Raw genomic sequence first — 53,892 nt, forward strand, 5'->3', positions numbered from 1 at the left:
ACTCATCAGCACGATTGATATTGATCGGGTATTACAACGAAAACTCAAAAATCATGGCTATGACATTGTGCTGATTGATCCACCACCCGCCTTTGGTAAAGTCAATGCCATTGCTTTGATGGCATCTGATGGGGTACTCATACCGACGCAATTTGCTCCCTACCCTATACGGGCAATAGAGTACGTTCTAGCCCGCCTTGAGGCCATGAGGGATGCCATGGAAACTCCGCCTCGACCCCTTGGAATCGCTGTGAGTATGTATAATCGTACAACATCGGCAGCTAACTATGAGATGAAAGAGAAGTTGTCGAATATTCTTGAAAAAGCAGCCAATGGAAGACAGACCGTGCAAATTCTACCCGAATCAACATGGATTGCACACCGAGTTGTGATGTTGCGAGCCACAGAGTCTCAGCAACCGATATTTAGTAGAAAATTTTATGAAGAATTAAATCGATCAGATAAAGAATCGATTGATGATTTAACGACTTCATTTGAAAATTTAGCTCGCTATCTTTTTACTCAGGCATCATAGAGTATGAGTCACTCCAATCGCATCTCGAAGCACCTCGGCTTACATCAGACACATCAGGGTCAGATTCATATTGATTATCTGACAATCCCAGAGACCTATCCCAAAGACTTATTCTCTGCTTCACCACAACTGATCCGTGAAGACTTAGACAAATATAAAACCAACCTCATCCCCCTCATTATTCGTCCAGTCACTACACCAGAAGGTGAGACAGCGTATGAAGTGGTCTTCGGCAAGGAGATAGTTGAATTTGCCCGTGAATTGGGTATCCATCAATTATGGGCATCAAGAATTGAGCTTGAAGATGAAGAAGTTCTAACCTTCCAAGAAAGATGCAAATCTATCTTGCAAATAAATTCTAAAGATGATGGCTCTTATTCACAAAAATCAGAGAGAAGTAACTTAGTTGATCAAGATTCCCAATCAGCTATGAAATTATTTTCTGAGTTACAGAAGAGCTTAAATGACCAAAATAAGGTTATTGTAAATTTTCTAGAAAAAATTTTCCAAGAATTGGATGATCTGAAAAGAAAATTTAGTGAATTGCAGCAGGATATCTCTAAAGAGACAAAGACTAATCCCAATCCACAAAAACAAAAATCTGTGCGCATCAACTCCTATAAAAGCGCTAAGAATCTTGCCAAGAGTGTTCCGAGGTTAGAGCTTAAAGAAGCTGAAAAAATTATTCAAGAAATTAAACAGGGTAGAAAATTTAAGTCTATTGATGAACTGAAGGCAATCGCACTATCAGGCCGTTGGGATGAAGTTAGCATCTCATTTGGGTAGAGCTTTCTGCAATACAGCCCTTGTAGTTGTTGGATAACCCGCGGAGGCATGCAGGGTCAAACTGTTCGATTGATGAGGTGATTCGCAAGTATTGTGCTGGATGATATCTCATTCTCTATTGGAATAGCTATAAAAGTCGGTTTCATACAGTGTACTCATGGCTGGTGCGCCTCCATCTAGGAATGCAGGCAGGTTATCGCGTTTTTAGGGTGTGCAGTACCTGCTCAATATCAACGATAAAGATCGGGGGTAGCTCCTGATCTTCTTGACTACTGACCATGAGGGAACTGACGTTGTGAATACTCCCCCAGTGGAGATAGTTAGTGGGAATAGGATGAATGGCATCCCGTGGAATGCGCTCAATCACGGGGGGTTCTATGAGGGGCAGGCCAAGCCATTCCCCTGCTAAGCGGGGCTGGAGAATGAGCAAAAATTTTAGCTTCTGGGTTTCTGAGGTTGAGAGGGGATCATCAAAGAGACAGCGGCCAATATCAATGACTAGAATTTCGTGATTTTCATAGGTGACAAGGCCAATCCCCCGCTGGTGGGGATCGCCATGAATAGGCGGTAAAGGAATGACCCGATAGGCCTGTGCCATGGGCACGGCAAACTGCTCTTGACGCACGATAAAGGTCAGGAACTGCTCTAAAACAACGGGTTGGCTTTGGCGGCGACGGCGGCTTTTAAGCATGGCGGATCAACTGATCAAGGGTGGCCAAGAGGTCACTTTCGCGGAAGGGTTTGCTAAAGTAGGCAGCTGCCCCTAGACGTTCTGCCAGTTGGCGATGTTTTTGACCGGTGCGGGAGGTGAGCATCATGACGGGGGTGTTTTGGCACTGGGGAATGCGGCGAATTTGAGTGAGGACACCAAAGCCATCGAGGCGGGGCATTTCAATGTCGCAGATAACAGCGTTGACGTGTAGCCCCCCTTGGAGTTTATCAATGGCTTCCTGACCATCTTTGGCCTGCTCAACCCGATAGCCGGCTTTTTCGAGGGTACTGGCGAGAAAACGCCGCACGTTTACTGAATCATCAACCACAAGGACGGTGTCTTGGCTAGGGGCAACGGGGCTAGCCACAGGGGCATGAGAACTCTCTTGTTCTGCCCAATTAAAGAGGGCAAGGGGATCGAGTAGGGGGACAATGCGGCCATTCCCTAAAATCGTGCAGCCACTAAAACCCTTGGGTAGGGCTAATTCACCTTCGACTTGGCGAATGGTGACTTCCTGCTCGCTCCAATAGCGATCGACCCGCAGGGCAAGGGCACTATCCCCTTGACTGACAATCATCAGGGTTGGTTCGTTAATCGTCGGTGCGCCCTCCATTTCCACGGGACGATAGGGGCGCTGAAAGTGGAAAATCTGGGTGAGGTCAATTACAGGAATGAGATAGCCTTCCCAGTCAATTAGGGTTGAGCCAAGGGTTTCGATGGGCGGGTAGCGATCGCCCAGCACCATTTCCTCGATTTCTTCGGTGGGTACCGCCAAGAGCATGCCAGCGGCCTCCACCAAGAGCACCCGTACCACTGAGAGGGTGTAGGGAATTGTAATTATAAATCGCGTGCCTTGGCCGGGGGTACTGTGGATCTGGATGTCCCCACGAATTTGCCGCAGATTGGTGCGCACTACATCCATGCCAACACCGCGCCCGGAGAGGCTGGTCACCTGTGAGGCCGTTGAAAAGCCCGGCTCAAAAATCAGTTGCCAAAGGTCGCGATCGCTCGCGGTTTCCAACCAGTCGCGGGCTAAGCCCAATCGCCGTGCCGTTTGCCGAATTTTCTCTGGATTTAGGCCTCGGCCATCATCCGCCACAGTAATAACGGTTTGGTTGCCGCGATAGGCCGCCTTTAGGGTAATGGTTCCCGCTGTGGGCTTACCAAGGGCTTGGCGTTCCTCTGCGGGTTCTATTCCGTGATCAAAGGCATTGCGGACAAGGTGCAAGAGGGGATCTGCCAACACACTCAACACCGTGCGGTCAATGAGAACGTGGCTGCCCTCAATCTCTAAGTTGACATTTTTACCATGCTCGCGACTCAATTCGCGGATTAGGCGAGGATAGCGGTTGGCCAGATCCGCAAAGGGGCGCATCCGCACTTGGGTAAACCGAGCTTGAAGTTGCTTGGCGGTGCGGTTGAGATCACGGCCAGTGCGTTCGGTGTCCTCTAGGCTCAATTCCAAATCGCTGGTGATTTCCTGCACTTGGACAATGGTTTCCATCACCTCTTGGGAGAGCAGATGCACATCGGTATAGCGATCGAACTCGAGAACATCGAAGCCATGCTGATTTTGGGGATTAAAGTGATGGGGGGCACTGACACGGTCATACTCTGTGCGCAGACGAAAGTTGGCACGCTCAAGGGCACGCACTTTTTGCTTGAGACCCACTAGCAGATCATGGAGGCGTTCCCGTTGTAAATCCAGACCATTACACTCAATGAGCAATTCCCCGATCAAATCACTCAGTTGATCCAACTGATGCCCCGGCACCCGCACGGTCATTTCCTTGGGTTCTTGGGGCTGGGGAGTTACTGGGGTGGTCTCAGCCTCTGGCGCAGGGGAAGGGGCTGCTGTAGGGGTGGGTGGGGGGGACAATAAATCACCTAAGGAGAAGGTCTCCACTTCAGCACTGGCAAAGTCCTCGACCCCTAATTCTTGATTGAGGTTGGCCAGCGGTAAATCAATAATGGTTTGATCCTCGTCCTCCTCTTCGTCATCGGTTTCCGGGATTTCCAAGCGCGTGGGCAGAGCGTCAAGTTGACCAGTGATCACAAGGGCTTGACAGCGGCGCCATTGCTGCACAATGTGGGCAGCCGCTGCGCTGACATCACAGTTGGGTTGCTCCAGATAGGCACTGACGGAGGCACAAAACTCAGCAAATTGAGGCAGTTCGAGCATTTGTCCGAGGCCTTCCAGTTCTTGGGCGGCGATCGCCAGCTCCTCTCTGAGGCAGGGTTGGCCGGGGGTGTCCAGAACAGTTTCCAAGCGTTGTAGGCAGGCTTCCACCTCGGTTTCAAAGAGAACCACCCGCATCTGCTGGCCATCATCACCACTAAGGAGCGCTAAATCATCCTCCGCCGTGGGATCGCCCAAGCGTCCGTGCAACTCATTCAAAAGTGGCTCGACTTGGGTGCGCCACCAGCCCTCATTGGGGTTCACGCCTTGGCGATGGAGGGTAATAACTGCTTGCAGTTGATCCACTGCTTTGAGCAGGAGGTGTTGCACCTCGACATCGTCGCAGGGGCGCGATTTCAAGACCTTGAAGAAATCCTCAAGGCGATGCGCCAGTTCACTGAGGGACATAAAGCCCATCATCGCTGCCCCCCCTTTAATGGAGTGAGCCGCCCGCAGTACAGCATCAATCATCCCCGGCTGGTGGGAGAGTTCCAGTATCCCTGCTTCAATCGTTTGCAGGTAGTCCTGAGCCTCCTCGAGGAACTGGAGACGAATCGTTTCCTCAACGCCGGGTTCGGGCATGGTTATCCCTCAGCAGTCACCTTAAAGATGTTGACGGAGTTTTGGAGTTCTTGGGCCATGTCCACGGTGGCTTGCAGCGACTCAGAAATCTCTTTGGATGTGGCCGACATCCCCTCTGAGACCTTGGCAAAATCGCGCATCAACGTGTTCACCGTATTGGCGGTGCGGGCTTGGGAGACAGTAGCTTGGGAAATGGACTGCACCAACTCGTCAATGTGCTGCGACACCTGCACAATTTCTTGGAGATTCTGCTTGGTTACCTCCACAAGGCGGGTGCCTTCAACCACCTGAGCCGTACCTGTTTCCATGGCACTCACCACCTCATGGGTTTCCTGCTGAATTGTTTCTACGATGTGCTCAATTTCGCGAGTTGCCGCTGCCGATCGCGCCGCCAGTTCACCCACCTCTTCGGCAACCACAGCAAAGCCGCGGCCTTCTTCACCGGCACGAGCCGCCTCAATACTGGCATTGATGGCCAAGAGGTTGGTTTGTAGGGCAATTTGGTTAATCAGCGAAATCACCTTGGAAATCTGTTGCGAGGATTCGCCCAAGCGTTTCACCTTTTTGGCGGTTTCGGCCACGGTTTCCCGCAGGTAGAGAATGCTATCAACGGTGGCATCCATCGTTTCACCACTGATGACCGCTCGCTCTGAGGCTTTGCGCGCCACTGCTGCCGCCTCGTTGGCACTGTTGGCCACGGATTCAATTGAGCTGGCCATGGCTTCAACGGCATCTAGCATCCGATTTACTTTCTTGGCTTGCCGCAGCGATTCTTCCGCCAGCTCAGTCATGGCTGTCTCATCCGCCAAGAGGGCGGTGTTCACTTTTTCCGTGGTGGCTTTCACTTGCACCACCACATCCCGCAGACTCTCAATGAGGGAGTTGAAGATGTCGGCAACGGTACCAATTTCATCGGCGGTGATGTCGGCCCGTACCGTCAGATCCCCTTGGGAGGCGGCCTCGACTTCGGTGAGCAGGTTAATCAACTGCATTTGAATGCGTTCCGTACGCTGCTGTTGCTCCTGGGCAAGGCGTTCGGCCTCTTTTTGGGCAGCGGTGGTCTGCTCCAGAAATTTGCTGCGCTCAAGCACCAGTCCGGCTTGGTTGGCCAACTGGAGGAAAGCATCAATTTCGGGCTGCTGCCACTGACGCGGCTCACTGCACTGGTGGGCAATTAAAAGCGCGGCCAGTTTTTTTTCCACCAACACGGGAACGACTAAGTTGGCTCGCACCTTCAGGGGAGCAAGTTGTTTGAGGTGGCACTCCGTCAGACCCGCATTGAGAATGTCTGCTGTGGCTTGCACGCGCCCTTTGGTGTAGGCATCAACCCAATTTTGACGGAAGCAGGGATCGTCAATCACCTGTTCGAGGGCTTGAGGCCAGCCGACGGCTACAGACTCGGCAACGACTTTGCCGACATAGTTCTCGTCAAATTCATAGAAGATCACGCGATCGCACCCCAAAAGGTGGCGCCCTTCATTGACAAGGGTATCGAGAATTTGCTGGCGATCGCTCTGCTGGGTTAAATGGAAAATACTATCGCGCAATTGTTGTGCCCGCCGAGCCGCCTGTTGGGCTTCAGTGAGGGACTGTTCTAGCCGTTCAGCCATCTGGTTAATCGTGCGGTTGAGGGTTGCCAGTTCATCATCCCCCTCCACAGGCAGACGGGTTTGCAGCTCCCCTTCACCAATTTTCGTCACCGCCTTGGTGGCTCGCAGCAGGGGTTGAATCTCGCGATCGCTGGCATAGATGGCAATTGCCCCCACCACAATGGCCGTGACCCCCACCCCTAACAGGAGGGTCCAAGTGAGGTTTCGCAGTGGTCTGAGCGCATAATCGCGATCCGTATCTAGGACAACCGCGGTAAACGGGTGGACAGCACGGGCGTAGCTAGCAAACTGAAACTTGCCATCAGAGCGGCGTTGTTCAACCAGCGTGCCTGTGAGGTTGGTTTCCCACTGTTGACTGAGTTGGGGAAAGACTTCCGCCAAGGGTCGGCGCTGCAACTCTGGGATAGAGGCAGCCACGATTTTTCCCTGCGACCCTATCAAGTAAAAATTTTCATATTGGTTATGCTGATAGTCTCGCAAGGCCTCTTTAAGGCTACTTTTGGGTACCCGCAACCGCAGCACTGCCGTGATTTGCTGGTTTTGGGGATTGATCAGGGGCACAGCCAAAAACAGCCCGAAAGGACGACTAGGGGCAGGCAGCGACAGCGTGGGCTCAAGCGTTAAAACCAAGCCCCGAGTTTGGATTGCCAGCTTAAAGTACTCGTGATTTTGGAGAATGTTGTTGGCCAGCTGGTTGCCCACTGCAGATTGGGCAATGACAGTCCCTTGGCCATCGTTGGCAATGATGGCGGCACTGTCGAAACGAGCAGAGTTCTCAACAAACTCATTCAAAACCCCTTCCAGCTTGCGGCGATTCCGCTGCTGAAGTTCTGCAGTATAGTGCCTGTTTAAGAACAGACTGATAAGCCGTGCATCCCGTTGCCGGTCTTGCAGATACTCATTCAGCGCCCTTGCGGCATCCCCTACCTCCTGTTGTTCGAGTGAGATAACCTGCTCTATGAACTGTTGCCGTACCAGTTGATTGGCCACGAAGCCCACCCCCACCATGGGCAGTGTAGCCAAGACAACAGCATGGGTAATGAATTTTGGACGAAGACCCCAACCCCTGCGCCGTGGCGAAGGAGGCGGCAAGGGTTGTTCAGGGGATTTGCCGTTGGTGGTTGCTTTTTTCTCCTCTAGGGGAGGGAGTTGGTAGTTCAATACCGACGGTGGTAGAGGGGGAATATCAAGGGAGGGTTTGGCAGTGGTCATTGTTGGCACATCCTAACAGCATTAACAGCAGGGCTATCCGACATCAACAGCAAGAACACTTGAGCAAGACCTTTCGGCGATCGCTGCCCCATCAAGGATAAAGAACAACTCCTCTCCTAAGCGACAACAGCCTTTGAGGTAGGGAACCAGCGCCGCACTCACTGTACCCACAGGCGATTGAATGGCTCCCTCAGCAAGACGGACGATCCCCCGTACCTCCTTGAGCGCCAATCCTAGGTATCCCTTGGGGGTGTGCAGCAGCGCGATCGTCAACACCGAAATATCCGCATCCAGTGGCTCCAAGTTGAGCAAGTGGGCTAAATCCAGCACCCAAACAATGCGGTTACGAAAGTTCAGCAGTCCCATCACCACTGCGGCCATATTAGGAATCACCGTGAGCTGTTGCGGTGGGATCACCAACACCTGCTGAATCTCAGTCATCGGCAGCAATGCCGTTAATTGGTCGTGGATAACCAAACGCAAATAGGGCGCCCCTTGGGGGCGATCGCGTAGCGTACTCTTTGGGTAATCGCCCCGCCCTTCACCATGATTCAACCAAGGTGCTGCCCCAAGCATCGCTACACCACCACCGACTTCAGTGCCCGCAGTAGATCCTCACGGCTGAAGGGCTTCGTGACATAGGCATCTGCCCCCTGCTTCATTGCCCAAAGGCGGTCTAGCTCTTGGTTTTTCGACGTGCAGACAACAATGGGGAGCTTTTCTGTTTCCGGATTTTTCTTGAGACTGCGGCAAAGTTCAAAGCCGCTCATCCCTGGCATCACCACATCCGTCACCACCACATCGGGCTTGTACTGCGTGACTTTTTCTAGAGCCTCCTTGGCATCGGTGGCTGCAATGACGGTATAGCCCGATTCCTGAAGAAGCGAGGTAATCAGTGCCATTTCCGAGGGGGTATCTTCCACCACTAAAACCGTCGTCATGTCATCTCCCAAATGTCAATTCAAATAATCGATTACTGTCAATATACTGCCCACAGGTTGCCTGTACTACGTCAAGTACTGAAACACCATTTTGAGAAGTTCCGCCTGAGTAAAGGGCTTGGTCATATAGTCCGTCGCTCCCACGAGGCGGGCTTTAGCGCGGTCAACGAGACCCGTGTTACCCGTGACCATAATGATCGGCACTGACTTAAAGCGTTCATGGTTGCGAATGACTTTACAAAACTTATAACCATCAATGTTGGGCATCCCCACGTCCAGCAGGATCAGATCTGGATTGAGGCGCATCACCTCCATCAGGGCTTTTACAGAATCATTGAGGGCAATGACTTCAAAGGCATCATCCGCCAAAAACCGCTTAATTTCATTGAGCATGGTCGGACTATCGTCAATGCAGATGATCCGATAGGTACGGTTTGGCACTTTTGAGGTAAAAAAGCCACTGCCCAAATCGCCACTCTCCTCTGTAACGGTAGGCGTGGTTTCCTGCCACAAACTGGCATCAAAACTGGGCAGCAAATCAAAGGGATGTTGCGGCTCACGAACGACTACGGCTCCTTTATCAATCAAGGGTAAGAGGCTACGCACCAAGGCAATTTCATTTTGGTTCATGAGCACTGCCAAGTGGCGGAAGCTAAACCCCCGCAACATCGACCCCAAGCGTTGCTGCTGCTCTGGGGTTAAATTGACTTGCGCACCACTAAAGAAGTAGGGGCGCTGAAAAGGCGAGACAATTTTGTGGCCGAGGCTGAGCCACTGCTGAATTCGGGATTTGCACTGCTGAATCAGTCGGGTGGCGTCAAAGCGGCTGAAAATTGGCACTTCAACATAGGGCACAAGTTGATGGTGACCGCTCTTGAGATATAAGAACGACTCTAGGACTTCAACGATTAGCCCCTCGACTAGACGGCTAAAGTGCTCTGGGGTAATGATGTCTTGAGTAAGCAACCAGCGCAGACTCTCATACTCATAGATCGGGGTGGGGGTGTTGGCCTGTTCCCATTGCTGTCGGACTTGGGCACGTAACTCGCGATCGAGGGCAGGAACACTTTGGCTGAGTTGCCGTAGATGTCGCTCAAAGCGATCGCCCGGTTCAATCGTGTGGGTAGCATAGACAATACTTCCCTGATCAAAGTAGAGAAACCACTGCTGCCCTTGAACGCTCACCCTGAAGCAACCTGTGCCTCCTGAAGTGCTGAGTTGCTGGAGTAATCGTTCTGGCTGAAGCGTTTCTGTAAACTGTGGTGTTCCCCCGCCACTAAAACCGCGATCTGATGTCATCATATTTAGCCTCCGAGCTGCTACCCCCACCGAAGTTTCGTCCTACTCCGGCAGCAACCAGCGATATTTGACAATAAAACCAATTGAGATGTTTTCCTCTCCTTAAAGTGAGAGATGTGCTTCAGAATACTGGTGTGTTGATTATACTAAGCGGTATCGGCGAAAAAATGAAAGAAAACTTCAGAAAAGTTAATGACCTTCACAAAGGATAGTAGACTACACCCCTTTTCTAAAAAATGACGATGCCTCTGCTTTTTTGCGACTGTTACCAATGACCTCTGCACTCGAAGAAAAACTACGGACGGCATTCTCACCAGAACAAGCGCACCTACTGGCGGAAGTAATTCGCGAGGCCTATGACGACTTGGTGAAGGCCAAAGACTTTAACGAACTAAAGGCGATTGTCGCGGATCTGGCGCAAGCCCAGAAGCGCACCGAAGAACGAGTTGAAGAACTCGCACAAGCTCAAAAACGGACGGAAGAACGGCTCGAAGAACTCGCGGCAGCCCAAAAGCGCACCGAAGAACGGGTGGATCAACTGACCATTACCGTTGCAGAACTCGCTGAAGCACAGAAACGAACAGAGGAACGAGTAGATCAACTGGCGGCGGCGCAGGAGCGCACTGAACGAGCGGTCAAACAACTCGCACGCCAAGTCGGCGGCCTTAGTGAAGCCTTGGGTGGGTCGCTGGAAGACCTTGCCCTTGAGGTGGTGCCAGAAATTCTAGAATATCGCTGGGGCATGGAAATTGAGTTCTGTGACCGCGATACCCTCCCCCTGCGCAATGGGGAGTATGAATTTGATTTAGTGATTCGGGGTCAGGTGGAAGGACGGCCAGTATTGGTCCTAGGGGAAGTGAAAAGTAACATCACCGAATCAGAGGTAGAGCGATTTTTGAATCTTGTCGCTCAGGTGGAAGCCTCTGAGCAGGTTCGTCCCCTCTTCTTTGGCTATCGCGTTGAGCGTGCAGCTAAAGCGTTGATTCGCGATCGCGATGCAGTGATGGTCACCACCCGCGGCAAGTACTTTCCCTAGAATGGGAATATGGCTAATCAACACTAGCAATGACCTCTGCACTCGAAGAAAAACTACGGGCAGCGTTCTCGCCAGAACAGGCGCACCTACTGGCGGAAGTAATTCGCGAGGCCTATGACGACTTGGTGAAGGCTAAAGACTTTAACGAACTAAAGGCGATTGTCGCGGATCTGGCGCAAGCCCAGAAGCGGACGGAAGAACGAGTGGATCAACTGACCGTCACCGTTGCAGAACTGGCACAAGCCCAGAAGCGCACCGAAGAACGAGTTGAAGAACTCGCACAAGCTCAAAAACGAACGGAAGAACGGCTCGAAGAACTGGCGGCAGCTCAGAAACGAACAGAGGAACGAGTGGATCAACTGGCGGCAGCCCAAGAGCGCACCGAGAGAGCAGTGAAACAACTCGCACGCCAAGTGGGTGGACTCAGTGAAGCCTTGGGTGGGTCGCTGGAAGACCTTGCCCTTGAGGTGGTGCCCGAGATTCTGGAATATCGCTGGGGCATGGAAATTGAGTTCTGTGACCGCGACACCCTCCCCCTGCGCAATGGGGAGTATGAATTTGATTTAGTGATTCGGGGTCAGGTGGCAGGGCGACCAGTATTGGTCTTAGGGGAAGTGAAAAGTAACATCACCGAATCAGAGGTAGAGCGATTTTTGAATCTTGTCGCTCAGGTGGAAGCCTCTGAGCAGGTTCGTCCCCTCTTCTTTGGCTATCGCGTTGAGCGTGCAGCTAAAGCGTTGATTCGCGATCGCGATGCAGTGATGGTCACCACCCGCGGCAAGTACTTTCCCTAGAATGGGAATATGGCTAATCAACACTAGCAATGACCTCTGCACTCGAAGAAAAACTACGGGCAGCGTTCTCGCCAGAACAGGCGCACCTACTGGCGGAAGTAATTCGCGAGGCCTATGACGACTTGGTGAAGGCCAAAGACTTTAACGAACTAAAGGCGATTGTCGCGGATCTGGCGCAAGCCCAGAAGCGCACGGAAGAACGGGTAGAAGAACTGGCGGCAGCTCAGAAGCGGACTGAGGAACGAGTTGAAGAACTCGCGCAAGCTCAAAAACGAACGGAAGAACGGCTCGAAGAACTGGCACAAGCCCAGAAGCGCACCGAAGAACGAATGGATCAACTGGCGGCAGCCCAAGAGCGCACCGAGAGAGCAGTGAAACAACTCGCACGCCAAGTGGGCGGCCTTAGTGAAGCCTTGGGTGGGTCGCTGGAAGACCTCGCCCTTGAGGTGGTGCCAGAGATTCTGGAATATCGCTGGGGCATGGAAATTGAGTTCTGTGACCGCGACACCCTCCCCCTGCGCAACGGGGAGTATGAATTTGATTTAGTGATTCGGGGTCAGGTGGCAGGGCGACCAATCTTGGTACTCGGGGAAGTGAAAAGTAACATCACCGAATCAGAGGTGGAGCGATTTTTGAATCTTGTCGCTCAGGTGGAAGCCTCTGAGCAGGTTCGTCCCCTCTTTTTTGGCTATCGCGTTGAGCGTGCAGCTAAAGCGTTGATTCGCGATCGCGATGCAGTGATGGTCACCACCCGCGGCAAGTACTTTCCCTAGAATGGGAATACGGCTAATCAACACTAGCAATGACCTCTGCACTCGAAGAAAAACTACGGACAGCGTTCTCGCCAGAACAGGCGCACCTACTGGCGGAAGTAATTCGCGAGGCCTATGACGACTTGGTGAAGGCCAAAGACTTTAACGAACTAAAGGCGATTGTCGCGGATCTGGCGCAAGCCCAGAAGCGGACGGAAGAACGAGTGGATCAACTGACTCTCACTGTTGCAGAACTGGCACAAGCCCAGAAGCGCACCGAAGAACGGGTGGATCAACTGACTCTCACTGTTGCAGAACTGGCGGCAGCTCAGAAACGAACAGAGGAACGAGTGGATCAACTGGCGGCAGCCCAAGAGCGCACCGAGAGAGCAGTGAAACAACTTGCACGCCAAGTGGGCGGCCTTAGTGAAGCCTTGGGTGGGTCGCTGGAAGACCTCGCCCTTGAGGTGGTGCCAGAGATTCTGGAATATCGCTGGGGCATGGAAATTGAGTTCTGTGACCGCGATACCCTCCCCCTGCGCAATGGGGAGTATGAATTTGATTTAGTGATTCGGGGTCAGGTGGCAGGGCGACCAATCTTGGTACTCGGGGAAGTGAAAAGTAACATCACCGAATCAGAGGTGGAGCGATTTTTGAATCTTGTCGCTCAGGTGGAAGCCTCTGAGCAGGTTCGTCCCCTCTTCTTTGGCTATCGCGTTGAGCGTGCAGCTAAAGCGTTGATTCGCGATCGCGATGCAGTGATGGTCACCACCCGCGGCAAGTACTTTCCCTAGAATGGGAATATGGCTAATCAACACTAGCAATGACCTCTGCACTCGAAGAAAAACTACGGACAGCGTTCTCGCCAGAACAGGCGCACCTACTGGCGGAAGTAATTCGCGAGGCCTATGACGACTTGGTGAAGGCCAAAGACTTTAACGAACTAAAGGCGATTGTCGCGGATCTGGCGCAAGCCCAGAAGCGCACGGAAGAACGGGTAGAAGAACTGGCGGCAGCTCAGAAGCGGACTGAGGAACGAGTTGAAGAACTCGCACAAGCTCAGAAGCGGACTGAGGAACGAGTTGAAGAACTCGCACAAGCTCAAAAACGGACAGAAGAACGGCTCGAAGAACTCGCTGAAGCACAGAAACGAACAGAGGAACGAGTGGATCAACTGGCGGCAGCCCAAGAGCGCACCGAGAGAGCAGTGAAACAACTTGCACGCCAAGTCGGTGGCCTTAGTGAAGCCTTGGGTGGGTCGCTGGAAGACCTTGCCCTTGAGGTGGTGCCAGAAATTCTAGAATATCGCTGGGGCATGGAAATTGAGTTCTGTGACCGCGATACCCTCCCCCTGCGCAATGGGGAGTATGAATTTGATTTAGTGATTCGGGGTCAGGTGGAAGGACAGCCAGTATTGGTCCTAGGGGAAGTGAAAAGCAACATCACCGAATCAGAGGTGGAGCGATTTTTGAATCTTGTCGCTCAGGTGGCAGCGCCCGAGGAAATTCGCCCCCTCTTTTTTGGCTATCGCGTTGAGCGTGCAGCCAAGGCGTTGATTCGCGATCGCGACGCGGTAATGGTCACCACACGCGGTAAATACTTCCCGTAAAAAAATCCCCCTCCATAGGGGAGAGGGATCTAGGGTGAGGGCAAATTCACCCGCTCTAGAACGTGAACGTAGTCCGAATCACGCCTTGCAGAATCGGCTGACCAGAAATAAACCCACCCCCATTGGTATTGTTGGGGTTGATAATCGCTGTGAAGATAGGCGTGATGCTGATGTTGTCACTGATGGGGAATTTGTAAAAGGCTTCGACGTTAACTTGGTTAGCATTATTTAAAGCATTATTGAAGCCGCCGCCAAAGGAAGGAGCACTGTTGATAAACGGCGCACCCGCTGCTGCCGCCAGTACTGAACCTGGCACCAGCAAGTCTTTGTAGCCAATACCGGCCATAAAGTTATAGGCCATCATGCCAGCTGCTCCACCCAAACCAGGCGGCAAATCAGAGAATGGCAGTGGCGAAACATTGGGGAAGTAGCCATTGGGAATCCCTGCTACCCCTGCACGGCCAAAGATGCCCAAGCGACCCAGATTGAGCTCAAAGTTGATGCCCCCCGCTTGCGCCTCAATGCCATAGGTTTTGGAGTAGGTACCTTGAAGCTTCACCGCATAACTGTTGCGACCATTGCCAAAGGTGTTGGCATACTCCAACTCCAAGGAAGCTTGGAAGGGATCACCCGCAAAACCACCCCCCGGACTTGGAGGGGCAATGCCAATGCCAGAATTAGCTCGTCCTGGCTCTGCCGCAAGATACAATGCCCGCACGGTAAAAGGACCTTCATTGGGGTTCCACTGGATAGCAACCCCTGCACCCCCTAGGTAGTTCATGGCGTAGGGCACAATGAAGGGGTTGTTGAGGAAGAAGTAAGTGCCAAAGTCACTAGCAGGAGAGTTCGCCCAGCTATTGGTGTCAATGATGTCGCTCGGATAGAACCGTGTCCCTGCAGTAATGGTGATATCTTGGGTGGGCTTAAACGTATAGGCTAAGCGGTATAGCTCCACATTCGGACCAAAGTTCGACCAGTAGTACTGGCTGGGGCTAAAGTAGGGAAGTGGCGCCGCAAATGTATTGCCAGCTCCGAGGGTCGAATTTGTTTGCAAACCCAGACCATAGGTGCTAATGGCATCGCGACCGCCATTGCCCGTAGACAGCGTGGTTTGCAGCAAGTCAGTGCCGGTAAAGCTGGTATTCAGGTTCAGCAGCACCCCAGCAATAACGGTGGGATTCGTGCGACCAGGGGCAGGGGTCAAGCCAAGTGGACCACCAGGAGAAAGAGGAGGTGCAACCGAAGGATTTGGACTACTGGGGCGACCACCGTACTGCACCGACATCACCGCCGTACCCGTGAGCTTGGTCGTTGTCGAGAACTGGGTGGCTTCAAGAGCAGCGGTGCGGGCTTCGAGGTTGTCCACGCGACCGCGCAGGGTGGCGAGTTCAGCAGCGAACTCATCCATGAGTCTCTGAAGAGTGGCGAGGTCTTCTTTGGTGGCAAAGCGATCGCTAATCACATCGAGGCAGGCGTTCAATGCTGCTGCCATTTCATAACGGGTGGCGGCACGGTTGCCCCGGAAGGTGCCATCAGGATAACCCGCGATACAGCCATACTTTTCAACCAAGGAGGCGAGGGCTTGGTAGGCCCAGTCGGTGGGACGCACGTCAGACAGCTGCGAGACAGAGGTCACCTGCCCCATGGATTCTTCGTTGGCCAGAAGCTGATTAACAGAGGTAATGGTGCTAGAAGCGTCTGCAATGGTGTTGGGAGCAAGTGCTTCAGAAACTGCGAGATTTTGTGGTTCAGCAGCAATTAGGTTTTCGAAGTTGGCGGGTTCATTGGCGGTAGCAATGTTAGCCCCTGCAACCACACCCAGTAGGCTTAAGCTACCTGCTAACAGGTACGTCTTTTTCACGATGTTACTCCTCACTCACAAGCGTCTGGGTCCGGCAGAGCGATCAATTCATTCTGCTGTCCCCTAGTACTTAGCTTACACAATATGGCTTAAATGTGTTGCAAGCTGATTATGCAAGTTCTGATAGATTCTAAGTGCTTTCCCTTGGATTTGTCAAATAGGTTGTTGTGATTTGTTGACACTGGAATTTCATCCGTCTGGCTGGCGTGGTACGAGCTGCACACAAGGAGCCTTCCTGATAGAGGTCGCGGCAACTAGAGAAGTTCTGTCCGGTCGGTACAATAGAAAGTACAGCCAAGATTTCATAGATGCAATGACCTCTGTCCTTGAAGAAAAGCTGCGGGCGGCGTTTCCTCCCGAACAAGCGCATCTGCTTGCAGAAGTAATCCATGAAGCCTACAACGATTTGGTGAAAGCAAGAGACTTCAATGAGCTGAAGTCCATCGTAGGCGAATTAGCTCAAGCCCAAAAACGCACTGAAGAGCAAGTTGAAGAACTCGCCCAAGCTCAAAAACGCACTGAAGAACGGGTTGAAGAACTTGCCCAAGCCCAAAAACGCACTGAAGAACGAGTTGAAGAACTTGCCCAAGCTCAAAAACGCACTGAAGAACGAGTGGATCAGCTAGCTGTTGCTGTTGCAGAACTGGCGGAAGCGCAAAAGCACACCGAACGAGCCGTCAAACAACTTGCACGCCAAGTGGGCGGCCTCAGTGAAGCCCTGGGTGGGTCGCTGGAAGACCTCGCCCTTGAGGTGGTGCCCGAGATTCTGGAATATCGCTGGGGCATGGAAATCGAATTTTGTGAGCGGGATACCCTACCCCTACGCAACGGCAGTTATGAGTTTGACTTGGTCATCCGGGGTCAAGTTCATGGAGAGCCGATTCTAGTGCTGGGGGAAGTCAAAAGCAATATCACCGAATCTGAGGTGGAGCGGTTTTTGAATCTGGTCGCTCAAGTGGAAGCGACTGAGGAAATTCGCCCTCTGTTTTTTGGCTATCGCGTTGAGCGGGCAGCCAAGGCGTTGATTCGCGATCGCGGTGCGGCAATGGTCACCACAAGGGGCAAATACTTTCCTGAGTGAATGAAGTACCCATCACGCTTCTTGGGTTGGCGCGGCATCTGCGGCATGGTAGGAGCTACGTACAAGAGGCCCCGATCGCACGTGGGAAAAGCCGAGTTCGCGGGCAATCTTGCCCAGGGTGTTAAATTCTTCAGGTGTCCAATACTTGACCACAGGCAAATGACTCAACGAGGGGGGCAGGTATTGCCCCAAGGTCAGGCGATCGCACCCCACGGCTCGCAAATCTTTTAGAGTTTGAATCACCTCTGCTTCGGTTTCTCCCAAGCCCAACATCAAGCCTGACTTGGTGGGAAGGTGGGGATTCAGTTCTTTGACCGTCGCTAAGACCCGCAGGGAACTCTCATAGGTGGCTCCGCGGCGCACCGGGCCTTGCAAGCGGCGCACAGTTTCAAGGTTGTGGTTGTAGCAGGCAGGCTGTGCCGCCACAATTTGGGCAATGCAGTCCCGTTGGGAGACTCGACCCCGATCCATGCGAAAGTCGGGGGTGAGGACTTCAATTTCCGTGCCGGGGCAACGTTGGCGAATCGCCTGCATGGTGACCACAAATTGACCCGCCCCTTGATCGGGTAAGTCATCGCGAGCCACAGAGGTTAAAACCACATAGCGCAATCCTAAGCTGGCAACAGCGGCGGCAATTTTTGCTGGTTCCTCTGGATCAACCGCAGCAGGAGCGTGGCCTTTCTCCACTTGGCAAAAGGCGCAGGCACGGGTACAGGTGGCACCCAAGAGTAAAAAAGTGGCGGTTTTTTGGGCATAGCATTCACCGCGATTGGGACAGCGCCCCTCTTCACAGATGGTGTGGATGCCATAGTGGCGCACGAGGCGTTGAACGGTGGAGAGTTCACTGGCTTTGCCAAGGGGTTTGCGCAGCCACGGCGGCAGAGGTTGGCAGATGGTCATAGAGTGGGGTTAATCCTGAAAATAGGGGAGAGGCGAGCTAGATACAAAACTTGATTAACTATCGAGTCTATTTATTAAGTAACTGTAAATGATCGCTGGGGGTGTGCCTAGGGGGCGATCGCTTCTATGGCAGGATCAATAGCGACGTTACCGCAGGTATGCCACAGAACCTATGAGTGATCAGCCACGCCCAACGGTCATTATTACGGGTGCATCCTCTGGAGTCGGATTGTATGCCACCAAAGCCTTAGCCAATCGGGGCTGGCACGTTGTTATGGCCTGCCGCAATCTTGAAAAAGCAGAGCAAGCCGCCAAAGACTTGCAGATTCCGCCGCAGGCCTACACGATTTTGCATTTGGACTTGTCCTCGTTGGCCAGTGTGCGCGGCTTTGTGGAGTCATTTCGGGCATTGAATCGCCCCTTGCGTGCCCTTGTCTGCAATGCTGCTGTCTATTATCCCCTGCTCAAGGAACCGATCTACAGTGTGGATGGCTATGAAATCAGTGTGGCCACCAATCATTTGGGGCACTTTCTTTTGGCCAACCTCCTCCTCGATGATTTGAAGAAGTCTCCCGAAAGCGATAAGCGCTTGGTGATTCTCGGCACGGTGACGGCCAACCGCAAAGAACTCGGCGGTAAAATTCCCATTCCTGCTCCCCCCGATTTGGGCAACCTCGAAGGCTTTGAAAAGGGCTTCAAGAAACCCATTGCCATGATTAACGGCAAGCCCTTCAAGTCGGGCAAGGCCTACAAAGACAGCAAGCTCTGCAATATGCTGACAACACGGGAACTGCATCGCCGCTTCCATGATTCGACGGGGATTGTCTTTAGCTCCTTGTATCCGGGCTGTGTGGCGGATACCCCCCTGTTTCGCCACCACTTTCCCCTCTTCCAGAAGCTCTTCCCCCTCTTCCAGAAAAACATCACTGGGGGCTATGTCAGTCAAGAACTAGCGGGTGAGCGCGTCGCAATGGTGGTGGCCGATCCAGAGTTTCGCCAGTCGGGGGTGCACTGGAGCTGGGGTAACCGCCAAAAAGAGGGCCGCAAAGCCTTTGTCCAAGAACTCTCGGCAGAGGGTAGTGATGAGCAAAAAGCCCGCCGTCTTTGGGAGTTAAGTGAAAAACTCGTCGGTTTGGCCTAACTGATGCAGCGGTGGTTGCCCCTCGGCGTTAGTCTTGCCCTTGTCATCGAAACGGGGGCGATCGCTCGCCCAGCACCAGAAACAGTGGTGAGCCAGTTTTATCAGTGGTGGGTGCGAAACCAAGATCAAGGCCGCCAACGGCTTAGTCAGCAGCGAGCAGTGTTTACACCCGATCTATACCAGCAGTTGATGCAAGCCTTTCGCAGACAGCCACGGGATGGCGTTTGGCTAGACTTTGATCCCTTTTCCTTTACCCAAGTGAGTACTCAAGGGGTGCAAGTGCGCAATGTCCGGCGATCGCCCAATAATCCCCAAGTGGCGGAAGTGGATATTGAGGTTATGGCAGGTCTGCGGGGGCGATCGGGAACGCCTGTGCCGATTAAAGTACTCCTTCGCCAAGGGGGCGATCGCTGGCAAATTGATAACCTGATCTACCTGAGCACGTGGGATAACCTGCGCTGTCTGCTGCGGGACATCAACCGCTAGCGAACCTTAACGTCTTCTTCCATTCCTCTGGCTGAGCTTGCCGCTATGGTGGAAGTGATCCTTGCCATTGCAGGACGGATGTATGTCACAGCAAGATTTTGGCGTCATTGGCCTCGCTGTCATGGGGGAAAACCTTGCCCTCAATGTGGAGCGAAATGGATTCTCCGTGGCGGTTTATAATCGCACCCCCGCCCGCACTGAAGCTTTCATGGCCGAACGAGCTGCCGGCCGTCGCTTCAAGGCCACCTATCGTCTTGAGGAATTTGTGGCGTCGCTGTCGCGTCCCCGCCGCATTTTGGCGATGGTCAAAGCCGGCAAACCCGTGGATGACCTGATCCAGCAACTCAAGCCACTCCTTGAACCAGGAGACATCCTCATTGATGGTGGCAACTCCCTCTACACAGATACCGAACGCCGCGTTGCTGAAATGGAGGCAGCAGGGCTGTGCTTCTTTGGCATGGGCGTCAGTGGCGGTGAAGAAGGTGCCCTCAATGGTCCGAGTCTCATGCCCGGTGGCAGTCGGGAGGCCTATCAAGCCCTCGAACCCATTCTCACCAAAATTGCAGCGCAAGTGGATGATGGCCCCTGTGTCACCTACATTGGGCCGGGGGGATCGGGGCACTTTGTCAAGATGGTGCACAACGGTATTGAGTATGGTGATATGCAACTCATTGCCGAAGCCTATGACCTGCTGAAAAACCTCCTTGGCCTCAATCACCAGCAACTTCATGAGGTCTTCAAACGCTGGAATGAGACCCCCGAACTCAACTCATTTTTGATTGAAATTACTAGCCAGATTTTCACCTATATTGACCCAGAAACCCATTTGCCCCTTGTGGATGTGATTGTGGATGCGGCAGGTCAAAAGGGAACCGGTCGCTGGACGGTGGAAAGTGCCCTTGAAATGGGGGTGGCCATTCCAACGATTACCGCTGCCGTGAATGCCCGCATCATGTCCTCCATCAAAGCCGAACGGATGGCGGCTGCCCAAGTCCTCCCCGGCCCTGCGGCTCACTTTAGCGGCAATACTGAGGAATTCATCGGCAAAATTCGCGATGCCCTCTACTGCTCAAAAATCTGCTCCTATGCCCAAGGGATGGCGCTGATTGCCAAAGGCTCCCAAGAACTCTTTGATAATCAACTAAACCTTGGCGAGATTGCCCGCATCTGGAAAGGGGGCTGCATTATTCGCGCTGGCTTCCTAAATAAGATCAAGCAGGCCTACAGCGAAAATCCCCAACTGGCCAATCTGCTGCTGGCGCCGGAGTTTCGGCAAACCATCCTCGATAAACAGGCGGCGTGGCGGGAGGTGTTGGTGGAGGCGACCCGTGCTGGGATTGCTGTGCCCGCCTTTGGCGCGTCCTTGGAGTACTTCGATAGCTATCGGCGCGATCGCCTGCCGCAAAATCTCACCCAAGCACAGCGGGATTTCTTTGGTGCCCATACCTACGAGCGGATCGATAAACCGGGAACCTTCCATACGGAGTGGGTACCGATTCAGGAGGCAGGAAAAGCATCCGTTTAAGAGGTAGGCAGTAGCGTTGGCGGCGTTGTTCCCCAAGGGGGCAATTCTTTAGCTTATCTTAAGAATTAGGCGAGTGATTTGCTTGCCCGCGATCATCCTGCACTTTGGGGAGGCCAAGAAGCCTTGCATCCGTTTTTACGACTGCTGCACCACAGCCAACGCTACCAACGCCAAGTGGGGCTTGCCTCCCTCTACTCTATCCTCAATAAAATTTTTGATCTCGCTCCCCCCGTTCTGATTGGGATTGCTGTGGATCTGGTGGTGAAGCGGCAGGATTCCCTCTTCGCCCGCTGGGGGCTGGTGACCTTTGAGCAGCAACTGTTGGCCTTGGCCGGCCTATCATTTGTGATCTGGAGCTTGGAATCCCTCTTTGAGTATGCCTATGCCCGCAGTTGGCGCAACCTAGCCCAGCAGATTCAACACGACCTGCGCCTTGAGACCTATGCCCATGTCCAAGAGATGGATTTGGCGTTTTTTGAAGAACGCAGCAGTGGGGTGTTGCTCTCGATTCTCAATGATGACATTAACCAACTCGAGCGCTTTTTGGATGGCGGTGCCAACGAGGTGTTGCAAGTCACAACCACCGTCTTAGTGATTGGTGGGATTTTCTTTTATTTGGCGCCCAATGTGGCGATCTGGGGGATGCTGCCGATGCCCTTTATTCTCTGGGGATCCGTCATCTTTCAGCGGCGACTCGCCCCTCGTTATGCCGATGTGCGGGAAAAGGCGGGACGCCTCAATGAACGCTTGGCTAACAATATCTCAGGTATTCAAACGATCAAGAGCTTTACTGCCGAGGCTTACGAATTGGAGCGCCTGCGCTGGGATAGTGAAGCCTACCAACAGAGTAATCGCCGCGCCATTCGCCTCAGTGCGGCCTATATTCCCCTGATTCGCTTTGTGATCCTCTTTGGCTTTACAGGAACGTTGGTGCTGGGTGGCTTTGCCGCTTTTCAGGGGCGCTTGGATGTGGGCGCCTACAGCACGATGGTCTATCTGATTCAACGCCTACTGTGGCCTTTGACCCGTTTGGGGGAAACACTGGATCAGTATCAGCGAGCCATGGCCTCAACGCAACGGGTGCTGAATTTGCTGGAAACGCCGATCGCGATTTGTACGGGCGATCGCCCCCTTGATCCGCGCCATGTCAAAGGAGAGGTGCGCTTTGAATGCGTCAGCTTTGCCTACGCGGGTCGGGCGCCGGTGCTAAAAAATGTCAGCTTGCACGTGCCTGCAGGTCAGACGATCGCCATTGTCGGCTCCACGGGATCCGGCAAAAGTACCCTTGTGAAATTGTTACTGCGGTTCTACGAGGTGCAAGAAGGGTGCATTCTCATTGATGGGGTGGATATTCGCGAGTATCGGCTGCGGGACTTGCGCCGTGCCATTGGTTGGGTGAGTCAGGATGTCTTTCTCTTCCATGGCACCGTCTTTGAGAACATTGCCTATGGCAGCCCCCAGGCCACCCTAGCAGACGTTGTGCATGCTGCAAAATTGGCGGAAGCCCATGACTTTATCGAGCAACTGCCCCAAGGATACGACACGGTGGTCGGCGAACGGGGGCAAAAACTCTCCGGCGGTCAGCGGCAGCGGCTGGCGATCGCCCGCGCCCTGCTCAAAGATCCACCGATTCTAGTGCTCGATGAAGCCACCTCCGCCGTGGATAACGAAACCGAAGCCGCCATCCAGCGATCGCTAGCCCACATTACCGCCCATCGCACCACCATTGCCATTGCCCACCGCCTCTCGACGATTCGCCACGCCGACTGCATTTACGTTCTAGAGCAGGGCGACATTGTTGAACAGGGGACACACGAAGCACTCTTGGCGCAGCAGGGCGTCTATTGCGGCCTCTGGCAAGTCCAGGCCGGCCAGCTCCTCCCTGAAGGTTAGGGTGTGAGATTATAGCGTGCCCGCTCAGCGGCTGTTTTCTCGCGATCCAGTTTCAAGATCAGCACTGCCAAGGGGGGCAAGCAGAGATCAAGGGAGTAGCGGCGGTTGTGGTAAGGCCACTCATCCGCCCATTTACCGCCCAAGTTACCCATGTTGCTACCGCCATACTCGCGGGCATCACTGTTAAACAATTCACTATAGAAGCCATGCTCCGGCACGCCAATGCGGTAGTGGCTATGGGGCTGCGGTGTAAAGTTACAGACGACAACCACAAAATCTTGGTAGTCCTTGTCCCAGCGGATAAAGGACACAACGCTATGGCGGTTATCGCTACAGTCAATCCACTCAAAGCCCTCCTGTTTGAAATCTTGGGTATAGAGGGCAGGTTGTGAACGGTAGAGGCGATTGAGATCCTCAAAGAAGCGTTTGGTTTGCTGGTGGGGTTCGTATTGCAGCAGGTGCCACTCTAAATCGCTCCAGACATTCCACTCGCTCCATTGGGCAAACTCCATCCCCATGAACATTGTTTTCTTGCCGGGGTGAGTGAACATGTAGGCAAATAAACAGCGCAGATTGGCGAATTTCTGCCAGCGATCGCCCGGCATCTTGCCAATGATGTGACTCTTGCCGTGCACCACCTCATCATGGGAGAGCGCCAGCATGAAGTTCTCGCTGTGGTGATACCACATACTGAAGGTGACATTGTTTTGGTGGAACTGGCGGAACCAAGGATCCATGCTGAAGTAGTCCAGAATATCGTGCATCCAACCCATATTCCACTTCAGGTTGAAGCCCAATCCCCCCATGTAGGTCGGCCAAGAGACCATCGGCCAGGCCGTTGACTCCTCCGCGATCGAGAGAATTCCCGGAAAGTAGCTAAAGATCACATGGTTGACTTGGCGCAGGAAGTTGGCCGCCTCTAAATTTTCCCGTCCGCCGTATTCATTGGGTACCCACTCACCCTCTTTGCGGGCATAGTCAAGATAGAGCATCGAGGCCACGGCATCCACGCGAATACCGTCAATGTGGTACTTGTCAAACCAAAAGAGAGCATTGGCCACCAGAAAATTGCGCACTTCGTGGCGACCATAGTTAAAGACAAGGGTGCCCCATTCCTTGTGTTCGCCCTTGCGCGGATCCGCGTGTTCGTAGAGGTGGGTGCCATCAAAGAAGGCGAGGCCGTGGCCATCCTTGGGAAAGTGCCCCGGTACCCAATCCACAATCACACCAATACCGTTTTGGTGGCACTGATCCACGAAATACATAAAGTCCTGGGGACTGCCATGGCGAGAGGTGGGGGCGTAGTAGCCAGTGACTTGATAACCCCAAGAGCCATCGAAGGGATGCTCAGCAACGGGCAAGAGTTCAATGTGGGTGTAGCCCAATTCCTTGACGTAGGGAATGAGTTTGGCCGCCAATTCGCGATAGGTGAGAAAGCGTGCCCAGGGCTTGAGTTCTGCCACCTGTACGGGTTCTTGGGGTTGGCCATCAGCACCAATAGGGGGGTCTTCCATTGAGGCGTGGAGCCACGATCCTAAATGCACCTCAAAGACGGAAATCGGCTGCGTCAGGGGGTCGGTGTGGCGCCGTTTTTCTAGCCAGTCGTTATCGCCCCATTCGTAGCTGTTGAGGTCGGTGACAATAGAGGCGGTCTTGGGACGCGGTTCTTGGTAAAAGCCGTAGGGATCTGATTTTTCGTAGATGTGGCCGTCTTGGTTCTTAATTTCGTACTTATAGTGCTCGCCCACACCCAAGCCGGGGATAAAGAGTTCCCAGATGCCATTGCCGCGCCGTGCCATTTGGTGTTTGCGGCCATCCCAGTGGTTAAAGTTGCCAATGACAGAGACATTGCGGGCATTGGGTGCCCAGACGGCAAAATACACCCCTGCAACGCCATCGACTGTGAGCAGGTGTGCCCCGAGTTTTTCATAGATGCGGTGGTGATTGCCCTCGGCAAAGAGATGAATATCAAAATCCGTCAGCTTTGAGGAGCGGAAGGCATAGGGATCGTAGATCACCCGCTCGTGGCCATTTTCATAAATTTTCAGTTGATAATTATTCAGTTCCGGCAGAGGAATGCGGCATTCAAAAAAGTGGGGGTGGTGCACTGGCGTCATCGGATATTCTTGCCGCTGCTCTGGACAGAGGACACTCACCCGTTCGGCATTGGGTAAATAGGCGCGTACCGCCCACATGGATTGGCCATTCTCACTGATCTGGTGACATCCCAAAATTTCAAAGGGATCGTGGTGCTGGTTGGAAACAATGCGGTCAATCTGTTCGGGCGAAACGGTCATATTTTTATACTTTCGTAAAATATAGAGACAATACTATAGAAAAGTTAACAGTTAGAATGCTCCCCTTGACAAGGGCACAGACGCTATTTCTCTGGCTTCTCTTGATCGGTGGCGTGGGCTAAGAGTCCTTGGAGTAGCTCTCGCAATAGGCTCGGTCCTTGGTAAATCCAACCGGTGTAGAGTTGCACCAGTGTTGCACCGGCTGCTAGTTTTTCGATCACATCCTCTGGCGTGAAAATCCCCCCCACCCCAATAATCGGCAAAGTGCCTTGGGTCTCTTTGTGGATAAAGCGAATCACGGCGGTAGCGCGATCGCGCAAAGGGGCACCACTGAGACCTCCCGCCTCGTCCGCCGGCGATCGCCCTGTCTGCGGAATCATCTGGGTTTTTAGCCCCTCCCGTGCCACGGTGGTATTGGTGGCCACAATGCCGGCGAGTTCATAGGTTTGAATCAGATCAAGAATTGCCGCAATCTGCTCCCAACTCAAATCGGGGGCAATTTTCAGAAGCAGGGGCTTGCGGGGGTGATTGGCGGTTTGTAGCGTCTCCAAAATGGGTTCTAGTTGTTCCTTGGCTTGCAGATCCCGTAACCCCGGTGTGTTGGGAGAACTCACATTAATCACGAAATAATCGCCAAGGGGATACAGGCGGCGAAAACTGGCTAAGTAATCCTCTTTTGCAGCTTCCAAAGGGGTGATTTTTGACTTGCCCAAATTGATACCGATGGGAATCGTTGGCGGGGGCGATCGCTCCAAAAGGGCGGCCATGGCCTCTGCGCCGGCATTATTAAACCCCATGCGATTAATCGCCGCGCGATCGGCTGTTAGGCGAAAGAGGCGCGGACGCGGATTTCCCGGTTGTGGCTGCCAAGTGACGGTGCCCAACTCCGCAAAGCCAAAGCCAAAGGCCGACCAGACACTGCGGGCGACACCATTCTTATCAAACCCTGCCGCCAAACCAATGGGATTGGGAAAGCGTAGTCCCCACATTTGCCGCTCTAAACGGGGATCTGAAAGGGCATAGCGTTGCTGAAGTTGCTGCCGCAGCCAAGTGCTCAGGGCACGATCCTGATTAAGCCACCCACAGAGGGAGATAAACTGCTGGTGCAGAAATTCTGGATCCGCCTGCAACCCAGAAAAAAGAAGTGGCCGCAGCAGGTGCCGATAAGGATCAATGGCCATTCAGACTGCCATTCCCCCACCTAAAGGGTTGAATGGTCAACACTATGCCCCTAGTCCAGATAGCCCATGAGGACGGGTGAATCATCAATGATATTAGAAGCCACAGGCCGTTCCCCAGCGGAATAATAGGTTTCAGCAATGTGCAGGCCACTGGTGGTAATCGGACGAATGCCCATCCAATTCACTGTTTCGACAATTTCAAAGTCATCCGCTGCCACGGGGCGCACCCCCATGATGTTCAGGGTTTCAACCACGCGGAAATTGGTGGCCACGATGGGGCGAATACCGGCGGAGTTGATGCTGTCGTAGATTTGCAGGCCACTGCTGAGCACCGGACGCTCGCCGGCATCTTTGATCATGTGCACCACTTGCACGGGACTGGCTTCAATGGGACGCAAGCCGGCACTATTAAAGGTTTGCCATACCACGATGTCGCTGGCTGTGGTTGTGCCTGCGGGGGCAAGAGCCGTTTTTTCGGCAAGGGAAACCATTTGACCGCTATTTTCTTTGGCGGGCGGGTTGCTGCGACGGGCGGGACGGCTAGCTTTGGCCGTGGGTTCTTCGGGGGGTGGGGTTTGAGGCGTTTCAGTCATGGCGATCGCTCCTAATGCAATAATTCAATCCTACAGGTGAATTCGTATGCAAGCATTCTATATCTCTAGTCCTTGATCATAGCAGCCCAAGAGGAGTGCCAGCGGTTTGAGAGATCCCTTTCGGTGCAGGAATGGTTGGCTTTTCAAGCGTGCAGCAGAGGCATCATGTCGCTGGGTGCCCCTTGGCCAATCACTTTGCCACGATCCAGAACAATGGCACCGTCCGCTTGCGCCAGTTCATCGAGACGGTGGGTGACCCACAGTGCGGTGATCCCTTGGCTGTTGACCAGTTGGCGCACGTAGCCTAGGAGTTCCCGCTGGCTATCGGGGTCAAGGAGTGCCGTGGGTTCATCGAGCAATAGCACCCGACAATGGCGAGCGATCGCCCCGGCAATGGCTACCCGCTGCTTTTGGCCGCCACTGAGGGCATAGATGGGACGGCGTTCTAGCCCCTGTAAATTCACAGCTTGTAGGGCGGCACTGACGCGCTCGCGCACCTGCCAATAGTTGAGGGATTCACCATTGAGACTAAAGGCAATATCCGCACCGACACTGGGCATCACCAGTTGGTGATCGGGGTTCTGGAAGACAAAGCCAAGGGGTTGCTCCACATAGACTTCACCGCTTTGGGGCTGCAAGAGACCTCCCAAAATACGCACCAGTGTTGACTTACCACTGCCATTGCGGCCGAGGAGCATCCATAGTTGCCCCCGCGGGATGTCTAGGGACACCCGATCCAGCACTAAAACCTCTGGCGACCAGCCAAAGGAGACCTCTTTGAGATGAATTGCTGGGGGGATTGCCGCCATGGGTTTTTGGACAATGCTCATGTTTTTCGGTAGGGTGAGGATGACCCCCAATTGGGTTGTCGTGCACCAAGTAAGGGAGCGGCTATGCAAGATGGATTATACATTGTCCTCATCAGTATTCATGGTTTGATTCGGGGCGATCGCCTAGAGCTAGGACGCGATGCCGATACGGGAGGACAAACGCGCTATGTGGTCGAACTGGCAAAAACCCTTGCAGCCCATCCCCGGGTGGCGCAGGTGGATTTGGTCACTCGTCTGATTCCCGATGCCAAGGTCAGCCCCGACTATGCCCAGCCCATTGAGCGAATTGGCGATCGCGCCCGCATTGTCCGCCTAGCCTGTGGTCCTCGCCGCTATTTGCGCAAGGAAGTGCTTTGGCCTTATTTAGACGTATTTGCCGATGAACTGTTGCGCCATCTTCGCCAAAGTGGCCGCATGCCCGATGTGATCCACAGTCACTATGCCGATGCCGGTTATGTGGGCTGCCGTGTTGCCGGTTGGTTGGGGGTTCCCCTTGTGCACACTGGGCATTCCCTCGGCCGGGTCAAGCGACAGCGACTCCTTGCCCAGGGTAGTAAGCCCGATGCCATTGAGGAGCAGTTTCACTTTACGACTCGCATTGAAGCCGAGGAGCAAACCCTTGCCAGTGCCGCACTCATTATTGCCAGTACCCATCAGGAGGTCGAAGAGCAGTATCGCCTCTACGATCAATACGACCCGTCGCGGATGGCCGTCATTCCGCCGGGGGTAGATACCCGCCGTTTCTATCCAGGGCCTGTCCCTGCCGATTTACCCTTTCGCAAGGAATTGCGTCGCTTTTTAGTGGAACCGGAAAAGCCCTTTATCTTTTGCCTCTCCCGGCCAGTACCGCGCAAGAACGTGGCTGCGTTGCTCAATGTCTATGGCACTGATCCCTTTTTACAGGAGCGAGCGAATCTGGTCTTAGTACTCGGCAATCGCACCGATATTAGCAAGATGGAGGCCAGCCCTCGCCAGGTGTTGACCGAACTCTTTTTGCTGGTCGATCGCTATGACCTCTATGGCAAAGTTGCCTATCCGAAAACCCACACCAGTGATGAAGTCCCCGATCTTTACCGTTTAGCCGCGCAGCAACGGGGCGTCTTTATCAACCCTGCCCTCACTGAACCCTTTGGCCTGACGCTCATTGAAGCGGCTGCCTGTGGATTACCGATTTTGGCGACAGCGGATGGCGGGCCGCAGGAGATTATCCGCCACTGTCGCAATGGGTTGCTCTTTGATGCCCTTGATCTAGAAGCCATTCGCAGTGCCTTGCATCAAGCCTTTCAAAGTGATAGCCAGTGGCAGACTTGGGCAGACAATGGCCTGAAGGGGGTACAAGCCCACTACTCTTGGCGCAGTCATGTGGAGATGTATCTGCACGCCCTTGCTCAACTGGCGGAAAAATCAGTCTTGCCCGTGTTGAGTGTGCAACGCCAACCGGCTCAGTACCAGAGTAATAAACTGCCAACGACGCTGACACGGAACCGCCTGCTCACCCTCGAACGCCTGTTGATTAGTGATATTGACAATACCTTGATTGGCGATCGCCCTGCCCTTGAGCGACTCTTAACGCTTCTGCAACGCCGTCCTGAAATGGGCTTTGGGGTGGCAACGGGGCGTCATCTCGAAATCACCCTAGAGATCCTCCATGAATGGGGCGTGCCGATTCCCGATGTTTTAATTACGTCCGTGGGCAGTGAAATTCACTATGGCCCTCACTTGGTTCCCGACACCAGTTGGCAGCAGCACATTAGCTATCGCTGGGAACCCCAACGGGTGAGAGACACCCTCGCCGATGTGGCAGGCCTGACGCTGCAACCCCCAGAAAATCAACGCTCCCACAAAATTAGCTACAACGTGGATACCACGGTTCTCCCCAGCATTACCCCGGTGTTACGTTTGCTACGGCAGCAGAAACTCCATTGTCGGCCAATTTTCTCCCACAATCAGTTCTTGGATATTTTGCCCCTGCGTGCCTCTAAAGGCGATGCCCTGCGCTATCTTGCCCTCAAGTGGGGCTATCCGCTGCAAAAACTGTTGGTGGCTGGGGACTCTGGCAATGATGAGCAAATGCTGACGGGGAATACCCTTGCTGTTGTTGTGGGCAATCACAGTCCGGAATTGGAAAAGTTGCGCGATCGCCCCCATATTTACTTTGCCCAAGGTCACTATGCCCAAGGGATTCTCGAAGCGATTGAACACTATGGCTTCTAACGAAAAGCCTGCGATAACGTCAAACTAGAAATGCCCCTAGCGCGGTAATCGGCAAGAATTTGAGCCAGTGCCTCCACTGTCGGTTGTTGCGTACGATTGAGTTTGGGATTGCTCTGCAGTGCCAAGTTGAACTCCGTGCCATCCTGCATCAGCCAGTGACTCCCATGCTAGCACGCTAGAGAGCTTGGGTTCCTTGAATTAGCCATTCGCCACCAACATTGACTAAAGTAAAGCGTAACGTTTGATAAAAATCTTGACCAGAGTTCATTACGTAGTGAAGATTTGCATCAACAACGGCTCTACCTGAAGTTAAACCGACAACTTCAGTACTATAAACATCAACGTACTGCACTTTAGTCCACCAATCGATGTATGAACCATAGCCGTTGGGGTGTGCTGAGGCATCATTTTGGAAAGAGCTGGTCAATTGATGCCACGCTGCCTCGTAATTGCCGGCGTTAATCAGAGCATAGTAATTTTCAACAAAAAGGCTGGGATCAGGGAGCAGCTCCGGGTCAAGCAGGACGCGTTCGCTAGCACTTGCAGTGGGTGGGGGCGTAGAAACAGTTTCTGGGGTTGGCAACGGAGATTCAATAGGGGGCGATTGGTCAGGAGTTTCTGCGACTTCAGTAGGGGAATTGGCTAGCGAGGGAGGGCGGGGTTCTAGGCGGTTCGACAGCAAAATTACAGCCATCGCTGCAAACATACTCCCAAAGGCAATCACAAGTGAGCCGAGGATGAACCACGGTGCGAATGATGACTGAGCTGTGGGTACTGATTGAGTCCCAGAGAAGGGTTGTCCTGTAGGCGTGGTAGAGAGGGGTGGGGGTGTGACAACCGGTTCATGGACAATACTGCCTGCCTCAATCATCCGCCAATGTTGATCCTGCCGTTCAACCCGTGCTGGCCTCAGCAATTGCCCTGACTTTTCACTGGGGTGCTGGGGCAACGTTCGCCGAAATAAGTAAGCATCGAAGTCTCGCCTATGCAAGGGAACAAGCCAAGACTGTTGATTGACATCTGTGATCACTAAATAACTGGGATGAGCAGGACACTCAGTAAAAATGGCACCCTCGCTTTGAGAACCTGAAGGACGCACCGGTGTTCCATAGTTTTGCAGCTCTAACCAATCACTCTGCAAACCACGGTTGTACTTCTCAAGCAGCCAGTTGACCGACGGCGCTAAGCGAGGTGGTGGAGACTCCTCAGTAACCAGTTTAGTAATCAGTGGTGTTTCTAGCGCCTGCATCTCTAACGTTTTTTTTGTTTCTGTCTCTGCATCCGCTAGGGCAGCTTCGACTTCCTTGGCGGATTGATAGCGATCGCTGGGTGCAACAGCCAGCATCTTTGCCAAAACATCGCGAAACGTTGGTGTGATTTGGACATACTTTTGCCAATTCCAAGTGTGATGGTAGTTATCAAACAATTCCTTGGGATCCTTGCCCGTGAGTAAGACAATACAGGTCACTGCTAGGGCGTACAGATCGGAACTCGGAAAAACCTGCTCACCTCTAACTTGTTCTGGTGCGGCATAATGCGCTGTATAAATTTTTGTATGCCCCTTCGCAACTTCGGTAACACGGGAAATCTCCTTGACTGCACCAAAGTCAATGAGGTAAAGGCGACGCTGCCCCGGAAATTTACTGTTCTTTGCCGATTGGCGAATGATGTTTGCTGGCTTAATGTCTCGATGAATGGCCCCTTGATCGTGGATGTACTGCAAAACAGGTAGGAGATCCTTTAAGACTTCACGAACTTCCTCTTCACTCAAATAACCGCGATAGGCAAGTTCACACTCAAGCGTATCGCCATCAATAAATTCTTGAACCAGATAAAAATAGTGTTGTTCTGCTTCGCCTGTGCTGCTGCTCACCCGCTCCTGAAAGAAGGCAAATAGGCTAGGAATTTGGGGATGTTCCCCCAACGTTTCTAGGAGTCGTGCTTCTCGCTTGAATAAATTTTCTGCTTTTTGCAAGAGGTCTGGATTTGAGGTTTCAACTTGGAGCTGTTTAATCACACATTGGCGTTTTGCGGGCGTATCTAAATCTCGCCCTAGGTAAGTAATACCAAAGCCCCCCTGTCCCAACAGCTGTTGGGCAACATAGCGCCCCCGCAAAATTAAGGGCATGCCGCAGTTGGCGCAGTACTTTTGGCTAATGGTATCCGCCGGGACATCCCCCTCTAGTTCGGGCAGGTCATTGTGGGGATGGGAACACTGGGGGCGGGTGCAGTAGATAAGCATGATTTTGCATCAAGAAGCACCAGTTTATTCACGATTAAAACTGATCCAACACTTGGGTGACAACCTCAGGACTCACAGAAATGCCGTCAATCCCCAAATCAATTAACCACGGCAGCCAATGGGGATAGCGAGTGGGGGCTTCGCCACACAGATGGCATCCTAGGTGATGGGCTTTGGCCTGTTGAATCAATTGGGCGATCGCCCCCCTAACGGCAGGATGATCCTCATTTAACTCTGGTAGAGCCATTTCACGATCAATGCCCAAGAGCAGTTGCGTCAGATCATTGGTGCCAATCGTAATGCCAGCAACGCCAAGGTTGGCCAGATCAGACAGTAAAAATAGAACGGCAGGCACTTCGGCCATTACCCACAGTTCCACACCCGCCTTGGCTGTCAGACCATGCTGGGCAAGAGCCTTTTGACAATAGACCACCTCACTGACACTGCGGACAAAGGGAAGGATAATACGCAGCGGGCAGGCTTCTAAGCGGTGGGCGATCGCCAGCGCTGACAGTTCCAAATGAAACAGCTCTGGACAATGGGGATAGCGACTCACTCCCCGCAGTCCCCAATCCGTTGCGGGTTCAAACTGATGTCCCCCCAAGAGTTGGCGATAGTCGGCTGGCCGTAAATCCAATGTGCGATAAAAGAGGGGACGGGGGGCGATCGCCCGCATAAATTCACAGAGGTGCTGTACCCAGCGATCGCGCAACTGCTCAGCGTCCCCCTGCTCCAACCAATGACAGGGATGGCGATGATCCAAAAAGGCCAACAACATCAACTCTGAGCGCAATAGACCAATGCCATCACAGGGGAGCGATCGCAATAACCGCAGGGCACTGACTTGACTGACATTTACCATGACCGGCAACGGCAACCGCTTGACCGTCGGGAGTGAGGGCGTTTGCGGCGAGGGGGTCGCCACCACGGGCAATGGCTCTGGGGACAGTTGATAGATAGACCCCCGATGACCATCTAGAAACAGCGTCATTCCTGAACTAATCTGCTGAGTCGCATTTACCACACCGACCACCGCTGGCCGTCCCAATTCCCGCGCCAGAATGGCACCATGACTGGTTAAGCCCCCCTGCTCACAAATCACACCAACCGCAGCACTCACGAGGGGCAACCAGTGGGGCGGAATATTTTTGCTCACCAAGATCTGCCCAGCAACAGCCGCAGGAGCACAGGGGTCTGTAACCACAATGGCAGGGGCGATCGCCTGCCCCGGCGCAGCGGGTAGCCCTTCAGCTATGAGGGTGCGCTCCACGGTCTGCGGCAAGGGCGCCAGCGGCAGAGGTTCTGCTAAACACTGTCCCCACCAAACCTGTGTCTGACTGCGATGCCAAACCCAGAGATGGGACGCCGACCCACGACAGGCCTGCTGCAAGTATTGTTCCTCTGCGGGCGTCAGCTCAATTCCCCTTGGGGGCAAAGGAATGCCGTGATGGGGGAGCGTCACACCGCTGGCGATCGCCGGCAACCTTGGATCACTCCCTGTCCACCAGCCTGAGGCCACAATGGTACTCAAGGGGTAAAGCAAAATCGCCACTTTGAGGTGACAAAAATCCCATCCCTGCTGCCAATAGGTATAGAGATTCTTGGCTTGGACAAGGGCAGCAAAGGCCGCTTCGATCGCCTGATGACACAGGGGTAAACTGGGATGATGTAACACGGTTCCACGGCCTAGCCCCCAAGGTAAGTCCACCGCGTCCTGCCAAAGATAGGTGGTGAGAACAAGATGACGTTCTCCCCCCTGTTGTTGCCAAAAGTGATGACAAGCAGCAAAAATTGTTTCTAACTCCCCCACATCCAAAGGGGTTAATTCATGGGTCATCCTCAGTGCCAGTGCCTTGAAATCCGCCGCATTGGGGGGCACCTCTTGCCAGCGATCGCAGGCCGCGTGCCACAGGGGAATGACGCCAGAGCGTAACTGTTGCCAGACATTGGTGGAAGTCAGCCAGACAGGATGAGGCGGTGGCAAGATTTTTTGCGCCTCTTGCAGGGCAACCAATGTTGGGGAAAGGGCTTCCGCTGGGTACTGTTGTAGGGGTTCCAGAAGGAGTGATGTCACAAATGCGTTTCCTTAATCGTCCTTGGGGGTCTGGGAGCGGACGATCCGACCTAGGGAGAACTCACTTCCGTTTGCTGACGGCGACGAATGTTGAGGACATCAGTGATTTTTCTAATTTGCGCCAAGAGATGATCCAACTGCCTTGCATTCACAATATCAATACACAAATCAATAATCGCCGTGCGTCCCGGATCTGTGTGGACATTGGCTCGTCGCACATTAATTTGATTATCAGTTAAACGGGTCAAAATATCCTTAAGAATACCAACGCGATCAATCACCTCAATTTGCACATCCACAGGGTAGGTTTGGGGACGGCGTTGATTGACTTTTGTGTTCCAACTCACGGGAATCAGGCGATCGCTCGACACCGACTCTAGGTTGCTACAGCCCTGACGATGAATTGAAATACCCCGACTCCCCAACGTCACCACGCCAATAATCGGTTCATCGGGCACAGGACAACAGCAGCCAGCAATGTGATAAACCAAACCCTCCACCCCAAGAATCGGGGAATCACTGGGTTTCGTGGCGGCGGGTACACGGTTAACAGGGGCAGATTCTGAAGGCAGTTCCGGTGGGGTTGTCTCTGGACGCGCTAAGGTAATTGCCCGCAGCCGATTCACCACCAGATTCAGCGTAATTTCGCCATAGCCCAAGGCGGCCACTAAATCATCGACACTTTGGTAGTTGCTGCGCTCTGCCACCTGTTGCATCTGCGGTGACTTCAGAAGGGCTTCTAGACCCGCTTTGCCCAGTTCCTTCTCCAGTAATTCCCGTCCCCGCTGCAGGTTTTCATCGCGGCGCGATCGCTTGTACCACTGCCGAATACGATTGCGTGCCGTTGTGGTTTTAACAAAGTTCAACCAGTCCAAACTGGGGTGGGCAGTTTTCTGGGTGATGATCTCAACTATGTCGCCATTGCGCAGTGGTGTATCCAAGGGCACCATCCGACCATTCACCCGTGCCCCAGCACAGTGATTCCCGACATCGGTGTGAATATGGTAGGCAAAGTCGAGGGGCGTCGCCCCCTGTTGCAGGGCAAGGACATCCCCTTGGGGCGTAAAGACGTAGACCTCCTTATCAAAGAGATCATCGCGAATGCTATCGAGATATTCTTGGGCATCCTTGAGGTCATTTTGCCAATCCAGCAGTTGCCGTAGCCAAGTGAATTTTTGATCGCGAGCACTCCACTGTTGCGGCAAGGAATGGCCTGTTTCTTTATACTTCCAGTGAGCAGCAATCCCATACTCAGAGACATGGTGCATCGCCAATGTGCGAATTTGCACCTCCAAGGGGCGCCCCCCAAGACCAATAACCACCGTGTGCAGCGATTGATACTGGTTGGGTTTGGGCAAGCTGATGTAGTCCTTGAACCGCCCTGGCACGGAAAGGAAACAGTCATGGACGACGGCAAGGGCACGATAGCACTCATCTTTTGTGGCCACCAGAATGCGAATGCCCGCCACATCATAGATTTCATGGAATTCTTTTTGCTGCCGCATCATTTTTTGATAGATGCTATAGAGGTGTTTGGGACGGCCACTAATTTCTAAGTACCCAAAGCCCATTCCCGATAAGCGGTCATAGAGAATTTGAATCGCCTGCTGCAGTTGTGCCTCGCGATTAGCGCGTTTTTCCGCCACCAGTTCCTGAATGCGGCGGTAGGCTTCTGGCTCTAAATACTTAAAGGCTAAATCCTCTAGCTCCCACTTGATCCGCCAAATCCCCAAGCGATTGGCCAAGGGGGCAAAGACATCACGGGTTTCTTGGGCAATGGCACGGCGGCGATCTTCCGGTAGATACTCTAGGGTGCGCATATTGTGCAGGCGATCGGCCAGCTTGACAACGATGACTCGAATATCCTGTGCCATCGCCAAAAACATGCGCCGGAAACTTTCCGCTTGCCGCTCCGTCTTACTGGAGAAGTTAAACTTCGAGAGCTTGGTGACCCCCTCCACCAGTCGCCGCACCTCGGCACCAAAATTGGCTTCTAGCTCCTCTGCCGTAACAGCGGTATCCTCAATCACATCGTGGAGAAACCCCGCCGCCAAAAGAGCAGGCCCACCGCCTAAATCCCGCAGAATACTCGCCACTGCCACAGGATGGGCAATGTAGGGTTCCCCAGACGCCCGCCGCTGTCCTTGGTGTAGGTCGTAGGCAAATTGAAACGCTCGACAGACCAAATCATCCCCATTCTCAGGCTTTGGATTTCGCAGGCACGTCGCTAACCAATCGGGTAATTCAATATCAGTCGGCAAGCTAGGTGCAAAAGCGTTCATAGCAGCAGGCGATCGGGAGAGCAGCACAGTGAATTCAAGTACGTACATTTTAGTTCAATTTCATGCCTATCGCGCGAATCCTGATCGTAAAGACGTTCCTAAGCCCTCTCAAGTTTTACAGCTAGGGATTGTTCAATTTTGATCTCCTTTAACATAAAAATTAAGGATTTTAATCAGCAAGGGGGAAGCGTATCGTGGGGGTCTCACTCACACCAATGACACGGCACTACATTCTGCGTTTACTCAATCAAGGAAGCGATATTTTTGCCCTCGCCGGTCAAAGTTTAGAGAAAGCAGTGGGCGATCGCGAAGCGTGCCCTGTGGGCAATCGCGAGAACGATATTCTAAATCGCCTAGAATCCCTTGCCCCCTCAGAATTAGCAGCTGTAGAGATGATTGTGCGCCTCCACCGCTCCCTCAGCAACGAGGGGAATGAGGGGTCTCACCGACAGATGCAATTCAAAAGCCTTGAGGAAAAACTATGGCGGATTTTAGGTCTGGACTGCCCCTCTGAGAGTCCTCAAGCTGCGCCTAGGGAGCCAGTCATCCCTGTCAAAGAGCAGCCGTCTTTAACGGTGGCTCAAGCCCTCGATCACTTGAACCGCGTCAGTGAATTAGCCCAAAAATACCTTGGCAAAGTCATCGTCGCGAATTATTGGCGAGCCTGCCGCCCTTCTAGTAGTTGGTTTGCTGATTTTGTTGTTACCGATGATGGCTACATCACCTACCACGGGTCGTTAGGGACTGGGAAGACTCTTGTGAACCCAACTCAACAGCAGCAGTTGGAAACATGGTTAGTGAGTTTTGTGGATCAATGTCGCCGTATTCTCCCCCTCTTTCGGCATGAGCTGCAAAAGGCAAGACTCTCGGGTTCGTCCCTAGAACCTGAATCAGAGATTACTGCTGTTGCAGATAAGCGCTAGCCCCTAGGGTTTGCAGTTTTTGATTCTTGGCGGTCACCGTCGCGGCCAACTCTTGACGATAGGCCATCACTTGCTCCAGCAGCTTTGGATCATGACTGGCCAATAGTTGGACGGCCAATAGGCCTGCATTTTGGGCATTGCCAATGGCAACCGTCGCCACGGGAATCCCAGCCGGCATCTGCACAATGGAGTAGAGGGAGTCCAGCCCCTGTAAGTGTCGGCTCGGTACGGGTACGCCAATCACGGGTAGGGGAGTTAAGGCAGCAATCATGCCGGGCAAGTGGGCAGCGCCACCGGCACCCGCAATAATGACTTTCAGACCCCGCTGATGGGCATTTTGGGCAAACTCGACCATGGCAAGAGGCGTGCGGTGAGCCGAGAGAATCGCCACTTCATGGGGAATGCCAAAGCGTTCACAGATGGCGATCGCCCCCTGCAGGGTCGGCAAATCGGAATCACTGCCCATGACAATGGCAACCAGCGGCATCTCTGACATCCCTCTTTCCTACTCCCTCAGCAAACGGTGCAACCTCATCCTACAGCCCTTTTCACAGGAGCGAGATATTATTTCTCTATGATTACTGCTGCTGCGATTAAGCAATTTGCCCATCAGTTGGGGTTCCATCGGGTGGGGATTGTGGATTTGCGCACCTATAATAATGACCATCCTTCTGGGGTGGCTGCCCTACAACGCTGGTTAGCCCAAGGCTTCCAAGGGGAGATGGCGTGGATGGCCAACCCGCGGCGACAGGAGATTCAAGCCGTCCTGCCGGGAGCGCAATCAGTGATTTCCGTTGCCCTCAATTACTATCAGCCTGATCCAGAGCCACCCCCTAAGGTGAAAATTGCCCGCTATGGGTGGGGACGGGATTACCACCGGGTTCTCGGAAAACGCTTGCAAGCCCTAGGCCAATGGCTGCAGTCGCAGGTACCTGAGGTAGACTACCGTTGGTATGTGGATACAGGCCCGGTACAGGACAAAGTGTGGGCGGAGCAGGCGGGAATTGGCTGGATTGGCAAGCACAGTAATGTGATTTCGCGGCAGTATGGCTCGTGGATTTTCTTGGGAGAGTTAATCACCACGTTGGAGTTGACGGGCGATCGCCCTCACACCAATCACTGCGGCACCTGTACCCGTTGCTTGGCCGCCTGTCCCACCGGCGCCATTGTTGAACCCTATGTGGTGGATGCCAACCGCTGCATTGCCTACCACACGATCGAAAGCCGTGCCCCGGAAATTCCCCCCGCCATTGCTGCTCATTTAGAAGGCTGGGTTGCCGGCTGTGACATTTGCCAAGAAGTGTGTCCTTGGAATCAACGCTTTGCTCAACCCACGGATGTGGCCGACTTTGCCCCGCGATCGCCCCTCTTGAAGACTTCTCTAGAGGAACTCGCCACCCTCAGCGATGCAGCATGGGATGAACTCACCCGTGGTTCTGCCCTACGGCGAATTAAACCCGCCCAATGGCGCCGCAATGCCCAAGCGGTGCTGTCTGCCAATCGGTATGATGAAAAATGATTCAATGCGGAGGCTCACCTATGGTTCGACGACGCTCCACCCCTTGGATTCATCGTTGGTCACGGTGGTTGATTGGCGGGGTTGCCCTCGCTGGCATGGTGGTGACCGCCTACCTGACGATCGCCAAGCTGACCAATCAAGAGGTCACTTGTCCCACCGATGGCTGTGACATTGTCCTCAATAGTCCTTGGGCAACCGTGTTTGGTATTCCCCTCTCCCTCATTGGCTTTGTCGCCTACACGGGGATGCTGTCGTTGGCGGCCCTGCCCCTGTTGTTGAACCAGCCGCAGCAAAAAGAACTCCGCCGCAATGCTGAAAACACCACTTGGCTTTTGCTCTTTCTGGGGGCAACGGCCATGGCCAGCTTCAGCAGTTACCTCATGTATATCTTGGTTACAGAGATTAAGGCCACTTGTCCCTATTGCATTGCCTCAGCCGTCTTTAGCTTTACATTTTTAATCTTGACGATTATTGGTCGTGAATGGAGCGATCGCGGCCAACTCTTTTTCAATGGCGTGATTACTGCTGTGATTACGCTGGTGGCCGTCTTTGGCATCTATAATGCCCGCATGGCCAACCCTGAGGGTCCTGGCATCCCCATCGTCAATACCTCAGGTGCGGCGGAAATGGCCCTTGCTCGGCATCTCACCCAAGTGGGAGCGGTTATGTATGGTGCCTATTGGTGTAGCCACTGCCACGATCAAAAGGAACTCTTTGGTAAGCAGGCAGTACGGGAACTCAACTATGTTGAATGTGACCCCAATGGTGCCAATCCCCAAGTGGAACGCTGCCGTGCCAAGGGAATTCAGGGCTATCCCACATGGGAAATCAACGATCAGCTTTACTCCGGCACGCGATCGCTCAGTGAACTCAGTCGGCTGAGTCAATACACAGGCCCGATGAACTTCAAGAACCAATAGGGGCAAGGAACCGCAGTGATAGAATGAAGCCAACCGGGCACTACGCAGGTTTTTTATGCTTTCTATTGATACAGCCGCCGAACCCGCCAAGGCTCCTTTTGCCACACCACCTGCCCTTGCCAACATCTTAGTGGTTGAAGATGAAGACCTGATTCGGGAAACCCTTGTCCTTGCTTTGCAGGAGGAAGGCTACCATACCCTTGTGGCCAGTGATGGTTATGAGGCTCTCAATCTCATTAATACCTATCTCTTGACGGATACTAATCCTGAAAAGGCAGAGGTGCATTTGATCATCCTAGATGTCATGCTGCCGGGCATCAATGGATTAGACCTATGCCGCTTAATTCGCCGTGAAGGCTGTACAGTTCCCATTCTCATGATCAGTGCCAAAGGCAGTGAAATTGATCGAGTGGTTGGCCTTGAAATTGGTGCCGATGACTACTTGGCCAAGCCCTTTGGCATGCGGGAGATGCTGGCGCGCTGTCGTGCCCTATTGCGGCGGACGCAAATTCAACAGGCTACAGTGCCAACGGTGCTGCGCTTTCGCGATCTCTGCCTCTATTCCCAAGAATGCCGCGTAACCCTGCGGGGCAAGGAGATCAATCTCTCCCCCAAAGAATATAAACTGCTTGAACTGTTTATGCGTCACCCTCGCCGCGTTTGGCCACGGGAGCAGTTACTCGATCAAGTGTGGGGGCATGACTTTATTGGCGATAGCAAAACGGTTGATGTCCACATCCGCTGGCTGCGGGAGAAAATTGAAACCGATCCCAGTCATCCCCAATACATTCTTACGGTGCGCGGTTTTGGTTATCGTTTTGGTTGAGACTCAGTAAAACAATCCCCATCAAAGCTGCCGGTAAAAGGAGCAGTAAAGTAATTAGCCCCAAATTTGGCGGCAAGGGATAGAGGGGGGCAATAAATTTAATGCCTAGGGCCATGAAGAGTGACACCAGCAAAACCGCCGATAACCACCTTAGTTCTGACAGCCAAGGTGTCATGTTATTTCTCCATCCCTAGGGCACTTTCAAGGGCAGTGGCCATGATGGCAGTGGGGGCGGGTTGGCCAATCCAGTACTCCAAGGCTGCGGCTCCCTGATGGAGAAGCATGGCAAGGCCGTCGAAGGTTTGCAGTCCCCGTGCCATCGCTAATTGCAAAAGAAGGGTGGGGCGAGGTTTGTAGATGAGGTCATAGACAATGGCGGTGGTGGGCAATCGTGCCAAGTCCTCGGCTGTGAGGGGGGTGGTGCCAGTATGGGGACTCATGCCAATGGGGGTGGTATTGACCACAAGGCTGACTTTCTCCAAACAACTGACCCGCTCTGACCATAAAAGGGGATGGAGCGTGATCTGTGGCCAACTGGCAACAAAGGCCTCTAGCCGTTCCCCTTGGCGACCACTGATATAGATCTGCCGACAGCCCAAGTCATAACAGGCAGTGACCACGGCTCGCGCGGCACCCCCATAGCCCAAGACTAAAACAGCAATCTCCGACCACGGGTAGGACTGTTGCCGCAGTGGTGCCAAGAAGCCATGCACATCGGTATTGGTACCCACCCATCCCTTTTCACTGCGATAGACGGTGTTGACTGCCCCCACCTGCTGTGCGAGGTCGCTGACATCCGCCAAATAGGGAAGGATGGTTTCTTTGTGGGGAAGGGTGACATTAAAGCCAACGACATTCAGGGCATCGAGGCCAGCGATCGCCACCCCCAACTGCTGTGGCTTCACCCAAAAGGGCACATAGACATAGTCCAGACCCAAATGCTCCAACGCGGCATTGTGCATTGCCGGTGAGAGGGTGTGGGCAATCGGGTCGCCAATCACCCCCAGAAGCTGGGTGTGGCCAGAGATCTTCGGCATCCGCTCCTAGACCGCCTCGTGATCTTTTTCGCTGGTGCGGATGCGAATGACCTGCTCAACGGGCGTCACAAAAATTTTGCCGTCACCAATTTCCCCCGTGCGGGCAGCCTCAATAATTTTCGCCACGACCATGTCCACTTGACTGTCTTCAACGACAATCTCAATTTTTAACTTTTGTAAAAATTCTACTGTGTATTCGGAGCCGCGGTAGCGCTCGGTTTGCCCCTTTTGCCGCCCAAAGCCGCGTACTTCGGAGACGGTCATGCCGACAATGCCCGCATTGACAAGGGCGATCTTGACTTCATCCAGTTTGAAGGGACGAATAATGGCTTCTACCTTTTTCAATGTCAAACTCCTTCTTTATGGCAACGGGCTAATCTTTATTTAGCATTGGCAAAAGAGTATAGCGTGTAGCAATAACTACATTATCTCCAATCCTCGGGCGATCGCCCAATGGCAAGGTCTCGCGCTGGCTCCAGAAAATAAGCTCTAATAGGGAAGGTAATTGAGAGGGAGTCAAGCATGGGGTGGCAGCGACCCGATGGCCGTCAACCACAGGAATTGCGATCGCACCAGTTTCAGCGGCATTTCACCCAATTTGCCTTAGGTTCGGTGCTCGCCCAAGCGGGGCAAACTCAAGTGTTGTGCACTGTTAGTCTCAAGGAAGGCGTACCCAAGTTTTTAGAAGGCACAGGCCAAGGCTGGCTGACAGCGGAGTACCGCATGCTACCCAGTGCAACGCGGCCACGGCAAGAGCGAGAATTTCTCAAACTCTCTGGGCGCACCCAAGAAATTCAACGCCTGATTGGTCGTAGCTTACGCTCTGCTTTGGACTTATCCTTACTGGGGGAGCGCACGCTCATTGTGGATGCGGATGTGCTCCAAGCCGATGCCGGCACGCGATCGCTGGCGATTACAGGGGGCTACATTGCCCTTGTGGATGCCCTGAGTACCTTACTTCAGGAAGGGGTACTTAGCGAATCTCCCCTATGTCATCAGGTGGCGGCAGTCTCTGTGGGGCTGATTGATGGCGACCCCTATTTGGATTTGAGCTACGCTGAGGATGTGGCAGCCAGTGTCGATTTCAATGTCGTGATGACGGCCAATGGTCAGTTCATTGAGGTTCAAGGTACAGCAGAGATCGGTTCCTTTGATCGGCCAACCCTCGATCGCCTTCTCGATGTCGCCAGCCAAGGGATTCAAGAACTCATTGAGATTCAACAGCAGGTCCTAGCGGCAAGCCATGAGTGAGCAGGCCATTTACCTCGGACACATCGTCAAGTCCAACTCCCACTGCGATTATGTGGCGCAACTGGTGGATCGCTTGGATGTGCCCCACCCCCCCGCCCCAGAAGACTATGGCTTTGGTCGCTTTGTCAAGCTCGAGGATGAGCAGCGCCACTGGGCAGTCGGGGTCATTTACAACTCTCAACTGTTGAATCCCCAGTTCCATCAGATCAGCCCGCGCCTCACCACCAATGCCGACACCTTTCTCAGTCCCGATTTAGTCAGTGAAACCCGTACACTGCTGTGGATTGCCCTCATTGGTCATTTGGTGACGGCTGAGGATCGCCTCTATGGCCAGCAGGGGATGCCCACCCTTGTGGTGCCTGTGAATACGCCCGTGTGGCAATTGACCACTGCTGAGGTGTTGGCCTTTCATCGCAGTGCCCAAGGTCAAGCCCAGTTTCGCTACTATGCCCATTTGTTACGCTCAACGGGGAACTATGCAGCACCGCTGTTGGCGCAAATTCTCGAAACCATTACGCCCCTCTTCAGTGGTACCGAGCAGCGATCGCTCGAAATTATCAACAAAGAGTTGGCTTGGCGGCATACCTTAGGCACTTTGCGCTAAGACTGGACACAGAAATTGGGGTTTTGCAAATAAACTTCATGAAAAATCCTATGCAATGGTGACAAATTAGCGATACATCTGCTAAGGTCATTAAGTGTGTGAGGAGCGAACCAGTTAAGGGCACCGAGACGAAACACGGCCAGTCGTCGGTGCTCTTTCTGATTTTGAGGCTATGCTGGCACGGGTTTGGAGTGCTGCCGTTCTAGGAATTGACGCGATTCCCGTCGGCGTCGAAGTAGATGTTTCTAGCGGCTTGCCGGGGATTGTGGTGGTCGGTCTGCCCGATGCGGGTGTGCAAGAGGCACGGGAGCGCGTTAAGGCGGCGATTCGCAATGCCGGTTTTAGCTTCCCAATGCGGCGCATTGTCGTTAATCTCACCCCCGCCGATTTACGCAAAGAAGGCCCTAGCTTTGATCTCCCCATTAGCATTGGTATCCTAGCTGCTTCAGGACAGGTTGCAACGGATTTACTCGGCGATCATCTCTTTCTCGGCGAAGTGTCCCTTGATGGCACCTTGCAACCCGTGGCCGGGGTACTGGCGATCGCCGTTGCGGCGCAAGCCCAAGGCATGACCGGTCTTGTGGTGCCCATGGCCAATGTCACTGAAGCAGCGGTGGTGCAGGGGCTAAAGGTCTATGGTTGCCACACCCTCGCCGAAGTCGCAGCCTTTTTGAATGACCCCAACTCGCGATCGCCAGCAGCCAATTCCCTAAGTTTGCATGCTCCACCCTCTGCCCGCTCTGGTCTTGACCTTAAGGACGTGAAGGGGCAGTATCAAGCGCGGCGAGCCTTGGAAATTGCGGCTGCGGGTGGGCACAATCTCATCTTTGTCGGGCCACCGGGCAGTGGCAAAACAATGTTGGCACGGCGGTTACCCACCATCTTGCCGCCCTTGACCTTTGAGGAAGCCCTTGAAGTCACCAAAATTCACTCCGTGGCTGGACTGCTCAAAGAACGCGGCCAATTGCTCCAAGAACCCCCTTTTCGGAGTCCGCACCATTCTGCCTCCGGTCCTGCCCTTGTGGGGGGAGGCAGCTATCCGCGACCGGGGGAAATTTCCCTTGCCCATCGGGGGGTGCTCTTTCTTGATGAATTAACGGAATTCAAGCGGGATGTGTTGGAAGTTTTGCGGCAGCCCCTTGAAGATGGCCAAGTCACCATTGCCCGTGCCCGCCAATCGGTGGTGTTCCCGGCGCAATTTACCCTCGTGGCCAGCACCAATCCCTGCCCCTGTGGCTACTATGGCGATCCAGTGCAACCCTGTACCTGCTCGCCGCGCCAGCGAGAACAGTATTGGGCAAAGCTCTCTGGCCCCCTGCTGGATCGCATTGATCTGCAAGTGAGTGTCAGCCGCCTCAAGCCCGAGGAAATGACCCGCCAAACCCTAGGGGAAGATTCAGCCACGGTACGGCAGCGGGTCTTGGCGGCACGCCAACGCGCCCAACAGCGATTTGCTCAAGAACCCACTCTCCACTGCAACGCCCAAATGCAAAGCCGCCATCTGCGCCAGTGGTGTCGTTTGGATGAGACTTCGACTAATCTCTTAGAACGGGCGATCGCCCAACTGGGACTCTCGGCACGCGCCACAGACCGTATCCTAAAAGTAGCCCGTACCATTGCTGATCTGGCCGACTGTGAAACGATTGCCGCTGCCCACGTGGCCGAAGCCATTCAATACCGCACGATTGATCGTCTGCAATAGACGCGGCTGGTTCGCACTCCTACTGGGTTTCTTAGCCCTACTGCTCATCGGCTGTACAACGGCAACCCAATCCGCGAAGCCGATTGAACTGATTTTCTGGCATGGGGTCAACCCACCCCCCAACCGCGTGATCCTCCAGCGTCTTGTGGATCGCTTCAACGCCCGCCATCCCCAGATTCATGTCCAAGCTCTCTACGTTGGCCAACCCGACCAGCAGTTACCGAAAATTCTGGCCGCAGTGGTGGGCAATGCCGCCCCAGATCTGCTCTGGTATAACCCCACGATCACGGGGCAGTTTGTTGATCTGGGTGCCCTGCGTCCCCTTGATGACTGGTGGCAAACTTCCCCCTACCGCGATCAAGTTAGTCCTGCCCTGATACCAACAATGCGCTACGGCAACCATTACTGGTCTATTCCCTTTGCCACCAACAACCTTGGAATTTTTTATCGTCCCAGTTTATTGGCTGCCGCTGGCGTGAAAACACTGCCCAGCACATGGCAGGAATTAGAGCAGGTCAGCCAAACCCTAAAGGCACAGGGCATCACCCCACTACTCCTTGCCCTTGGCCAAGGGGAATTTGCCGTCTTTACTTGGTTGCCCTTCTTTTGGAGTGCGGGTGGCAGTCTCGGAGACACACCAGAAAGCGCCCACATTGACACACCCCCCGCGATCGCGGCTCTTGAGTTTTGGCAACGCCTGCGACAAGAAGGCTTAGCGACACTCTCTGCCCCGGAACGTGGTTATGAACTGGATCAATTGATTCGTGGCGAGGTGGCGATGCAAATTACAGGGCCTTGGACGTTGGCGCAACTCCAACAGTCGGGGGTGGATTTTGGCGTTCTACCCATGCCCGCCCTCAAAACCGCCGCAACCGCACTGGGGGGCGAAAATCTCTTTGTCTTTCGCTCAACACCGCAACGGGAAGAGGCTGCTCTAGCCTTTTTGGACTACGTTCTCAGTGAAGAATTTCAGACGGAGTGGGCTTTGGGCACAGGGTATTTGCCCGTGAATGAACGGGTGCGTACCAACGATCGCTATCAGGCCTTTGTGGCACAGCAACCTGCGCTTCGTGTTTTTCTAGATCAGATGGCCGCTGCTCAGGCACGTCCCAACTTCCGTGGTTATACCCGCTTTTCCCAAACCCTTGGACGAGCGATCGAAAGCGTTCTCCTTGGCAAATCAACCCCGAAAACCGCAGTGGAAACCGCAGAGCAACGTTGGCAACTGATGCGCCCGCGTTAAAAGAGACTACCCGCCGCCTTGACCATATTGGCTGGGTTAAAGGCATCCATGGCAGCGGTGGCCTCATAACCACAGTGCACCATGCAGTCACGGCACTTGGGATTGCCACTTTTGTGGCCATACTTCTCCCAATCGGTATTTTCAATCAGTTCCTTCCAAGTTTTGTAATGCCCCTCATTGAGGAGATAGCAGGGTTTTTGCCAACCCAAGACGCTATAGCTGGGCATTCCCCAAGGGGTACACTCATAGTCCTTTTCACCCACCAGGAAATCAAGGAAGAGGGGATTGTGGTTAAAGTTCCATTTCTTCTGACCCGCGCGGTAAGGGGCGAGAATTTGGCGGAAGAGGGCACGGGTTTGCTCCCGTTTGAGGAAGTGCTCCTGATCCGGTGCCCACTCATAGGCATAGCCCGGCGAGATCATCATGCCATCCACCCCTAGGGAACTGACAAAGTCAAAGAACTCCTGCATTTCCTTAGGATCCACCCCTTCAAAAATTGTCGTATTGGTGGTGACACGGAAGCCCTTGGCTTTAGCCGCTTTAATCGCTTTCACCGCAATATCAAAGACCCCTTTGCGATCCACGCATTTGTCGTGCCACTCCCGCAGACCATCGAGGTGAACGCTGAAGCTAAAGTAGGGGGAGGGCTTGAATTTATGGAGATTTTCCTCTAGGAGAATACCGTTGGTGCACAGATAAACAAACTTCCGCCGTGCCACCAAGCCACTGACAATTTCATCAATTTGCGGGTGCAGCAGGGGTTCCCCACCGGGAATGGCAACAATCGGTGCACCACATTCTTCAACGGCGCGGAAGCATTCCTCTGGGGTGAGATATTTGCGCAGGACTTCAAGGGGATGCTGAATTTTACCGCAGCCCGAACAGGCGAGATTACAGCGAAAGAGAGGCTCAAGCATCAAGGTGAGGGGAAAGCGCTTTTTGCCCTGTAGGCGTTGTGAGATGATATAGGTTGCGACTTCCACTGCCTGCTTGATGTGGACTCCCATGGGCAATTCTCCTCAATGTGGCTAATTTTCTAGCCAAGACGCTTAATAGATGTTTATAGTTGTAGCAGCTTTGTGGGCGATCGCCAAAGTGTCCTATCAGGTTTGCAAAGTGGCACACTATGCTCGTGCTCAAGAGGCTAGCGGCAGCGACAGTGAAAATTTTTGCAAAATCCCCTAGCCAATCTTGACAGAGATACCTATAATCAGAGACCATTAAAGGTACTGTAGAAAAATCCCTTTTGCTTAACCTCCATAGCCTAAGAGACCAAAGGTTAAGCATAGACTTTGATCAAGGCTGGCATGGGGTGACATCTTTTCCTTCTGCAAGTCGTGCAGAGCTTTTTAGGTATCACCAGAGTTGCGTTCTGCGTTCCAATGCCAACCCACCTCTACAGGAACCCTTTTCCCAACCATCTTAAAGCCAAACTTGCACGCGTCCCTTACAGGGGCAAGAGTGGCTCAACACTGTGCTAGATGCCTTTAGCCCATTCATGCTGACGTTTATTTTGTTAAGAAATTCTAAGGATAATGAATGCCTAAGCAAATTATTATTGCCGAGGAACATCGGCTAGCGGCGGTCTTTGCCGAAGATCAAATTCAAGAATTAATCGTGGCCACGGGCACCCATCAGGTGGGGGACATCTACCTTGGGGTGGTTGAAAATGTCCTGCCGGGCATTGATGCTGCCTTTGTCAACTTGGGGGATGCCTCCCGTAATGGCTTTATCCATGTCACTGACCTTGGCCCATTGCGCCTGAAGCGAACGGCTGGGGCAATCACGGAATTGCTCGCACCGCAGCAAAAAGTGCTGGTTCAGGTCATGAAGGAACCCACGGGCACCAAGGGGCCACGGCTGACCGGAAATATTTCGTTGCCTGGGCGCTATCTCGTGCTGATGCCCTATGGTCGGGGGGTGAATCTATCGCGACGGATTACCAATGAGGCGGAACGGCATCGGCTACGTGCCTTGGGCATTTTGGTCAAACCCGCTGGCATGGGGCTACTGGTGCGTACAGAGGCTGAGGGTGTCTCCGAAGAGGCCATACTTGAGGATCTGGAACTCCTGCAACGGCAGTGGGAAACGATCCAACAGCAGGCGGCCTCCAGCCGTCCTCCCCAGCTTCTGGGGCGCGATGATGACTTTATCCAAAAAGTGTTGCGGGATGTCTATAGCAGTGATGTCAACCGCATTGTGGTGGATACTCCGGATGGGGTCAAACGGGTCAAACAGCACCTGAAAAACTGGAATGTCAATAAGCCGGTGGGGGTTCTCATTGACTATCACCAAGAACCCATTCCCATTTTGGATTACTTTCGGGTGAATGCTGCCATCCGTGAAGCCCTGAAACCCCGTGTGGATTTGCCCTCCGGTGGCTATATCATCATTCAACCAACAGAGGCACTGACGGTCATTGATGTGAACTCTGGTTCATTCACTAGTTCAGCCACCTCGCGGGAAACAGTGCTGTGGACGAACTGCGAAGCGGCTACGGAGATTGCTCGCCAACTGCGACTGCGCAATATTGCTGGCGTGATCATTGTGGATTTTATTGACATGGATTCCCGCCGCGACCAGTTGCAACTGCTGGAGCACTTTAGTAAAGCCCTGCGTGCTGATAAAGCTCGCCCCCAAATTGCTCAACTCTCAGAACTGGGGCTGGTGGAACTGACCCGCAAACGTCAAGGGCAAAATATCTATGAACTTTTTGGCCGTCCCTGTAGTGCCTGCGGTGGCTTGGGTCACTTGGTGCATTTACCCGGTGAACCGGAGGATAGCCCCGGCGAAATTGTCGAGCGATCGCCCATGCCGCGTCCACCGGAGCCACGCCGCAGTTTAGAATCCCGCACTGAACCCAATGGCTTTGCCAGTAGCAGTCTAGAGACCCAACTCATTAACCACCCTGACTATCAAGCGGTAGGGGGTATTCGCCCCCGTGCTTCCCGCAGTAGTCATCCACCAACCCCCCGCAGTCCTCGTCGTGCCTCTGAAAATGGCAATGGTCGCAAGGTGATTACCACGCCTACAGAAACGGTGCCGCCGCCAGTGGTCAAAGTGGAGAGCCGTCCGCTGCGCCCTGCCCGTCCTAGCCGCTCTGAACCAGCGGAAGTGATTACCGTAACAATGACGGATCAAGAGCAGGCGGTCTATGCGGAAATGGGAATTTCACCCCTTGTGTTGCACTCTGAGGAGGTGAAGAATCCGCGGGGAACGATTGTGATGGTGGCACGCCCCGGCCAAGACCCCCTACCCCTGCCCCAGAAAACTGCACGACCCGTTAGTGAGGGAATGCCTGAGGATATCCCAGAGACTGCTGATGAGCCGCCCGCCCCTGTGGTTAGCACGATTAATGTCGAGCCGATTCCAGCCACTGCGCTGCTCAATACCAGTGAGCCAGAAGTCACGACCGAGTCTGAATCCGGTGGGGAAGCATCCACCCCAGAGGCCTCCGTGCCCGCAGGTCGGCGGCGGCGGCGACGGGTCACCACTAGCGAGCAGCTCTCCCTCGATGCCAATACTTAGGCTCAGCAATGTTGGGGGATCTAGACCCTGCCCTCATCCAAGAGTGGCTCAAGGCTGCATCGGCAGAACTTCCTCAGGGGGAACCCCTTCAACGGCTACCGCGGGTGGGGTCTGAAGCCTTTGCCTTTGCCCTTGTTACCCCAAAGCACCAGTTTACCCTTGGGCGTTCCAATTTGCGCTTTCCCTTAATGAGCGCAATTAAGCCCTTCTTGCTGCTGTATGCCTTGACGCTGTGGCAGGAGCAGGTGTGGACGTGGGTGGGACAGCGCCCCTCAGATTACCCCTATAACTCTGTGTTGCAGTTAACCCTTGATCAGGGGTGGCCGCGCAATCCCATGATTAATAGTGGAGCGATCGCCCTTGCTAGCCAATTGGCTGATGTTGGCGGTGTTGCGGTCTTTCAGACTTGGCTCAATGAGTGTGCGGGTACGCAGTTGCAGGTGGATCAGGAGGTGTTAGCAGCCGTTTATCGCCATCCCAACTGGCAAAATCGCACCCTTGCCCACTGTTTAGTGGAGTCTGGACGCATTGCCGATGCCGGGGTTGCCCTTGAGATCTACAATCAGGTGTGCTGTTTCCAAGGAACGATTGAGGAAGTGGCGCGCTTGGGTCTCCTGTTGGCACTGCCCCATGACAAGGTGAGCGATCGCCATCGTCAGCAGGTGAATGTGCTCATGCTCACCTGTGGCCTCTACGAGGACTCCCCCCGCTATGCCCTAGAAATTGGCTTGCCTGTGAAATCGGGTGTGAGTGGTGTGATTTTGGCCATTGTGCCGCGACAGGGGGCGATCGCCTGCTACAGCCCACCCCTCGATCGCAGTGGCAACTCGATTTTGGGTCTATACCTGCTCCAGCGCATCAGCCGCTACCTCGGCCTCAGTCCCTTGGGCTAACTGCACCACCAAGCGGCGATCCGGTTCCTCGCCGTGGCTAAAGGTTTCAAGGCGATCGCTCTCTACCTTGATGAGACTGTGAACGACACGCCGCTCTGCTGCGGATAGGGAGCGAATTTCAACGGGTTTACCGGTGTCGAGGACTTGGGCAGCCACCTGATGGGCAATCTCCTGCAACTGGCGATAACGGGCGCGGCGATAGCCCGCCAATTCCAAGGTAAAAGCCGTTTGCTCCTCCCGCGATCGCCCCAAATTCAACGTGGCATTGAGCAGATATTGCAATGCATCGAGAGCTTGGGCATTGTTGGCCAGCAGGGATTCAATTTGCGCAGCACTCAGGGACTGGCGATCGATCTCTAGCCAGTGCCCCGGCACCACACTTGCCAAAGGGGACTCCACCACAGAAACGGTTGTCTTAAAGCCTGCTAGAGCAAGCACCTGTTCCAGCCACGCACACCCCGCAGCAATTGGATCAGCGGTCATGCCTCCCCTCAACTTGATGGATGACGCTTGGCTTTAGTGGCCTTGGCACTTTTAACCCCCTTGCCCTCAAAGGGAAGAGCAGCCCGATTTTTAATCGCTTCAGCCCGTTCCTGCTCCTCCACGAGTTTTTGCAGGTTCTCTGGCAACGGCTCCTGCTGAAGGATAAAGGTCTGTACCGTCTGGAAGATGTTGGCGATTAGCATATAGAGCAGCACCCCGGCCGGCAGTGGGAAAAAGAGGAACATCCCAGAGAAGATAATCGGCGTCAATTGATTCACGGTTTGCTGCTGCGGGTTATTGCTGCTGCCTTGGCCAGAGAGCAACTGGTTGACGTAGAGACTGACGCCAAAGCCAAGGATCATGATCAGGATATCCCAGTGGATCGCGCCCCAATTAAACTGGCGTGTGCCATCGGGCAGCGTGATGAAGAGTTTCCCTTGATCAATGACACCCACATGGCCAAGGGCAGAGATAAAGAGGAAACCTTTATCCGCCGCAATCCCCGGAATCGTTCCCTGAACTGTTACATCACCGGGTTGCAGGGCTTGCAGATGCCCCTCACTGTCAATGGTTGCCCGCTCTTGACCGCGAATAATTTGCCACTTGGGTTGCAGGTGACTATTGGGATAGGCGGCGGCCAGTTCACTAAAGGGTTTCCCCTCCTTGGTTTGGAATTGGAGATCCACCGTTTGACCCACTGGAATCTTGGTACCGCTGGGAACCACCGCCTGAATGGGGAAGTGGATGCCCTCATCAACGTAGATATTTTGCGGCTTAGTGGCAAAGGGCTGGGCTAAGACAGTTTGATCAGGGGGAACAATTTGTAGGTTGAGCTGGTAATTCACATCGGCAAAGGGTGATCCGCGGAGCGTGGCAAAGAGAGCAAAGAGAATCGGCAACTGCAACAGCAGGGGGAAACACCCCGCCAAGGGATTACCAAACTCCTTGTACACCTCTGCCATTGCCTTTTGCTGTTCGGCAGGATTATCCTTGTATTTCTGTTGGATTTCCTGCATCCGTTTTTGCATGATCGGCTGCACAACTTTCATGCGCCGCATATTGCGAATGGATCCCGCACTGAGGGGATAGACGGCAAAGCGCACCACCAGTGTCAGCGCCACAATCGCAAGGCCATAGCTGGGCACAATCCCATAGAAAAAGTCAAGGATTGGCAGCATGACATTGTTGGAGAGGAAACCGATACCAAAATCCATGGAATCCTGCAATTAAGGGTGAACAGTTAACAGAACTATCTTAGGTCTTAAGAACCAATCGCGCCACTGACACTTTTGGCAGCGGGACTCAATTTGGCAGAAATATAGTCATAAATTTCACGGAAGCGGGGGACAGCGCGCATTTCTAAGCGGCTACCATCTTTGAGGGTGACGACCATATCACCGTAGGCGCCCCAGCCGCGAGGAACGGTGACGACTTTGGTGATTTCGCTATAAATGACATCGGAGCGATCGCGCCCCATCCAGCCGCCTATCACCGTAATCCGCCGATTCGTAATGCGGTAGCGCAGCCAGAGGGCACGGACAATGGCACCAACGGTAAGGGGCAGACAAATCACCGTTAGCCCCAACAGTAAGTTGATCACCAAGTCACCCCAATGGGGACCGCCTTCGTAGAAAACGTCTTCAGAAATTCCCGGCATCGTCAGTACCCCTGCTTTGGCCATTAACTGCGTCAATTCAGCGCGACAGTCCTCGTCACTCACTTGCAGTGCCGCCTGACGCACTACCACAATCATATCCCACCCTGCGGCTATCTGCAGTAAGAGTGAGCCGATCACCCGTCGCCATTGCCGTTTCAAACGGTTGCGATCGACGGCTCGCTTACTCACCTTTTTGCTGACCACAATGCCCAGCCGTGGTGCTGCCTTGACGGCTTGGGGCGCCAGCCAAAGAACGGCCAGTTTGCCGTGGTGGGCGGTTTTGTGTTGATAGACGCGGTCAAAATCATGGCGATCGCGCAGGCGATGTTGACGAGGGAGCACTAGACTGCAAGCCGTGCCCGTCCTTTACGCCGCCGTGCCTTAATGACGTTCTGACCCGATTTGGTGCGCATGCGCGCGCGGAACCCAGAGGTGCGTTTACGTTTGCGGACAGTACCGCCCAGTGTACGTTGCGTCATGGCTGTTGCAGTTATGATGGTTAATCAGAAAAAATACTGCCCCAAGGGGCACGCCCTAGTCAGTCGTTAGAGCGATCTACAATCGTATCACTTCCCGTGAGGCAGCGGTAGCCCTGCAAGGCTATTGCCGTCTTGGTCGTGTTGCCTATCTATTGCTCACATCCTACGGACGAGGTTTGC

At 53.6% G+C, this 53,892-nt stretch carries 48 protein-coding genes and 1 pseudogene (1 of these 49 cut by a window edge); 23 read left to right on the forward strand and 26 right to left on the reverse strand.

The window, feature by feature from the left end:
- Nucleotides 1-535 carry the 3' portion of an AAA family ATPase gene (locus tag RHJ31_RS12870; protein WP_302676864.1) on the forward strand. The gene continues 812 nt to the left of window position 1, outside the view, so 535 of the gene's 1,347 nt are visible here — the last part of the coding sequence; the start codon falls outside the window, past its left edge; it ends in the stop codon at nt 533-535.
- A gap of 3 nt (nt 536-538) precedes the next feature.
- Entirely contained in the window at nt 539-1,321 is a 783-nt protein-coding gene (locus RHJ31_RS12875; protein WP_302676865.1) for a hypothetical protein, read from the forward strand.
- Between the two features lie 193 nt (nt 1,322-1,514).
- Here RHJ31_RS12875 and RHJ31_RS12880 read toward each other — a convergent pair whose 3' ends face one another.
- From RHJ31_RS12880 to RHJ31_RS12905, 6 genes are all read right to left on the reverse strand, one after another.
- Nucleotides 1,515-2,012, reverse strand: coding sequence for a chemotaxis protein CheW (locus RHJ31_RS12880; RefSeq protein WP_302676866.1), 498 nt, complete (start codon nt 2,010-2,012; stop codon nt 1,515-1,517).
- On the reverse strand, nt 2,005-4,794 hold the full coding sequence (locus RHJ31_RS12885) for a hybrid sensor histidine kinase/response regulator (protein WP_302676867.1): 2,790 nt from the start codon (nt 4,792-4,794) through the stop codon (nt 2,005-2,007). The genes RHJ31_RS12880 and RHJ31_RS12885 overlap by 8 nt, the downstream gene beginning before the upstream one ends.
- Before the next feature lie 2 nt (nt 4,795-4,796).
- Complete coding sequence (locus RHJ31_RS12890; RefSeq protein WP_302676868.1) at nt 4,797-7,616, reverse strand: methyl-accepting chemotaxis protein; 2,820 nt, start codon at nt 7,614-7,616, stop codon at nt 4,797-4,799.
- Nucleotides 7,617-7,649: 33 nt separating this feature from the next.
- Nucleotides 7,650-8,192, reverse strand: a complete 543-nt coding sequence (locus RHJ31_RS12895) for a chemotaxis protein CheW (RefSeq protein ID WP_302676869.1) — start codon at nt 8,190-8,192, stop codon at nt 7,650-7,652.
- A 2-nt stretch (nt 8,193-8,194) separates the two neighbouring features.
- Complete coding sequence (locus RHJ31_RS12900) at nt 8,195-8,557, reverse strand: PleD family two-component system response regulator (protein WP_206200491.1); 363 nt, start codon at nt 8,555-8,557, stop codon at nt 8,195-8,197.
- A 66-nt stretch (nt 8,558-8,623) separates the two neighbouring features.
- A complete protein-coding gene (locus tag RHJ31_RS12905) occupies nt 8,624-9,859 on the reverse strand; it encodes a response regulator (protein ID WP_302676870.1) in 1,236 nt (411 codons plus the stop codon).
- Between the two features lie 268 nt (nt 9,860-10,127).
- On the opposite strand from RHJ31_RS12905, the gene RHJ31_RS12910 reads away from it, so the two are divergent.
- Genes RHJ31_RS12910 through RHJ31_RS12930 form a run of 5 tightly spaced genes read left to right on the forward strand, consistent with a single transcriptional unit; the run spans nt 10,128 to nt 14,047 of the window.
- Complete coding sequence (locus RHJ31_RS12910) at nt 10,128-10,892, forward strand: hypothetical protein (protein ID WP_302676871.1); 765 nt, start codon at nt 10,128-10,130, stop codon at nt 10,890-10,892.
- A gap of 29 nt (nt 10,893-10,921) precedes the next feature.
- The gene (locus tag RHJ31_RS12915) at nt 10,922-11,686 is read left to right on the forward strand and encodes a hypothetical protein (protein ID WP_302676872.1); all 765 of its coding nucleotides are present in this window, start codon (nt 10,922-10,924) and stop codon (nt 11,684-11,686) included.
- A gap of 29 nt (nt 11,687-11,715) precedes the next feature.
- Nucleotides 11,716-12,459 (forward strand): hypothetical protein, encoded by a 744-nt coding sequence (locus tag RHJ31_RS12920; protein WP_302676873.1) that lies wholly within the window; start codon nt 11,716-11,718, stop codon nt 12,457-12,459.
- Between the two features lie 29 nt (nt 12,460-12,488).
- Nucleotides 12,489-13,232 (forward strand): hypothetical protein, encoded by a 744-nt coding sequence (locus RHJ31_RS12925; protein ID WP_302676874.1) that lies wholly within the window; start codon nt 12,489-12,491, stop codon nt 13,230-13,232.
- Nucleotides 13,233-13,261: 29 nt separating this feature from the next.
- The gene (locus RHJ31_RS12930) at nt 13,262-14,047 is read left to right on the forward strand and encodes a hypothetical protein (RefSeq protein WP_302676875.1); all 786 of its coding nucleotides are present in this window, start codon (nt 13,262-13,264) and stop codon (nt 14,045-14,047) included.
- A 55-nt stretch (nt 14,048-14,102) separates the two neighbouring features.
- Here the strand turns inward: RHJ31_RS12930 and RHJ31_RS12935 are convergent, their stop codons facing one another.
- Nucleotides 14,103-15,908, reverse strand: a complete 1,806-nt coding sequence (locus RHJ31_RS12935) for an iron uptake porin (protein WP_302676876.1) — start codon at nt 15,906-15,908, stop codon at nt 14,103-14,105.
- Nucleotides 15,909-16,221: 313 nt separating this feature from the next.
- Between RHJ31_RS12935 and RHJ31_RS12940 the strand changes: the two genes are divergently transcribed.
- The gene (locus RHJ31_RS12940) at nt 16,222-16,989 is read left to right on the forward strand and encodes a hypothetical protein (protein WP_302676877.1); all 768 of its coding nucleotides are present in this window, start codon (nt 16,222-16,224) and stop codon (nt 16,987-16,989) included.
- Between the two features lie 12 nt (nt 16,990-17,001).
- Here RHJ31_RS12940 and lipA read toward each other — a convergent pair whose 3' ends face one another.
- Nucleotides 17,002-17,889: a lipoyl synthase gene (gene lipA / locus RHJ31_RS12945; protein WP_302676878.1), complete on the reverse strand. Its 888-nt coding sequence runs from the start codon at nt 17,887-17,889 to the stop codon at nt 17,002-17,004.
- A gap of 172 nt (nt 17,890-18,061) precedes the next feature.
- Between lipA and RHJ31_RS12950 the strand changes: the two genes are divergently transcribed.
- The 4 genes from RHJ31_RS12950 to RHJ31_RS12965 all read left to right on the forward strand — a co-directional run bounded on the left by RHJ31_RS12950 (nt 18,062) and on the right by RHJ31_RS12965 (nt 22,934).
- Complete coding sequence (locus tag RHJ31_RS12950; protein WP_149821493.1) at nt 18,062-19,030, forward strand: protochlorophyllide reductase; 969 nt, start codon at nt 18,062-18,064, stop codon at nt 19,028-19,030.
- Between the two features lie 3 nt (nt 19,031-19,033).
- Nucleotides 19,034-19,516 (forward strand): DUF3828 domain-containing protein, encoded by a 483-nt coding sequence (locus tag RHJ31_RS12955; RefSeq protein ID WP_302676879.1) that lies wholly within the window; start codon nt 19,034-19,036, stop codon nt 19,514-19,516.
- Nucleotides 19,517-19,598: 82 nt separating this feature from the next.
- The gene (gene gndA, locus RHJ31_RS12960) at nt 19,599-21,041 is read left to right on the forward strand and encodes an NADP-dependent phosphogluconate dehydrogenase (protein ID WP_302676880.1); all 1,443 of its coding nucleotides are present in this window, start codon (nt 19,599-19,601) and stop codon (nt 21,039-21,041) included.
- Between the two features lie 78 nt (nt 21,042-21,119).
- A complete protein-coding gene (locus RHJ31_RS12965; RefSeq protein ID WP_302676881.1) occupies nt 21,120-22,934 on the forward strand; it encodes an ABC transporter ATP-binding protein in 1,815 nt (604 codons plus the stop codon).
- On the opposite strand, the gene glgB is transcribed toward RHJ31_RS12965, so the two are convergent.
- From glgB to RHJ31_RS12985, 4 genes are all read right to left on the reverse strand, one after another.
- Nucleotides 22,931-25,231 (reverse strand): 1,4-alpha-glucan branching enzyme, encoded by a 2,301-nt coding sequence (gene glgB, locus RHJ31_RS12970; protein ID WP_302676882.1) that lies wholly within the window; start codon nt 25,229-25,231, stop codon nt 22,931-22,933. The two genes, RHJ31_RS12965 and glgB, sit on opposite strands and share 4 nt — an antisense overlap.
- A gap of 83 nt (nt 25,232-25,314) precedes the next feature.
- The gene (locus RHJ31_RS12975) at nt 25,315-26,406 is read right to left on the reverse strand and encodes a quinone-dependent dihydroorotate dehydrogenase (protein ID WP_315862935.1); all 1,092 of its coding nucleotides are present in this window, start codon (nt 26,404-26,406) and stop codon (nt 25,315-25,317) included.
- A 56-nt stretch (nt 26,407-26,462) separates the two neighbouring features.
- Nucleotides 26,463-27,005: a hypothetical protein gene (locus RHJ31_RS12980; protein ID WP_225901596.1), complete on the reverse strand. Its 543-nt coding sequence runs from the start codon at nt 27,003-27,005 to the stop codon at nt 26,463-26,465.
- A gap of 143 nt (nt 27,006-27,148) precedes the next feature.
- Nucleotides 27,149-27,835, reverse strand: coding sequence for an energy-coupling factor ABC transporter ATP-binding protein (locus RHJ31_RS12985; RefSeq protein ID WP_149821508.1), 687 nt, complete (start codon nt 27,833-27,835; stop codon nt 27,149-27,151).
- 63 nt (nt 27,836-27,898) lie between these two features.
- Between RHJ31_RS12985 and RHJ31_RS12990 the strand changes: the two genes are divergently transcribed.
- Complete coding sequence (locus RHJ31_RS12990) at nt 27,899-30,049, forward strand: HAD-IIB family hydrolase (RefSeq protein WP_302676884.1); 2,151 nt, start codon at nt 27,899-27,901, stop codon at nt 30,047-30,049.
- Here the strand turns inward: RHJ31_RS12990 and RHJ31_RS12995 are convergent.
- The 4 genes from RHJ31_RS12995 to RHJ31_RS13010 are packed head-to-tail and all read right to left on the reverse strand — an operon-like array spanning nt 30,046 to nt 36,647.
- Nucleotides 30,046-30,198 carry a hypothetical protein gene (locus RHJ31_RS12995; protein WP_302676885.1) on the reverse strand — a complete coding sequence of 51 codons (153 nt, stop codon included), beginning with the start codon at nt 30,196-30,198 and terminating at the stop codon, nt 30,046-30,048. The genes RHJ31_RS12990 and RHJ31_RS12995 overlap by 4 nt on opposite strands.
- A 26-nt stretch (nt 30,199-30,224) precedes the next feature.
- Entirely contained in the window at nt 30,225-32,291 is a 2,067-nt protein-coding gene (locus RHJ31_RS13000) for a serine/threonine-protein kinase (RefSeq protein ID WP_302676886.1), read from the reverse strand.
- Between the two features lie 34 nt (nt 32,292-32,325).
- Complete coding sequence (locus RHJ31_RS13005) at nt 32,326-34,365, reverse strand: putative PEP-binding protein (RefSeq protein WP_302676887.1); 2,040 nt, start codon at nt 34,363-34,365, stop codon at nt 32,326-32,328.
- A 50-nt stretch (nt 34,366-34,415) separates the two neighbouring features.
- The gene (locus tag RHJ31_RS13010) at nt 34,416-36,647 is read right to left on the reverse strand and encodes a bifunctional (p)ppGpp synthetase/guanosine-3',5'-bis(diphosphate) 3'-pyrophosphohydrolase (protein WP_302676888.1); all 2,232 of its coding nucleotides are present in this window, start codon (nt 36,645-36,647) and stop codon (nt 34,416-34,418) included.
- Between the two features lie 215 nt (nt 36,648-36,862).
- Here RHJ31_RS13010 and RHJ31_RS13015 point away from each other — a divergent pair, with 215 nt between their 5' ends.
- Nucleotides 36,863-37,570, forward strand: coding sequence for a hypothetical protein (locus tag RHJ31_RS13015; protein ID WP_302676889.1), 708 nt, complete (start codon nt 36,863-36,865; stop codon nt 37,568-37,570).
- Here RHJ31_RS13015 and purE read toward each other — a convergent pair.
- A complete protein-coding gene (gene purE, locus RHJ31_RS13020) occupies nt 37,545-38,066 on the reverse strand; it encodes a 5-(carboxyamino)imidazole ribonucleotide mutase (protein WP_206200512.1) in 522 nt (173 codons plus the stop codon). The two genes, RHJ31_RS13015 and purE, sit on opposite strands and share 26 nt — an antisense overlap.
- A 78-nt stretch (nt 38,067-38,144) precedes the next feature.
- On the opposite strand from purE, the gene queG reads away from it, so the two are divergent.
- Genes queG through RHJ31_RS13035 form a run of 3 tightly spaced genes read left to right on the forward strand, consistent with a single transcriptional unit; the run spans nt 38,145 to nt 40,835 of the window.
- A complete protein-coding gene (gene queG, locus RHJ31_RS13025; RefSeq protein ID WP_302676890.1) occupies nt 38,145-39,089 on the forward strand; it encodes a tRNA epoxyqueuosine(34) reductase QueG in 945 nt (314 codons plus the stop codon).
- Nucleotides 39,090-39,109: 20 nt separating this feature from the next.
- On the forward strand, nt 39,110-40,009 hold the full coding sequence (locus RHJ31_RS13030; protein WP_225901597.1) for a vitamin K epoxide reductase family protein: 900 nt from the start codon (nt 39,110-39,112) through the stop codon (nt 40,007-40,009).
- Between the two features lie 55 nt (nt 40,010-40,064).
- Nucleotides 40,065-40,835, forward strand: coding sequence for a winged helix-turn-helix domain-containing protein (locus RHJ31_RS13035; RefSeq protein WP_206200515.1), 771 nt, complete (start codon nt 40,065-40,067; stop codon nt 40,833-40,835).
- Here RHJ31_RS13035 and RHJ31_RS13040 read toward each other — a convergent pair.
- Genes RHJ31_RS13040 through RHJ31_RS13050 form a run of 3 tightly spaced genes read right to left on the reverse strand, consistent with a single transcriptional unit; the run spans nt 40,801 to nt 42,217 of the window.
- Nucleotides 40,801-41,010, reverse strand: coding sequence for a hypothetical protein (locus tag RHJ31_RS13040; RefSeq protein ID WP_206200516.1), 210 nt, complete (start codon nt 41,008-41,010; stop codon nt 40,801-40,803). The genes RHJ31_RS13035 and RHJ31_RS13040 overlap by 35 nt on opposite strands.
- 1 nt (nt 41,011) lies before the next feature.
- The gene (locus RHJ31_RS13045; protein WP_206200517.1) at nt 41,012-41,872 is read right to left on the reverse strand and encodes a shikimate dehydrogenase; all 861 of its coding nucleotides are present in this window, start codon (nt 41,870-41,872) and stop codon (nt 41,012-41,014) included.
- Nucleotides 41,873-41,878: 6 nt separating this feature from the next.
- Nucleotides 41,879-42,217, reverse strand: a complete 339-nt coding sequence (locus RHJ31_RS13050) for a P-II family nitrogen regulator (RefSeq protein ID WP_206200518.1) — start codon at nt 42,215-42,217, stop codon at nt 41,879-41,881.
- Between the two features lie 177 nt (nt 42,218-42,394).
- Between RHJ31_RS13050 and rph the strand changes: the two genes are divergently transcribed.
- The 4 genes from rph to RHJ31_RS13070 all read left to right on the forward strand — a co-directional run bounded on the left by rph (nt 42,395) and on the right by RHJ31_RS13070 (nt 46,672).
- Nucleotides 42,395-43,123 carry a ribonuclease PH gene (gene rph / locus RHJ31_RS13055; protein WP_206200519.1) on the forward strand — a complete coding sequence of 243 codons (729 nt, stop codon included), beginning with the start codon at nt 42,395-42,397 and terminating at the stop codon, nt 43,121-43,123.
- Nucleotides 43,116-43,727: a hypothetical protein gene (locus RHJ31_RS13060; protein ID WP_302676891.1), complete on the forward strand. Its 612-nt coding sequence runs from the start codon at nt 43,116-43,118 to the stop codon at nt 43,725-43,727. Before rph ends, RHJ31_RS13060 begins: the two co-directional genes overlap by 8 nt.
- Nucleotides 43,728-43,899: 172 nt before the next feature.
- Nucleotides 43,900-45,429: a YifB family Mg chelatase-like AAA ATPase gene (locus RHJ31_RS13065; RefSeq protein WP_302676892.1), complete on the forward strand. Its 1,530-nt coding sequence runs from the start codon at nt 43,900-43,902 to the stop codon at nt 45,427-45,429.
- On the forward strand, nt 45,413-46,672 hold the full coding sequence (locus RHJ31_RS13070; protein ID WP_302676893.1) for an ABC transporter substrate-binding protein: 1,260 nt from the start codon (nt 45,413-45,415) through the stop codon (nt 46,670-46,672). Before RHJ31_RS13065 ends, RHJ31_RS13070 begins: the two co-directional genes overlap by 17 nt.
- Here RHJ31_RS13070 and hpnH read toward each other — a convergent pair.
- The gene (hpnH, locus tag RHJ31_RS13075) at nt 46,669-47,679 is read right to left on the reverse strand and encodes an adenosyl-hopene transferase HpnH (RefSeq protein ID WP_302676894.1); all 1,011 of its coding nucleotides are present in this window, start codon (nt 47,677-47,679) and stop codon (nt 46,669-46,671) included. The two genes, RHJ31_RS13070 and hpnH, sit on opposite strands and share 4 nt — an antisense overlap.
- Before the next feature lie 532 nt (nt 47,680-48,211).
- On the opposite strand from hpnH, the gene RHJ31_RS13080 reads away from it, so the two are divergent.
- A complete protein-coding gene (locus RHJ31_RS13080) occupies nt 48,212-50,200 on the forward strand; it encodes an Rne/Rng family ribonuclease (protein WP_206200524.1) in 1,989 nt (662 codons plus the stop codon).
- A gap of 8 nt (nt 50,201-50,208) precedes the next feature.
- Nucleotides 50,209-51,093: a glutaminase gene (locus RHJ31_RS13085; RefSeq protein WP_206200525.1), complete on the forward strand. Its 885-nt coding sequence runs from the start codon at nt 50,209-50,211 to the stop codon at nt 51,091-51,093.
- Here the strand turns inward: RHJ31_RS13085 and RHJ31_RS13090 are convergent.
- From RHJ31_RS13090 to rpmH, 5 genes and pseudogenes are all read right to left on the reverse strand, one after another.
- A complete protein-coding gene (locus RHJ31_RS13090; protein ID WP_302676895.1) occupies nt 51,040-51,576 on the reverse strand; it encodes a R3H domain-containing nucleic acid-binding protein in 537 nt (178 codons plus the stop codon). The genes RHJ31_RS13085 and RHJ31_RS13090 overlap by 54 nt on opposite strands.
- 8 nt (nt 51,577-51,584) lie before the next feature.
- Nucleotides 51,585-52,790, reverse strand: coding sequence for a membrane protein insertase YidC (yidC, locus tag RHJ31_RS13095; protein ID WP_302676896.1), 1,206 nt, complete (start codon nt 52,788-52,790; stop codon nt 51,585-51,587).
- Between the two features lie 47 nt (nt 52,791-52,837).
- Entirely contained in the window at nt 52,838-53,233 is a 396-nt protein-coding gene (locus RHJ31_RS13100; RefSeq protein ID WP_225901724.1) for a PH domain-containing protein, read from the reverse strand.
- Nucleotides 53,234-53,305: 72 nt separating this feature from the next.
- Nucleotides 53,306-53,575: pseudogene (rnpA, locus tag RHJ31_RS13105) on the reverse strand (ribonuclease P protein component); the annotation flags it as partial.
- A complete protein-coding gene (rpmH, locus tag RHJ31_RS13110) occupies nt 53,575-53,712 on the reverse strand; it encodes a 50S ribosomal protein L34 (RefSeq protein ID WP_099799755.1) in 138 nt (45 codons plus the stop codon). The gene rpmH and the pseudogene rnpA, both read right to left, overlap by 1 nt.
- Nucleotides 53,713-53,892 lie beyond the last annotated feature (180 nt).

The sequence above is a fragment of the Thermosynechococcus sp. JY1331 genome (assembly GCF_031583475.1).
Lineage (GTDB): Bacteria > Cyanobacteriota > Cyanobacteriia > Thermosynechococcales > Thermosynechococcaceae > Thermosynechococcus.

Coding starts and splice junctions, on each gene's coding strand:
- lipA (WP_302676878.1), bottom strand. CDS start 17,889: ATGACCATCTGCCAACCTCTGCCGCCGTGGCTGCGCAAACCCCTTGGC.
- RHJ31_RS12980 (WP_225901596.1), bottom strand. CDS start 27,005: ATGACTGAAACGCCTCAAACCCCACCCCCCGAAGAACCCACGGCCAAA.
- RHJ31_RS12915 (WP_302676872.1), top strand. CDS start 10,922: ATGACCTCTGCACTCGAAGAAAAACTACGGGCAGCGTTCTCGCCAGAA.
- yidC (WP_302676896.1), bottom strand. CDS start 52,790: ATGGATTTTGGTATCGGTTTCCTCTCCAACAATGTCATGCTGCCAATC.
- RHJ31_RS12890 (WP_302676868.1), bottom strand. CDS start 7,616: ATGACCACTGCCAAACCCTCCCTTGATATTCCCCCTCTACCACCGTCG.
- RHJ31_RS13065 (WP_302676892.1), top strand. CDS start 43,900: ATGCTGGCACGGGTTTGGAGTGCTGCCGTTCTAGGAATTGACGCGATT.
- RHJ31_RS12880 (WP_302676866.1), bottom strand. CDS start 2,012: ATGCTTAAAAGCCGCCGTCGCCGCCAAAGCCAACCCGTTGTTTTAGAG.
- RHJ31_RS13090 (WP_302676895.1), bottom strand. CDS start 51,576: ATGACCGCTGATCCAATTGCTGCGGGGTGTGCGTGGCTGGAACAGGTG.
- RHJ31_RS13015 (WP_302676889.1), top strand. CDS start 36,863: ATGACACGGCACTACATTCTGCGTTTACTCAATCAAGGAAGCGATATT.
- RHJ31_RS12990 (WP_302676884.1), top strand. CDS start 27,899: ATGCAAGATGGATTATACATTGTCCTCATCAGTATTCATGGTTTGATT.
- RHJ31_RS13010 (WP_302676888.1), bottom strand. CDS start 36,647: ATGAACGCTTTTGCACCTAGCTTGCCGACTGATATTGAATTACCCGAT.
- RHJ31_RS12955 (WP_302676879.1), top strand. CDS start 19,034: ATGCAGCGGTGGTTGCCCCTCGGCGTTAGTCTTGCCCTTGTCATCGAA.
- RHJ31_RS12925 (WP_302676874.1), top strand. CDS start 12,489: ATGACCTCTGCACTCGAAGAAAAACTACGGACAGCGTTCTCGCCAGAA.
- RHJ31_RS13035 (WP_206200515.1), top strand. CDS start 40,065: ATGCTTTCTATTGATACAGCCGCCGAACCCGCCAAGGCTCCTTTTGCC.
- RHJ31_RS12950 (WP_149821493.1), top strand. CDS start 18,062: ATGAGTGATCAGCCACGCCCAACGGTCATTATTACGGGTGCATCCTCT.
- RHJ31_RS12920 (WP_302676873.1), top strand. CDS start 11,716: ATGACCTCTGCACTCGAAGAAAAACTACGGGCAGCGTTCTCGCCAGAA.
- RHJ31_RS12900 (WP_206200491.1), bottom strand. CDS start 8,557: ATGACGACGGTTTTAGTGGTGGAAGATACCCCCTCGGAAATGGCACTG.
- glgB (WP_302676882.1), bottom strand. CDS start 25,231: ATGACCGTTTCGCCCGAACAGATTGACCGCATTGTTTCCAACCAGCAC.
- rpmH (WP_099799755.1), bottom strand. CDS start 53,712: ATGACGCAACGTACACTGGGCGGTACTGTCCGCAAACGTAAACGCACC.
- RHJ31_RS12895 (WP_302676869.1), bottom strand. CDS start 8,192: ATGCTTGGGGCAGCACCTTGGTTGAATCATGGTGAAGGGCGGGGCGAT.
- RHJ31_RS13085 (WP_206200525.1), top strand. CDS start 50,209: ATGTTGGGGGATCTAGACCCTGCCCTCATCCAAGAGTGGCTCAAGGCT.
- RHJ31_RS12940 (WP_302676877.1), top strand. CDS start 16,222: ATGACCTCTGTCCTTGAAGAAAAGCTGCGGGCGGCGTTTCCTCCCGAA.
- RHJ31_RS12885 (WP_302676867.1), bottom strand. CDS start 4,794: ATGCCCGAACCCGGCGTTGAGGAAACGATTCGTCTCCAGTTCCTCGAG.
- RHJ31_RS12985 (WP_149821508.1), bottom strand. CDS start 27,835: ATGAGCATTGTCCAAAAACCCATGGCGGCAATCCCCCCAGCAATTCAT.
- RHJ31_RS12905 (WP_302676870.1), bottom strand. CDS start 9,859: ATGATGACATCAGATCGCGGTTTTAGTGGCGGGGGAACACCACAGTTT.
- RHJ31_RS12910 (WP_302676871.1), top strand. CDS start 10,128: ATGACCTCTGCACTCGAAGAAAAACTACGGACGGCATTCTCACCAGAA.
- RHJ31_RS12995 (WP_302676885.1), bottom strand. CDS start 30,198: ATGCAGGATGGCACGGAGTTCAACTTGGCACTGCAGAGCAATCCCAAA.
- rph (WP_206200519.1), top strand. CDS start 42,395: ATGGGGTGGCAGCGACCCGATGGCCGTCAACCACAGGAATTGCGATCG.
- gndA (WP_302676880.1), top strand. CDS start 19,599: ATGTCACAGCAAGATTTTGGCGTCATTGGCCTCGCTGTCATGGGGGAA.
- queG (WP_302676890.1), top strand. CDS start 38,145: ATGATTACTGCTGCTGCGATTAAGCAATTTGCCCATCAGTTGGGGTTC.
- RHJ31_RS13045 (WP_206200517.1), bottom strand. CDS start 41,872: ATGCCGAAGATCTCTGGCCACACCCAGCTTCTGGGGGTGATTGGCGAC.
- RHJ31_RS13100 (WP_225901724.1), bottom strand. CDS start 53,233: ATGCCGGGAATTTCTGAAGACGTTTTCTACGAAGGCGGTCCCCATTGG.
- hpnH (WP_302676894.1), bottom strand. CDS start 47,679: ATGGGAGTCCACATCAAGCAGGCAGTGGAAGTCGCAACCTATATCATC.
- purE (WP_206200512.1), bottom strand. CDS start 38,066: ATGTCAGAGATGCCGCTGGTTGCCATTGTCATGGGCAGTGATTCCGAT.
- RHJ31_RS13030 (WP_225901597.1), top strand. CDS start 39,110: ATGGTTCGACGACGCTCCACCCCTTGGATTCATCGTTGGTCACGGTGG.
- RHJ31_RS13000 (WP_302676886.1), bottom strand. CDS start 32,291: ATGCTTATCTACTGCACCCGCCCCCAGTGTTCCCATCCCCACAATGAC.
- RHJ31_RS13060 (WP_302676891.1), top strand. CDS start 43,116: ATGAGTGAGCAGGCCATTTACCTCGGACACATCGTCAAGTCCAACTCC.
- RHJ31_RS12875 (WP_302676865.1), top strand. CDS start 539: ATGAGTCACTCCAATCGCATCTCGAAGCACCTCGGCTTACATCAGACA.
- RHJ31_RS13080 (WP_206200524.1), top strand. CDS start 48,212: ATGCCTAAGCAAATTATTATTGCCGAGGAACATCGGCTAGCGGCGGTC.
- RHJ31_RS13040 (WP_206200516.1), bottom strand. CDS start 41,010: ATGACACCTTGGCTGTCAGAACTAAGGTGGTTATCGGCGGTTTTGCTG.
- RHJ31_RS12930 (WP_302676875.1), top strand. CDS start 13,262: ATGACCTCTGCACTCGAAGAAAAACTACGGACAGCGTTCTCGCCAGAA.